The organism is Cryobacterium psychrotolerans (assembly GCF_900101115.1).
GTDB classification, from domain to species: domain Bacteria; phylum Actinomycetota; class Actinomycetes; order Actinomycetales; family Microbacteriaceae; genus Cryobacterium; species Cryobacterium psychrotolerans.
In genome coordinates this window covers 112580-169348 of record NZ_FNFU01000006.1, presented here as the reverse complement: position 1 = coordinate 169348, position 56769 = coordinate 112580, and the positions used below count along the sequence as shown (strand labels likewise).

Annotated in this window: 48 protein-coding genes, 2 tRNA genes and 1 riboswitch; of the genes, 21 read left to right on the top strand and 29 right to left on the bottom strand. The window is 70.0% G+C overall.

Going from position 1 to position 56769, the window contains the following annotated elements; all coding sequences use genetic code 11:
* The first annotated feature begins 155 nt into the window (after positions 1 to 155).
* Positions 156 to 288, top strand: a riboswitch (FMN riboswitch).
* Positions 289 to 378: 90 nt separating this feature from the next.
* The 5 genes from ribD to BLQ39_RS07620 all read left to right on the top strand — a co-directional run bounded on the left by ribD (position 379) and on the right by BLQ39_RS07620 (position 4291).
* Positions 379 to 1425 (top strand): bifunctional diaminohydroxyphosphoribosylaminopyrimidine deaminase/5-amino-6-(5-phosphoribosylamino)uracil reductase RibD, encoded by a 1047-nt coding sequence (gene ribD, locus BLQ39_RS07640; RefSeq protein WP_166784387.1) that lies wholly within the window; start codon positions 379 to 381, stop codon positions 1423 to 1425.
* Complete coding sequence (locus tag BLQ39_RS07635; protein ID WP_092322993.1) at positions 1406 to 2125, top strand: riboflavin synthase; 720 nt, start codon at positions 1406 to 1408, stop codon at positions 2123 to 2125. Before ribD ends, BLQ39_RS07635 begins: the two co-directional genes overlap by 20 nt.
* Complete coding sequence (gene ribA, locus BLQ39_RS07630; RefSeq protein WP_092322991.1) at positions 2122 to 3384, top strand: GTP cyclohydrolase II; 1263 nt, start codon at positions 2122 to 2124, stop codon at positions 3382 to 3384. The genes BLQ39_RS07635 and ribA overlap by 4 nt, the downstream gene beginning before the upstream one ends.
* Positions 3381 to 3854: a 6,7-dimethyl-8-ribityllumazine synthase gene (gene ribH / locus BLQ39_RS07625; RefSeq protein WP_092322990.1), complete on the top strand. Its 474-nt coding sequence runs from the start codon at positions 3381 to 3383 to the stop codon at positions 3852 to 3854. The genes ribA and ribH overlap by 4 nt, the downstream gene beginning before the upstream one ends.
* Before the next feature lie 80 nt (positions 3855 to 3934).
* Positions 3935 to 4291, top strand: coding sequence for a hypothetical protein (locus tag BLQ39_RS07620; RefSeq protein WP_092322988.1), 357 nt, complete (start codon positions 3935 to 3937; stop codon positions 4289 to 4291).
* 73 nt (positions 4292 to 4364) lie between these two features.
* Here the strand turns inward: BLQ39_RS07620 and BLQ39_RS07615 are convergent, their stop codons facing one another.
* From BLQ39_RS07615 to BLQ39_RS07605, 3 genes are read right to left on the bottom strand one after another with little or no spacing between them, the layout of a single operon-like run.
* Positions 4365 to 5144, bottom strand: coding sequence for an ABC transporter permease (locus BLQ39_RS07615; protein ID WP_092323016.1), 780 nt, complete (start codon positions 5142 to 5144; stop codon positions 4365 to 4367).
* A gap of 47 nt (positions 5145 to 5191) precedes the next feature.
* On the bottom strand, positions 5192 to 6028 hold the full coding sequence (locus BLQ39_RS07610; RefSeq protein WP_092322987.1) for an ABC transporter permease: 837 nt from the start codon (positions 6026 to 6028) through the stop codon (positions 5192 to 5194).
* On the bottom strand, positions 6025 to 6951 hold the full coding sequence (locus BLQ39_RS07605) for an ABC transporter ATP-binding protein (RefSeq protein ID WP_092322985.1): 927 nt from the start codon (positions 6949 to 6951) through the stop codon (positions 6025 to 6027). Before BLQ39_RS07605 ends, BLQ39_RS07610 begins: the two co-directional genes overlap by 4 nt.
* A 183-nt stretch (positions 6952 to 7134) precedes the next feature.
* Between BLQ39_RS07605 and BLQ39_RS07595 the strand changes: the two genes are divergently transcribed.
* Positions 7135 to 9069 (top strand): ABC transporter ATP-binding protein, encoded by a 1935-nt coding sequence (locus tag BLQ39_RS07595; RefSeq protein ID WP_092322982.1) that lies wholly within the window; start codon positions 7135 to 7137, stop codon positions 9067 to 9069.
* A gap of 111 nt (positions 9070 to 9180) precedes the next feature.
* On the opposite strand, the gene BLQ39_RS07590 is transcribed toward BLQ39_RS07595, so the two are convergent.
* Positions 9181 to 11034, bottom strand: coding sequence for a phosphoenolpyruvate carboxykinase (GTP) (locus BLQ39_RS07590; protein WP_092323014.1), 1854 nt, complete (start codon positions 11032 to 11034; stop codon positions 9181 to 9183).
* Between the two features lie 157 nt (positions 11035 to 11191).
* Here BLQ39_RS07590 and BLQ39_RS07585 point away from each other — a divergent pair, with 157 nt between their 5' ends.
* The gene (locus BLQ39_RS07585; protein ID WP_092322980.1) at positions 11192 to 12634 is read left to right on the top strand and encodes a helix-turn-helix transcriptional regulator; all 1443 of its coding nucleotides are present in this window, start codon (positions 11192 to 11194) and stop codon (positions 12632 to 12634) included.
* Positions 12635 to 12838: 204 nt separating this feature from the next.
* Here BLQ39_RS07585 and BLQ39_RS07580 read toward each other — a convergent pair whose 3' ends face one another.
* The gene (locus tag BLQ39_RS07580) at positions 12839 to 13441 is read right to left on the bottom strand and encodes a TetR/AcrR family transcriptional regulator C-terminal domain-containing protein (RefSeq protein ID WP_241986969.1); all 603 of its coding nucleotides are present in this window, start codon (positions 13439 to 13441) and stop codon (positions 12839 to 12841) included.
* Between the two features lie 187 nt (positions 13442 to 13628).
* Here BLQ39_RS07580 and BLQ39_RS07575 point away from each other — a divergent pair, with 187 nt between their 5' ends.
* Both BLQ39_RS07575 and BLQ39_RS07570 read left to right on the top strand, forming a co-directional pair.
* Positions 13629 to 14333 (top strand): DUF4386 domain-containing protein, encoded by a 705-nt coding sequence (locus BLQ39_RS07575; protein WP_166784389.1) that lies wholly within the window; start codon positions 13629 to 13631, stop codon positions 14331 to 14333.
* A gap of 134 nt (positions 14334 to 14467) precedes the next feature.
* A complete protein-coding gene (locus tag BLQ39_RS07570; RefSeq protein ID WP_092322976.1) occupies positions 14468 to 16567 on the top strand; it encodes a S9 family peptidase in 2100 nt (699 codons plus the stop codon).
* A 130-nt stretch (positions 16568 to 16697) separates the two neighbouring features.
* On the opposite strand, the gene BLQ39_RS07565 is transcribed toward BLQ39_RS07570, so the two are convergent.
* From BLQ39_RS07565 to BLQ39_RS07550, 4 genes are all read right to left on the bottom strand, one after another.
* Positions 16698 to 17477, bottom strand: a complete 780-nt coding sequence (locus tag BLQ39_RS07565) for an SDR family NAD(P)-dependent oxidoreductase (RefSeq protein WP_092322975.1) — start codon at positions 17475 to 17477, stop codon at positions 16698 to 16700.
* Positions 17478 to 17481: 4 nt separating this feature from the next.
* Positions 17482 to 18666, bottom strand: a complete 1185-nt coding sequence (locus BLQ39_RS07560; RefSeq protein WP_092322973.1) for a thiolase family protein — start codon at positions 18664 to 18666, stop codon at positions 17482 to 17484.
* Between the two features lie 93 nt (positions 18667 to 18759).
* Positions 18760 to 19566 (bottom strand): TrmH family RNA methyltransferase, encoded by an 807-nt coding sequence (locus BLQ39_RS07555; protein WP_092322972.1) that lies wholly within the window; start codon positions 19564 to 19566, stop codon positions 18760 to 18762.
* 233 nt (positions 19567 to 19799) lie between these two features.
* On the bottom strand, positions 19800 to 21266 hold the full coding sequence (locus BLQ39_RS07550) for an NAD-dependent succinate-semialdehyde dehydrogenase (RefSeq protein WP_370254875.1): 1467 nt from the start codon (positions 21264 to 21266) through the stop codon (positions 19800 to 19802).
* 412 nt (positions 21267 to 21678) lie between these two features.
* Here BLQ39_RS07550 and BLQ39_RS07545 point away from each other — a divergent pair, with 412 nt between their 5' ends.
* The 5 genes from BLQ39_RS07545 to hpaD all read left to right on the top strand — a co-directional run bounded on the left by BLQ39_RS07545 (position 21679) and on the right by hpaD (position 27593).
* Entirely contained in the window at positions 21679 to 23193 is a 1515-nt protein-coding gene (locus BLQ39_RS07545) for a fumarylacetoacetate hydrolase family protein (RefSeq protein WP_092322969.1), read from the top strand.
* A complete protein-coding gene (locus BLQ39_RS07540) occupies positions 23190 to 23849 on the top strand; it encodes a GntR family transcriptional regulator (protein WP_092322967.1) in 660 nt (219 codons plus the stop codon). The genes BLQ39_RS07545 and BLQ39_RS07540 overlap by 4 nt, the downstream gene beginning before the upstream one ends.
* Before the next feature lie 43 nt (positions 23850 to 23892).
* A complete protein-coding gene (gene dapA / locus BLQ39_RS07535) occupies positions 23893 to 24837 on the top strand; it encodes a 4-hydroxy-tetrahydrodipicolinate synthase (protein ID WP_092322966.1) in 945 nt (314 codons plus the stop codon).
* 41 nt (positions 24838 to 24878) lie between these two features.
* Positions 24879 to 26402 carry a 5-carboxymethyl-2-hydroxymuconate semialdehyde dehydrogenase gene (gene hpaE, locus BLQ39_RS07530; RefSeq protein WP_092323013.1) on the top strand — a complete coding sequence of 508 codons (1524 nt, stop codon included), beginning with the start codon at positions 24879 to 24881 and terminating at the stop codon, positions 26400 to 26402.
* A 126-nt stretch (positions 26403 to 26528) separates the two neighbouring features.
* On the top strand, positions 26529 to 27593 hold the full coding sequence (gene hpaD, locus BLQ39_RS07525; protein WP_092322964.1) for a 3,4-dihydroxyphenylacetate 2,3-dioxygenase: 1065 nt from the start codon (positions 26529 to 26531) through the stop codon (positions 27591 to 27593).
* Positions 27594 to 27810: 217 nt separating this feature from the next.
* Here the strand turns inward: hpaD and BLQ39_RS07520 are convergent, their stop codons facing one another.
* From BLQ39_RS07520 to BLQ39_RS07480, 9 genes are all read right to left on the bottom strand, one after another.
* Entirely contained in the window at positions 27811 to 28542 is a 732-nt protein-coding gene (locus BLQ39_RS07520) for an alpha/beta fold hydrolase (protein ID WP_092322963.1), read from the bottom strand.
* Between the two features lie 27 nt (positions 28543 to 28569).
* Complete coding sequence (locus BLQ39_RS07515; protein ID WP_092322961.1) at positions 28570 to 29160, bottom strand: isochorismatase family protein; 591 nt, start codon at positions 29158 to 29160, stop codon at positions 28570 to 28572.
* Between the two features lie 16 nt (positions 29161 to 29176).
* Entirely contained in the window at positions 29177 to 30628 is a 1452-nt protein-coding gene (locus BLQ39_RS07510) for a D-alanyl-D-alanine carboxypeptidase/D-alanyl-D-alanine-endopeptidase (RefSeq protein ID WP_241986968.1), read from the bottom strand.
* A 77-nt stretch (positions 30629 to 30705) separates the two neighbouring features.
* The gene (locus tag BLQ39_RS07505; protein ID WP_134575247.1) at positions 30706 to 32988 is read right to left on the bottom strand and encodes a putative bifunctional diguanylate cyclase/phosphodiesterase; all 2283 of its coding nucleotides are present in this window, start codon (positions 32986 to 32988) and stop codon (positions 30706 to 30708) included.
* A 143-nt stretch (positions 32989 to 33131) separates the two neighbouring features.
* Positions 33132 to 34115, bottom strand: coding sequence for a Gfo/Idh/MocA family protein (locus BLQ39_RS07500; protein ID WP_092322958.1), 984 nt, complete (start codon positions 34113 to 34115; stop codon positions 33132 to 33134).
* A gap of 101 nt (positions 34116 to 34216) precedes the next feature.
* Positions 34217 to 34292 (bottom strand) — tRNA-Thr (locus tag BLQ39_RS07495).
* A gap of 50 nt (positions 34293 to 34342) precedes the next feature.
* Positions 34343 to 34978: a TetR family transcriptional regulator gene (locus BLQ39_RS15835; protein ID WP_092322957.1), complete on the bottom strand. Its 636-nt coding sequence runs from the start codon at positions 34976 to 34978 to the stop codon at positions 34343 to 34345.
* 91 nt (positions 34979 to 35069) lie between these two features.
* Positions 35070 to 36617 carry an alpha/beta hydrolase gene (locus BLQ39_RS07485; protein WP_092322955.1) on the bottom strand — a complete coding sequence of 516 codons (1548 nt, stop codon included), beginning with the start codon at positions 36615 to 36617 and terminating at the stop codon, positions 35070 to 35072.
* A 34-nt stretch (positions 36618 to 36651) separates the two neighbouring features.
* Positions 36652 to 37860, bottom strand: a complete 1209-nt coding sequence (locus tag BLQ39_RS07480; protein ID WP_092322954.1) for a DNA polymerase III subunit delta' — start codon at positions 37858 to 37860, stop codon at positions 36652 to 36654.
* Between the two features lie 238 nt (positions 37861 to 38098).
* Between BLQ39_RS07480 and BLQ39_RS07475 the strand changes: the two genes are divergently transcribed.
* Complete coding sequence (locus BLQ39_RS07475; protein ID WP_135109389.1) at positions 38099 to 39325, top strand: phosphotransferase family protein; 1227 nt, start codon at positions 38099 to 38101, stop codon at positions 39323 to 39325.
* A gap of 124 nt (positions 39326 to 39449) precedes the next feature.
* Positions 39450 to 39929: a hypothetical protein gene (locus tag BLQ39_RS15830; protein WP_092322951.1), complete on the top strand. Its 480-nt coding sequence runs from the start codon at positions 39450 to 39452 to the stop codon at positions 39927 to 39929.
* A 201-nt stretch (positions 39930 to 40130) separates the two neighbouring features.
* Here the strand turns inward: BLQ39_RS15830 and tmk are convergent, their stop codons facing one another.
* Together tmk and topA are read right to left on the bottom strand one after the other, a co-directional pair.
* Complete coding sequence (gene tmk / locus BLQ39_RS07465) at positions 40131 to 40748, bottom strand: dTMP kinase (protein WP_092322949.1); 618 nt, start codon at positions 40746 to 40748, stop codon at positions 40131 to 40133.
* Positions 40745 to 43705 (bottom strand): type I DNA topoisomerase, encoded by a 2961-nt coding sequence (gene topA, locus BLQ39_RS07460; RefSeq protein ID WP_092322948.1) that lies wholly within the window; start codon positions 43703 to 43705, stop codon positions 40745 to 40747. The genes tmk and topA overlap by 4 nt, the downstream gene beginning before the upstream one ends.
* A 166-nt stretch (positions 43706 to 43871) precedes the next feature.
* On the opposite strand from topA, the gene BLQ39_RS07455 reads away from it, so the two are divergent.
* Positions 43872 to 44114: a hypothetical protein gene (locus BLQ39_RS07455; RefSeq protein WP_092322945.1), complete on the top strand. Its 243-nt coding sequence runs from the start codon at positions 43872 to 43874 to the stop codon at positions 44112 to 44114.
* Positions 44115 to 44256: 142 nt separating this feature from the next.
* Here BLQ39_RS07455 and BLQ39_RS07450 read toward each other — a convergent pair whose 3' ends face one another.
* From BLQ39_RS07450 to BLQ39_RS07430, 5 genes are all read right to left on the bottom strand, one after another.
* Positions 44257 to 44667: an Rv3654c family TadE-like protein gene (locus BLQ39_RS07450; protein ID WP_241986967.1), complete on the bottom strand. Its 411-nt coding sequence runs from the start codon at positions 44665 to 44667 to the stop codon at positions 44257 to 44259.
* A gap of 41 nt (positions 44668 to 44708) precedes the next feature.
* The gene (locus tag BLQ39_RS07445) at positions 44709 to 45083 is read right to left on the bottom strand and encodes a TadE family type IV pilus minor pilin (RefSeq protein ID WP_092322943.1); all 375 of its coding nucleotides are present in this window, start codon (positions 45081 to 45083) and stop codon (positions 44709 to 44711) included.
* Positions 45064 to 45327, bottom strand: coding sequence for a DUF4244 domain-containing protein (locus tag BLQ39_RS07440; protein WP_241986966.1), 264 nt, complete (start codon positions 45325 to 45327; stop codon positions 45064 to 45066). Before BLQ39_RS07440 ends, BLQ39_RS07445 begins: the two co-directional genes overlap by 20 nt.
* A 112-nt stretch (positions 45328 to 45439) precedes the next feature.
* Positions 45440 to 46426 carry a type II secretion system F family protein gene (locus tag BLQ39_RS07435; RefSeq protein WP_092322942.1) on the bottom strand — a complete coding sequence of 329 codons (987 nt, stop codon included), beginning with the start codon at positions 46424 to 46426 and terminating at the stop codon, positions 45440 to 45442.
* The gene (locus BLQ39_RS07430; RefSeq protein ID WP_092322940.1) at positions 46423 to 47481 is read right to left on the bottom strand and encodes a TadA family conjugal transfer-associated ATPase; all 1059 of its coding nucleotides are present in this window, start codon (positions 47479 to 47481) and stop codon (positions 46423 to 46425) included. Before BLQ39_RS07430 ends, BLQ39_RS07435 begins: the two co-directional genes overlap by 4 nt.
* 454 nt (positions 47482 to 47935) lie before the next feature.
* Here BLQ39_RS07430 and acs point away from each other — a divergent pair, with 454 nt between their 5' ends.
* Positions 47936 to 49888: an acetate--CoA ligase gene (acs, locus tag BLQ39_RS07425; protein WP_092322939.1), complete on the top strand. Its 1953-nt coding sequence runs from the start codon at positions 47936 to 47938 to the stop codon at positions 49886 to 49888.
* A 248-nt stretch (positions 49889 to 50136) separates the two neighbouring features.
* On the opposite strand, the gene BLQ39_RS07420 is transcribed toward acs, so the two are convergent.
* Entirely contained in the window at positions 50137 to 50607 is a 471-nt protein-coding gene (locus BLQ39_RS07420) for a RidA family protein (protein ID WP_092322937.1), read from the bottom strand.
* Positions 50608 to 50609: 2 nt separating this feature from the next.
* Positions 50610 to 50780 (bottom strand): Sp36 family protein, encoded by a 171-nt coding sequence (gene sp36 / locus BLQ39_RS15825; protein ID WP_166784470.1) that lies wholly within the window; start codon positions 50778 to 50780, stop codon positions 50610 to 50612.
* Positions 50781 to 50830: 50 nt separating this feature from the next.
* Here sp36 and BLQ39_RS07415 point away from each other — a divergent pair, with 50 nt between their 5' ends.
* The 3 genes from BLQ39_RS07415 (at position 50831) to BLQ39_RS07405 (ending at position 54503) form a co-directional block, all read left to right on the top strand.
* Complete coding sequence (locus BLQ39_RS07415; RefSeq protein ID WP_092322936.1) at positions 50831 to 53386, top strand: transglycosylase domain-containing protein; 2556 nt, start codon at positions 50831 to 50833, stop codon at positions 53384 to 53386.
* A complete protein-coding gene (locus BLQ39_RS07410) occupies positions 53383 to 54354 on the top strand; it encodes a metallophosphoesterase (RefSeq protein ID WP_092322934.1) in 972 nt (323 codons plus the stop codon). Before BLQ39_RS07415 ends, BLQ39_RS07410 begins: the two co-directional genes overlap by 4 nt.
* Before the next feature lie 75 nt (positions 54355 to 54429).
* A tRNA-Pro gene (locus tag BLQ39_RS07405) sits at positions 54430 to 54503 on the top strand.
* A gap of 104 nt (positions 54504 to 54607) precedes the next feature.
* Here the strand turns inward: BLQ39_RS07405 and BLQ39_RS07400 are convergent.
* Together BLQ39_RS07400 and BLQ39_RS07395 are read right to left on the bottom strand one after the other, a co-directional pair.
* Positions 54608 to 55522, bottom strand: a complete 915-nt coding sequence (locus tag BLQ39_RS07400) for a putative endonuclease domain-containing protein (RefSeq protein ID WP_092322932.1) — start codon at positions 55520 to 55522, stop codon at positions 54608 to 54610.
* A 139-nt stretch (positions 55523 to 55661) separates the two neighbouring features.
* Positions 55662 to 56705, bottom strand: a complete 1044-nt coding sequence (locus tag BLQ39_RS07395) for an LLM class flavin-dependent oxidoreductase (RefSeq protein ID WP_092322930.1) — start codon at positions 56703 to 56705, stop codon at positions 55662 to 55664.
* Between the last annotated feature and the right edge of the window lie 64 nt (positions 56706 to 56769).

Here is a 56769-nt window from a genome sequence, read left to right as displayed (position 1 = left end):
AACATCCGAAATCTCCTGAGTTGGCCACACAGCAGCCGACGCGGGAAGCGGGAAGCGGACGCGGGAAGCGGGAAGCGGGCGCGGGAGGCGGGAGGTGACGATGCGGGCGGGAATTATCCGGAGCCGCACGCGTTGGGATATAACTAGAAGTAAGAAACGTGCTCCGGGGTCGGTGAAAATCCGAGCCGGCGGTTAAAGTCCGCGACCCGTGACGCTCCTCGGAGCGAAGCGGTTGAGCTGGTGAAACTCCAGCACCGACGGTTAAAGTCCGGATGGGAGGCGCACGAGTCGGTTGATCTTTCGAGATCGATCGGCGGGTTTCGCGTTTCGCGATGCCCCTACCCCCGGAGTTCGTGCGGACCACGAACGGGGACGGGAATGACACAGGACGCGGACTACGAACGCTCCATGCGTCGCGCCCTCGACCTCGCCGGCAACGGCCCGGCGACCGGCGTCAACCCGCGCGTGGGCTGCATCATCCTGGGCGCCGACGGCGAGACACTCGCCGAAGGCTGGCACCGCGGCGCCGGCACCCCGCACGCCGAGGTCGACGCCCTCTCCAAGCTTCCGGCCGGCGGCGCCCGCGGCGCAACCGCCGTGGTCACCCTCGAGCCGTGCAACCACACCGGTCGCACCAGCCCCTGCTCGGTCGCCCTCCTCGACGCCGGCATCAGCCGCGTCGTCTACGCGGTCGCCGACCCCGGCGAACGCTCCTCCGGCGGGGCCGAACGGCTGCGCGCGGCCGGCGTGGCGATCCAGGGCGGGGTGCTCGCCGAGGAAGCCACGGCGTTCCTGGCCGACTGGCTCTTCGCCGCGGGCCTCGGCCGCCCGTTCGTGACCGTCAAATGGGCCTCCAGCCTCGACGGCCGCGCGGCCGCCGCCGACGGGTCCAGCCAGTGGATCACCGGCCCCGAGGCCCGCCAGGACGTGCACCGGCGGCGAGCGCAGGCCGACGCCATCGTCGTCGGGACCGGCACGGTGCTCGCCGACGACCCGGCGCTGACCGCCCGAGACGCCGACGGCGGCCTCCTGCCCGGCCAGCCGATTCCCGTCGTGCTCGGCACCCGTCCGATCCCCGCGGGCTCCGCCGTGCTCTCGCACCCGCAGGCCCCTCTTTTCTTCGACGGCTCCGACCTCGGCGCCGTGCTCGGCGACCTGCACGAGCGCGGCATCCGTCGCGTCTTCGTCGAGGGCGGCCCCACCCTCGCCAGCGCGTTCGTGGCCGCCGGCCTCGCCGACGAATACCTCATCTACCTGGCCCCCACCCTGCTGGGCGGCGGCCGGCTCGCCCTGAATGACATCGGTGTCCAGGGCATCGCCGAACAGCGGCGGCTGGCCATCACCCACCTCGACCGGCTCGGCGACGACATCCTCGTCATCGCGCGCCCCCTGGAAAGGAACGACCATGTTCACCGGAATCATTGAGGAACTCGGCAGCATCGAACGGATCGAGCGTTCGACGGATGCCGCACGCCTCACCTTCCGCGCCCCCCTGGTCGTGGCCGGCGCGGGGCACGGCGACTCGATCTCGGTCAACGGCGTGTGCCTCACCGTCGTCGACCGCACCCCGGAGGGCTTCACGGCCGACGTCATGGCGCAGACCCTGGCCATGTCCACGCTCGACGGCCTGGCCGAGGGCACGCCGGTCAACCTCGAACGCGCCGCCCTGGTCGGCGACCGCCTCGGCGGGCACATCGTGCAGGGCCACATCGACGGCACGAGCACCGTGCTCCGGGTCACCCCCGGCGACGCCTGGCGGGTGCTGAGGTTCGACCTCTCCCCCGAGCTCGCCCCGCTGGTCACCGGCAAGGGGTCGATCGCGATCGACGGAGTGTCGCTCACCGTGAGCAACATCAGCCCGGCGAGCGAACCGGAGCAGTGGTTCGAGGTCTCGCTGATCCCCGAGACCCTCACCGCGACCACCCTCGGCGCCCTCGGGGTCGGGGACCAGGTCAACCTCGAGACCGACATCCTGGCCCGCCACGCCCTGCGAATCCTCGACCTGGCGGCGGCCGCACGACCCACAGCCGCAGGCGCAGGCGCCGCCGACGCCGCACCCCAAGCACCCGCACCCCAAGCACCCCAAGCACCCCAAGCACCCGCAACACAAAGGAGCGCATTATGAGCCTCGCCGACATCCCCACCGCCCTCGAGGCGCTGCGCCTGGGCAAGCCGGTCATCGTCGCCGACGACGAAGGCCGCGAGAACGAGGGCGACGTCATCATCTCCGCCCAGATGGCCACCCAGGAGTGGATCGCCTGGACGGTTCGATACTCGTCCGGCTTCATCTGCGCGCCGATGACCAACGACATCGCCGACCAGCTCGACCTGCCCGTCATGGTTCTGAACAACGAGGACGTGCGCGGCACCGCCTACACCGTGTCGGTCGACGCGGCCGATCGCCTGAGCACGGGCATCAGCGCCGCCGACCGGGCGCACACCCTGCGGGTGCTGGCCGACCCGATCTCCACCCCGGCCAGCCTGCACCGGCCGGGCCACATCCTGCCCTTGCGCGCCGTGGACGGCGGGGTGCGCGAGCGCGACGGCCACACCGAGGCCGCGGTCGACCTGATGAAGCTGGCCGGCCTCGTGCCGGTCGCCGGGATCGCCGAGATCGTCGCCGAGGACGGCGAGATGATGCGCCTGCCCGGCCTGATCGAGCTCGGCGAGCGCGAGGGCGTGCTCGTGATCACGATCAAGGAGCTGATCGAGTACCTGCAGGAATTCCACTGCGACACCGACCTGCCCACGATCAGCCCGATCCTCGAATCGCCGCGGGTGGACTTCGAGGTGGAGACGACGGTTCCGACCAGGCACGGCGCATTCCAGATGCGGGCCTACCGCGACCGGATGACCGGGGCCGACCACGTCGCCGTCGTTTCGGGAGTCCCGGCCAACGGCGCCCTCGTCCGGGTGCACTCCGAGTGCCTGACCGGCGAGGCGTTCGGCTCGCTCAAATGCGAGTGCGGCCCCCAGCTGGACGCGGCGCTGGAGACCATCCAGCGGGAGGGCGGTGTCGTCGTCTACCTGCGCGGCCAGGAGGGTCGCGGCATCGGCCTGATCAACAAGCTCCGCGCCTACAAACTGCAGGAAGACGGCCTGGACACGCTCGACGCGAACCTGGCCCTGGGCCTGCCCGGTGACTCCCGCGACTACGGCGCGGCCACGGGCATCCTGCACCAGATGGGGCTGACCTCGGTGCGCCTGCTGACCAACAACCCGGAGAAGGTGCGCCAGCTCGAGCTGCACGGCGTCGCCGTGACCGAGCGCGTGCCGCTCGTCGTCGGGATCGGCAGCCACAATGAGGACTACCTGGCCGCCAAGCGCGACAAGATGGGCCACCACATCGAGGAGCACCACATGTTGAAGGGAATCGCACTGTGAGCGGAGCAGGATCGCCCGAACTGACCGTCGACGGAACCGGCCTCAGCGTCGTGATCGTGGCCGGGCGCTGGCATGACGTGATCACCGACGGGCTGATCGCCGGGGCGACCCGCGTGCTCGAGGCGTCCGGCGCAAGCTGGTCCCTGGTGCGCGTGCCCGGCAGCTTCGAGCTGCCGGTCGCCTGCAAGATCGCCCTCGAGAACGGGGCGGATGCGGTGGTCGCGCTCGGCGTGATCATCCGCGGCGGCACCCCCCACTTCGAATACGTGTCGGCGGCGGCGACGGATGGCCTGACCCGGGTGGCGCTGGACGCCGGCAAGCCCGTCGGGTTCGGCGTGCTCACCCTCGACGACGAGCAGCAGGGACTCGACCGGGCCGGGCTGCCCGGCTCGAAGGAGGACAAGGGCGAGGAGGCCGCGTCGGCGGCCATCGCGACGGCTCGGCTGCTGCGGGAGCTCGCCTCCCGGTGAGCCTCGCGTCCCGGTGAGCCTCGCCTCCCGGTGAGCCTCGCCTCCCGGTGAGCGATGGTGCCGTCCCCTAGGCTGGCGGCATGGACATCCTGATCGGCATTCTCGTCATTCTGCACTTCATCGGCCTCGCCTCGCTGCTCGGCGGGTTCCTGGTGCAGGTGAAGGACATCATCGCCGGCAAGGGCACCGTCGTCGCCGCGATGTTCCACGGCGCCCTGACCCAGCTGGTGACCGGCCTGCTGCTCGTCGGCCTCGTGCAGATGGCCGAGCCCGGCGAGATCGACAATGCCAAGATCGCCGTCAAACTGGTCGTCCTCATCGTGATCACGGTGCTCGTGATCATGTACCGCAAGAAGCCCGTCGCCCCGTCGTGGGCACTCTGGGCCATCGGCGGCCTCACCGTCGCCAACATCGCCGTCGCGGTTCTCTGGAAGTAGTCCCCGCGAAACCGCAGTTGTGCGCGCTAAAACGACGTTTTAGGGCGCACAACTGCGGTTTCGCGGGGAGAGGTCAGTCGAGGAAGAGCACGCGCAGGCGGCGGGTGGTGAAGACCAGGCCGACGAGGATCATCACGACGTAGTAGAGCACGTGCCAGAGCATCCCCGGCCCGACCAGTCCCGTGGTCAGCCCGCGCACGAGCTCCACCCCGTGCCAGAGCGGCAGCGCCTGGATGACGTACTGGATGCCCTGCGGGTAAACGCTGAGCGGGTAGAACGTCGCCGAGAACAGGAACATCGGCAGCAGGAACAGGTTGATCCAGTCCATCTGCTGGAACGTCTTCATGTAGCTGGTGATCGCCATGCCGACGCTGGCGAAGCCGAACGCGATCAGCAGCACGGCCGGCAGCGCCAGCAGCGCCCACCAGGACAGGTTCAGCCCGAGCGCCTGCATCACGAGCATGAAGCCGGTCGCGTAGATCCCGCCGCGCAGCAGGGCCAGCGAGATCTCGCCGAGCGCGACATCCAGCGGCCCGAGCGAGGTGGACAGCATGCCCTCGTACAGTTTCGCGAACTGCATCTTGAAGAACACGTTCCAGGTCGAGTCGTAGATCGCGCCGTTCATCGCCGACACGGCCAGCAGCGCCGGCGCGATGAACGCCGCGTACGGCACCTCATCGCCCGATTCGGTGGTGATCGTGCCGATCAGCGCGCCGAGGCCGAGGCCCATCGAGAGCAGGTAGAAGATCGGCTCGAAGAAGCCGCTCACCACGATCATCCAGTTCGAGCTTCTCGTCGCGCGCCAGCCGCGCTGCATGACGCTGCGCGCGTTGCCGGCGTAGAGGGCGCGCATCGGCCGGGCGGCGGCGACGGATGCTGCCACCGCGGTCTCGGAATCCGTCACTTGTTCAGCCTCCTCACGGTGACGCGCCGGGCCCAGGTCCAGCCGATGCCGAGCAGCACGGCCAGGTAGAGCACGTGCACGACGGTCAGCCAGATCGGTTCGCTCGCGCCGTAGGCGAAGACCCGGGCCAGTTCGGTGCCGTGCCAGAGCGGGGAGATCCAGCCGATCCACTGCAGGTAGATCGGCAGCACGCCGAGCGGGAAGAAGGTGCCCGAGAACAGGGTCATCGGCAGGATGATGAAGCGCATGACCATCACCAGCTGGCCGTTGTCGTCGATGATCCTGGCCGTGTAGCCCATCAGCAGGGCCCCGAGCCCGAGGCCGGTGAGCAGCGCCGCGAAGACGGCGAGGAAGCCCGTCGGCGACGGGACCGCGCCGAAGAGCAGCATGAAGCCGAAGTAGATGCCCAGGGTGACGAGCATCCGAACGGTCACCGAGATGACGATGCCGTTGATGATCTGGCCCGGCTGGATCGGGGAGGCGTTCATGCCGTAGAAGACCGGGTTCCACTTGAAGCCCAGCAGGACCGGGTAGCTGAACTCCTCGGACGCGACGGCGACGGCCGCGCTGGCGAGCAGGGCCGGGGCGACGAAGGTGAGGTAGCTGACGCCGTCGACCGCCTCCGCGCCGAGGTTGCCGTCGACGAGCGTGGCCAGGCCGACGCCCATGGCATAGAGGTAGATCAGCGGGTTGCCGATGGCCGTGACCACGACCGTCTGCGCGTAGGAGCGCATGACCCGGAACCGGTGCTCGGCGACATACCAGGACCCCCAGCGGCGTGGTTTGACCGTCGCCGCGATGGCCTGTTCGGCCTGGTCGACCACGGCGCTCATTCGATCAGGGTCCGTCCGGTCAGCCGGAGGAAGACGTCTTCCAGGCTCGAGCGCCGCACGAGGCTGGTGATCGGGTGCAGCCCGGCCTGGGTCATCCGTTCCATTTCACGCTCGCCGTTGCCGCTGTAGACGAGGATGCGGTCGGGCAGCACCTCGATCCGGTCGCCGAAACCGGCGATCTGCTCGGCGACCTGGGCGTTGCGCTCGGAGCCGAACCGCACCTCGAGCACCTCCCGGGAGGAGTGCTTGCGGATGAGCTCGGCCGGGGACCCCTCGGCCATGATCGTGCCCTTGTCGACCACGACGAGCCGGTCGCAGAGCTGCTCGGCCTCGTCCATGTAGTGGGTGGTCAGCAGCAGGGTGGTGCCCTGCTCCTTGAGCCGGAAGAGCCGGTCCCAGAGGATGTGCCTGGCCTGCGGGTCGAGGCCGGTGGTCGGTTCGTCCAGCAGCAGGATCTTCGGGTCGTTGATCAGCGCGCGCGCGATCGTGAGGCGGCGCTTCATGCCGCCGGAGAGGGCGTCCACCTTCGATTTGGCCTTGTCCTCGAGCTGCGCGAAGGCGAGCAGTTCGTCGGCGCGCTCGGCCACCTGCTTGCGCGGCAGGCCGAAGTAGCGGCCGTAGACGAGCAGGTTCTCGCGCACGCGCAGCTCGGTGTCGAGGTTGTCGGACTGCGGCACGACGCCGAGGCGGGAGCGGATCTCCGGCCCGTAGCCGTTCGGGTCGAGGCCGAGGATGCTGAGGTCGCCGCTTGTGCGGGTGGAGACCGCGCCGACCATCCGCATAGTGGTCGATTTGCCGGCGCCGTTCGGGCCGAGCAGGCCGAAGGACTCCCCTGGCGCCACCTCGAAGGAAATGCCGTCGACGGCGGCGAAGTCCTTGTACTTTTTGACGAGGTTTTGGGCGATGATCACGGGCTCCGGCACAGTTCCCCACTGTAGACCGGTCGGAGGTCATCTCCCGGGAAGTAAACTCGGTTGGTGAGCACGACACCCAGCGCCGAATCCGCCCCTTCCTCCCTCCCCTCCTCGGAGCGTCCCCCGACGACGTCCCGGTTCGGGCGCCGCGGCGGAACCCCCGAGGGGCCGCGCGCGAAATTCAGCCAGCTCATGCCCTACCTCCTCGAGCACAAGAAGGTGCTCGGCGTCGTGATCGTGCTGAGCATTCTCGGCGCCGCGGCCAGCCTGGCGCAGCCGCTGCTGGTCAGCCAGGTGATCACGATCGTGCAGAAGGAGGACCCGCTCGGCGGGCTCGTCGGCGCCCTGATCGCGCTCGTCGTCGTCTCCGGCCTGATCAGCGGCTACCAGCACTACCTGCTGCAGCGCACCGGTGAGGGCGTCGTGCTCTCCAGTCGCCGCAAGCTGATCGGGCGGATGCTGCGGCTCCCGATCAGCGAGTTCGACACCCGGCGCACCGGCGACCTCGTCTCCCGGGTCGGCTCCGACACGACCCTGCTGCGTGCCGTGCTTACCCAGGGACTCGTCGAGGCGGTCGGCGGCTCCCTCACCTTCGTCGGCGCGCTCATCGCCATGCTCATCATCGACCCGGTGCTGCTCGGGCTGACGGTGCTCGTGATCACCGTGTCGGTGGTGACGGTGACGTTGCTGTCCCAGCGCATCCGTACCGCCAGCGCCGCGGCGCAGGCCAAAGTCGGCGACCTCGCCGCCAGCGTCGAACGGGCCATCAGCGCCGTGCGCACCGTGCGCGCCTCGAACGCGACCGAGCGCGAGATCGCGGTCGTCGAGGAGGACGCCAGGGGCGCCTGGCGGATGGGCATCAAGGTCGCGAAGATCTCCGCCCTGGTCGTGCCCATCGCCGGCATCGCCATGCAGGTGTCATTCCTCGTCGTGCTCGGCGTCGGCGGCTTCCGGGTCGCCAGCGGCGCCATCACCGTCGCCGACCTGGTGGCCTTCATCCTCTTCCTGTTCATGATGATCATGCCGCTCGGCCAGGCCTTCGGCGCGATCACCTCCGTGAACGCGGCCCTCGGCGCGCTCGGCCGGATCGAGGAGATCATCGACCTGCCCGCCGAGGACCAGTTCGACCGCGACATCGCCCCGCTGGCCCTCACGGTCGGCGCCGCGAACGCGTCGATGCTGCCGGATGCCCCCGCCATCGCCTTCGAGGAGGTGCACTTCGGCTACGCGGTTCCGGCCGCGCCGGGTGGCACGCCCGAGCCCGGGGCCACGCCACCGGCCGCCGCAGAAGCCCCGGTCGCCGCCGCGGACGTGCCCGCGGTGCTCGAAACCCTGATCATCGCCCCCGGCGTACTCGAGGAAGTGCTCGCCGAACCCGATCTGATCGACGCCAACCTGGCCGCAGCCGACGGCGCCGGCACGTCGGGACCGGCGCCGGCCGGTCCGCGCGCGGTGCTCCGCGGGGTCTCGTTCAGCGCCCCGCGCGGTCTGCGCACGGCCCTGGTCGGGCCGTCCGGCGCCGGCAAGAGCACGATCCTCGCCCTGATCGAGCGGTTCTACGACCCCACCGCCGGCATCGTGCGACTGGGCGGGCTGGACATCCGCACCCTCGACCGCACCGCGCTCCGGTCGCAGATCGGCTACGTCGAGCAGGACGCCCCTGTGCTCGCCGGGTCGCTGCGCGACAACCTCACCCTGGCCACGCCGGACGCCACCGACGAGGAGTGCATCGCCGTGCTGCACGCCGTCAACCTCGGCGAGGTGCTCGACCGTGACCCGGCCGGGCTCGGCGCGGCGGTCGGCGAGTCGGGCGTCATGCTCTCCGGCGGCGAACGCCAGCGGCTCGCGATCGCCCGGGCCCTGCTCGCCGCGCCGCCCATCCTGCTGCTGGACGAATCCACCTCGAGCCTCGACGGCGTCAACGAGCAGAAGATGCGCGCGGCGATCGACGCGGTCGCCGTCAACCGCACCCTGATCGTGATCGCGCACCGGCTCTCGACCGTGGTCGATTCGGACCAGATCGTGGTACTCGACCACGGCCAGGTCGTCGGCACCGGCACCCACTCCGAGCTCGTCGCCTCCACCCCGCTCTACCGCGAGCTCGCCAAGCACCAGCTCCTCGTCTAACCGGAGCTCCCCGCACGCTAATCCCCCCACGCCGACCTGTGAGTTTGGCACCTTCCCGGGGCCCGGGAAGGTGCCAAACTCACAGTTCGGCGAGTTGGCGAGGTGGCGCGGCTACTCCGCGCGGAGGTTGTAGCGCACGCTGGCCAGCTCGGCGAGCAGCGCCGGGGGAACGCGGCTGCCGAACTTCTTGAAGTATTCCTCCGTCATGTCGCACTCCTCCATCCAGGACTCGTTGTCGATGCGGAACAGCTGCTCGACCTGGTGCTCGGACAGGTCGAGTCCGTCGAGGTTGAGCGCGTCGTCGGACGGGAGCAGTCCGATCGGGGTGTCGACGGCATCCGCCTTGCCCTCGATGCGACGCACGATCCACTCGATCACGCGCGAGTTCTCGCCGAAGCCGGGCCAGAGGAAGCTGCCGTCCGCGCCCTTGCGGAACCAGTTCACCTGGAAGATCGCCGGGGCGTTGACGCCGAGTCCCTTGCCGACCTTGAGCCAGTGGGCCCAGTAGTCGGCCATGTTGTAGCCGCAGAACGGGAGCATCGCGAACGGGTCGCGGCGCAGCTCGCCGACGGTGCCCTCGGCGGCCGCGGTCTTCTCGGAAGAGATCGTGGCACCCATGAACACACCGTGCTTCCAGCTGCGCGCCTGAGCGACGAGCGGGACGTTGGTGGCGCGACGGCCGCCGAACAGGATGGCATCGATCGGCACGCCGCCGAACGCCTCCCAGTCCTCGGAGATGGACGGGCACTGCGCGGCAGCGACGGTGAACCGGGAGTTGGGGTGCGCGGCCGGGCGTCCGGAATCGGGCGTCCAGTCGTTGCCCTGCCAGTCGATGAGGTGGCTCGGGGCCGTCTCGGTGAGGCCCTCCCACCAGACATCGCCGTCGTCGCGCAGCGCCACGTTTGTGAAGATCGTGTTGCCCCAGACCGTGTTCACGGCCGTCGGGTTCGTGATCTCGCCGGTGCCGGGGGCGACGCCGAAGAAGCCGGCCTCCGGGTTGATCGCGTAGAGCTTGCCGTCGGGGCCGGGGCGCAGCCAGGCGATGTCGTCGCCGATGGTCTCGACCTTCCATCCGGGGATGGTCGGGCGCAGCATCGAGAGGTTCGTCTTGCCGCAGGCGGAGGGGAACGCGGCGGCCACGTGGGACACGCCGCCCTCCGGCGAGGTGACCTTGATCAGCAGCATGTGCTCGGCGAGCCAGCCCTCATCGCGGGCCATGACGGATGCGATGCGCAGCGCGAACGACTTCTTCGACAGCAGCGCGTTGCCGCCGTAGCCCGAGCCGTACGACCAGACCTCGCGGGTGTCCGGGAACTGGACGATGTACTTGAGCTCGCTGCAGGGCCACTGCACGTCGTCGCGCTTCTGGCCGTCTTCCTCGATCAGCGGGAAGCCGACGCTGTGCACGGTCTGCACCCAGCGCGCCCCGCCCTCGATCAGGCGGAGGACCTTGTCGCCCATGCGGGTCATGATGCCCATGTTCAGAACGACGTAGGGCGAGTCGGTGATCTCGACGCCGAGCTGCGAGATGGGGCCGCCGAGCGGGCCCATCGAGAACGGCACGACGTACATCGTGCGGCCGCGCATGCTGCCGGCGAAGACGACCTGGAGCTCGTCGCGCATCAGCTCGGGGTCGGCCCAGTTGTTCGTGGGGCCTGCGTCGTCGGGGTCCGCGGAGCAGATGAACGTGCGGTCCTCGACGCGGGCGACATCGGAGGGATCCGTGCGGGCGAGGAAACTGTTGGGGCGCCACTCCGGGTTCAGGCGGATGAGCTTGCCCTCGGTGACGAGCTGCTTGGCCAGGGCGTCGGCTTCGCGCATGGAACCATCGCACCAGACGATTGCGTCCGGCTGGGTCAGGCGGGCGACCTCGTCAACCCAGGCCTGGAGGTTGGGGTCGGTCGTGCCCGAACCCGTGCTGGATTGTTCTCCGCCGGTCTGGATGGGGAAATTAGCGATGGTCATCTCCTGGCCTTTCATCGTTGATTTCAGGTCGATCTCGCTCGGGTGCGACGTTGCAGGGCGTGAAAATTTGCCCTCTTGATCCAGTGTGCGGCAGAAATCCGGACAGAAAGCGAGAACCAGCCGTTAAGAAAGTCGTTTCTTTCGGTATTGTTAAGGAATGTCGTCGCAAGCCTCTGATCTCATCACCCTCGGCCATCGCATCCGTCATTTCCGCGGCCAGCGCGGGCTCACCCTGGACCAGCTCGGTGACCGGGTGGGGCTGGCCGGCAGCCAGCTCTCCCTGATCGAGAATGGGCGGCGGGAGCCGAAGCTCTCGACGCTGCAGGATGTCGCGGCCGCCCTGGGCGTCGACCTCACCGAGCTGCTCAGCCGCGACGCTCCGAACACGCGGGCGGCGCTGGAGATTGAGCTGGCCAGGGCGCAGAAAAACCCGCTCTACGGCGCGCTCGGCCTGCCCCAGGTCAAGGTGACCAAGGGCACCCCGCTGGCGGCCGTCGAGTCCCTCGTCGGGCTGCACCGGGAGCTCGCCCGCCGGGCCAGCGAGGCCATCGCCACGCCCGAGGAGGCGCGGCGCGCGAACACCGAGCTGCGCGAGCTGATGCGCGACCGCGACAATTACATGCCCGACATCGAGCAGCTGGCCGAAGACCAGGTGCGGGCCTCCGGGCACGTCTCGGGCGCGCTCACCCACCGGGAGGTGAGCGTGATGGCCGAGCGCCTGGGCTTCAACCTCATCTACGTCAACGACCTGCCCAACTCCACGCGCTCGGTGACCGACCTGGTCAATCACCGGATCTACCTGCCGCCGGCGTCCATCCCCGGCGGCCACGGCCTGCGGTCGATGGCGCTGCAGGCGATGGGGCACCGGCTGCTCGGCCACGAGCGGCCCTCCAGCTACGCCGAGTTCCTCTGGCAGCGGCTGCAGATCAACTACTTCGCGGCGGCAGCGCTGATGCCACGCGAGGCATCCCTCGCCTTCCTCTCCACCGCCAAGCGCGAGCGCGAGCTGGCCGTCGAAGACTTCCGCGACGCCTTCGGGGTGACGCACGAGGCCGCGGCCCTCCGGCTGACGAACCTGGCGACGAGCCACCTCGACATGACGCTGCACTTCCTGCGCGTCACCGGCGACGGCGCCCTGCAGAAGGGCTACGAGAACGACGGCCTCCCGTTGCCGGTCGACGTGACCGGCTCGATCGAGGGCCAGTACGTGTGCAAGCAGTGGAGCGCCCGCAGCGCCTTCACCCACACCAACCGCACCACCGAGTTCTACCAGTACACCGACACGCCGGCCGGCACGTTCTGGTGCGCGACGCAGACCGGGGCGACGGATGCCGGCGAGTTCTCGATCACCGTCGGCGTGCCGTTCGCGCAGGCGAAGTGGTTCCGCGGCCGGGAGACGACCCAGCGGGCCGTGTCCCGCTGCCCGGACGAGTCCTGCTGCCGGCGCCCGGTATCCGCGGTGTCGTCTCGCTGGGTCGGGAAGGCCTGGCCGAGCGCCAGACTGCACGCCCATGTGCTCTCGCCGCTGCCCTCCGGGACCTTCCCGGGCGTCGACGACACCGAGGTCTACGAGTTCCTCGAGGCGCACGCCGCGGAGTAGCCCCGTCGGGCGCACGCCGCGGAGTAGCCCCGTCGGGCGCCCGCCCTCGCGCAGGCTGAGTTGCTGTTACTGAGTTACTGAGTTACTGAGTTACTGAGTTGCGGAAAAAGTACCTTCCCGAGCCCGCGGAAGGTACATTGTCCGCAACTCAACGGCATCCGCGACCGCGCGAAGCCGGAGCCGCGGGCGGCGGGCACCGTCGGACTATGACGCGTTTCGCATCGCCTCGAGCCCGTCGAGTATGAGGTCGAGTCCTACGAGGAACTCGTCGCCGTAGAAGTAGCCCGGCTTCAGCACATAGTCGGCGGTGAGCTCGGCAAGGTATGGGTACTCACTCCTGGGGAGCTGCGCGAGCATGATTTCGGCCATCGCGGCGACTTCTTCCGGTGTGGTGAAGGGCAGACTCTTTTCCTGCATTGCGAAACCATAGATGTAGCTGTCCACCGCTGAGAACGCGTGCGCCGCCATCGCGACGGAGAAGCCGCCGTTGCGGAACGTGCCGATCACCCGGTCGTGGTGCCGGAGGGTGGCCGCACCGGGGTTCGCGCCGGAGTCCCGCACGGTTGTCGCCCAGGAGTGCCGGGCGAGAATCTCGCGAAAAGAGATCGAGCGTTTCCGGATGGCCGTCTTCCAGTCGTCGCTATGCGAAGGCAATTCGATCTCGCTGAAGACCGCGTCTGCCATGCCGTTGATGAGGTCTTCCTTGTTGGCGACGTGATTGTAGATCGACATTGCTTCGACGTTCAGCTCTTCGCCCAGCCGCCGCATCGTGAGCGCATCGAGTCCCCCGACGTCGGCGAGTTTCACGGCCGCCTCAATCACCCGATCGCGGTTCAGTCGGACTCGCGCCTCTGGCGCTGCCCTGCGCGGTGATGCCATGTCGCTCTCCCCTATTTTTCCTCAGTCATTGACAACCTTACTCCGTACATGTACCGTACTTACAACCTAAACATACGTCGTAAGTATGGACACCGTACAACGTAAGGAAATGATCATGACAACTCGCCTGCAGTTCGCACCGACCATCACGGCACGGGCGTTCACCCTGAACCCCTTCCGCTGGTCGCAGGCCACGGGAGCACTCGTGTCGGGCATCGCCCTGACGCTCATGGTGTTCCTGGCCATCTTCGGCAACTTCGTCGCCATCGAGGGTCTCGTGACCGCCGGAGACGCAGAGAAGACCGCGGAAGCGATCGCGGCCTCGCCGGCGCTGTGGATCGCCGGCATCGTCGCGATGTATCTCGTCGCCGTGCTGGACGTCGTCGCAGCCGCCGGAACCGCCGCGCTCTTCAAGCCCGTCAACAGCCTCGTCTCCACCGTGGCCGGCCTGACGAGGACCGCCTTTGCGGTCTGGTTCATGATCGCCCTCGGCCAGCTCGTGATCGCCTTCAACAACCTCGGCACCCCGGAGGCGGCGCTCCACAACATCGAGGCGTTCACCTCGATCTGGAACACCGCCCTCGGCCTGTTCGGCGTGTATCTCCTCATGGTCGCCTACCTGTCGATCCGCTCCGGCTTCATGCCGAAGATCTTCGGGATCCTCATCGGCATTGCGGGCCTGGGCTACATCGCCGACCTCGTCGGCCTGATCCTCGTACCCGGCTTCACGCCCGTCTTCGGCCTGTTCGGATTCGTCGGCGAGACCGCAATGATCTTCTGGCTCCTCATCAGGGGCCGCAAACTCCCCCGTACCTCCTGACTCCCCACAGGTGCGTCATTCGACGCTGAGTTGCGGAAAAAGTACCTTCCCGAGGCCGCGGAAGGTACTTTTTCCGCAAGTCAACGGCATCCGTTGGCGAATGGGGGGGCCGGCGCACCCGCTAGCGTGGGGCCATGACACTGACGTCCCCGTTCTCGCCGTTCTCTGCCCTCGATGACTACATCGCGCTCCCCCGGGTGGAAGGCCTCGCGCTCTCGCCCGACGGCCGGCGGGTGGTGCTCACGGTCGCCACGCTCTCCCGCGACCGCACCGGCTATGACCGCGCGCTCTGGTCCGTGCCCGCCGACGGCTCCGGGACGCCCGCCCGGCTGACGCGCTCCGCCAAGGGCGAATCCGGCGTTGCCTTCACCGGGTCCGGGGACATCCTCTTCGTCTCCGGGCGCCCCGACGCCGACGCCGAGAAAGACACCGAGGCCGCCCAATTGTGGATGCTCCCCGCCGCCGGCGGCGAGGCCCGTGCGGTCACCCGCCTGGCCGGCGGCGTGTCCGGAATCGCCGCCACGGCGACAGCCTCGGACACGGTCGTGATCGCCGCTAACCTGCTCGTCAGCGCGACCGACCTCGAGGCCGACGCCACGGCGCGCGCCCTGCGCAAGGACAAGAAGGTCGCCGCCATCCTGCACGAAAGCTACCCGGTGCGGTACTGGGACCAGGACCTCGGTCCCGCCGAACCGCACCTGTTCTCACTCGACCTGTCCGCGCTCGAGGACGTCCTGGCGGCTTCGACCCCCGAAGCGGCCGGCTCGGACAAGAAAACGGATGCTCCCGCCCCCTACCCGGCGGACCTCCCCCGCCCCAGGGACCTCACCCCCGGCCCCGGCCGCTCGGGCGACACCGCCGGGGCGGACCTCACTCCCGACGGCCGCACCCTGATCACCGCGCTGCGTGTGCAGGAACAGCGCTCCGGCCGTTCCATCCTCGTGTCGATCGACCTGGGATCCGGCGCGCAGACCGTGCTCTTCGACGAAGAGCACGTGGACTTCGAGGCCCCGGCAGTCAGCCGCGACGGCAGCAGCATCGCGTTCGTGCGCGCCGAGGACAGCACCCCCGAGGGCCCCGCCGACCGGGAGATCTGGGTTGCCGACATCGACGGCGGCAACCCCCGCCGCCTCGCCCAGGGCTGGGACCGCTGGGCCTCGAGCCTGATCTTCGACGCCGACGACGAGGCCCTCGTCGTCACGGCCGACCACGACGGCCGCGGCCCCGTGTTCCGTGTGCCGCTCGACGGTTCGGCCGTGCGACGGGTGACGACCGACGAGTTCAGCTACACCGACGTGGCCGTCGACGCTGCAACCGGAGACCTCGTGGCGCTGCGGTCCTCGTGGACGGCGCCGTCGCATCCGGTTCGGATCAATCGGTCCGGCGAGGTCACCGTGCTCGCGACGCCGGCGACGCTGCCGGCCGCCCCGGGCACGATCACCGAGGTCGAGACGTCGGCCGAGGACGGCGCGCGGGTTCGGGCCTGGCTGCTGCTGCCCGAGGGGGCCTCGGCCGAGCATCCGGCGCCGCTGCTGCTCTGGATCCACGGCGGCCCGCTGAACAGCTGGAACGCCTGGAGCTGGCGGTGGAGCCCGCTGCTCGCGGTCGCCCGGGGCTACGCGGTGCTGCTGCCCGACCCCGCGCTCTCGACCGGCTACGGGCTCGACTTCATCGCCCGCGGCTGGGATGCCTGGGGCGCCAGGCCGTACACCGACCTCCTGGCGATCACGGATGCCGCGGAGGCCCGCGCCGACATCGACGCCACGAAAACCGCCGCGCTGGGCGGCTCGTTCGGCGGGTACATGGCGAACTGGGTCGCCGGGCACACCGACCGGTTCCGCGCCATCGTCAGCCACGCGAGCCTGTGGGCGCTCGACCAGTTCAACGGCACGACGGACAGCTCGCACTACTGGCAGAGCATCTTTTCGCCGCAGGGCATGATCGACAACTCGCCGCACCACAGCGTGCGCGAGATCGCGACGCCGATGCTCGTCATCCACGGCGACCACGACTACCGGGTGCCGATCGGCGAGAGCCTGCGGCTGTGGTCCGAACTCGCCGAGCATCACGCCGAGCCCGACGGGAGCACTCGGCACAAGTTCCTGTACTTCCCCGACGAGAACCACTGGGTGCTGAAGCCCCAGCACGCCGTCGTCTGGTACGAAACGGTGTTCGCCTTCCTCGACCAGCACGTGCACGGGGCGGCGTGGAAGCGGCCGGAGTTGCTCGGCTGAGCGCCCCGGGCCGGACGGAGTCGCCCCCTCGCGGAATCACTCGATTCAGTTGCGGAGAAAGTACCTTCGTTTCGACATTGAAGGCACTTTCTCCGCAACTCAACCTGAACCTCGGCGGTTCACGGAACGGTCAGCGCGGCTGCATCCGGATGGCGCCGTCGAGCCGGATGGTCTCGCCGTTGAGCATGGGGTTCTCGACGATGTGGCGCACGAGGGCCGCATATTCGCTCGGGTCGCCGAGCCGGGACGGATGCGGCACCTGCGCGCCGAGGGAGTCCCGCACCTCCTGCGTCATGCCCTGCATCATCGGGGTGTCGAAGATGCCCGGCGCGATGGTCATCACCCGGATGAACGACTGGGCGAACTCGCGGGCGAGCGGCAGGGTCATCGCGGCGACCCCGCCCTTGGACGCCGCGTAGGCGGCCTGCCCGATCTGGCCGTCGAAGGCCGCGACCGACGCGGTGTTCACGATCACGCCGCGCTCGGATGCTCCCTGTCCGGTTCCGCCGAGCGGTTCCGTCTGTTGCATGGCGGCGGCGGCCAGCCGGATCACGTTGAACGTGCCGACGAGGTTGATCCGGATGGCGCGTTCGAAGTCCTCCAGCGGCAGCGGGCCGCCCCGGCCGACCGTGCGCGCGCCGGGGGCGATGCCGGCGCAGTTGACGACGATCCGCAGCGGGGCCAGCGCGGTCGCGGCATCCACCGCGGCCTGAACGTCGGCCGGGTTGGTCACGTCGCCCGGCGCGAAGACGGCGCGACCGCCGAAATCGGCGGCGATCCGCTCGCCCGGCGATCCGGGGAGGTCGAGCAGCACCACGATGGCGCCGGCCTCGTGCAGGGCCGTCGCGGTGGCCAGGCCGAGGCCGGAGGCGCCTCCGGTGACGAGGGCGGAGCATGCGTCGATCTGCATGGGGTTAGAGCCTTTCGATAATGGTGGCGTTGGCCATGCCGCCGCCTTCGCACATTGCCTGGAGGCCGAAGCGGCCGCCGGTGGCTTCGAGGTGGTTCAGCAGGGTGCCGAGCAGGCGCGTTCCGGAGGAGCCGAGCGCGTGGCCGAGGGCGATCGCGCCGCCGCGCGGGTTGAGCCGCTCCGGGTCGGCGTGCAGGTCCTGGAGCCAGGCCAGCGGCACGGAGGCGAAGGCCTCGTTGACCTCGTAGGCGTCGAGGTCGTCGATGCCGAGGCCCGCGCGGTCGAGGATGCGGCGGGTCACCGGGATCACGCCGGTGAGCATGAGCAGGGGGTCGCTGCCGGTGACCGCAAAGCTGTGGAAGCGGGCGCGGGGGGTGAGGCCGAGCTGTTCGGCGCGGGCGGCGCTCATGATCAGCGCGGCGGATGCGCCGTCGGTCAGCGGGGAGGAATTGCCGGCGGTGATCTGCCAGTCGAGGTCGGGGAAGCGCTCGGCGAGGGCGTCGGTGCGGAAGGCCGGCTGGAGGCCGGCCAGGGATTCGACGGTGGTGCCGGCCCGGACGGTTTGGTCGAGGCTGACCACGCTGCCGTCCGGCGTGGCCACGGGCACGATCTCGCGGGCGAAGTCGCCGCGCCCGGCCGCGGCCGCGGCGAGGCGGTGCGAGCGGGCGGCGAAGGCGTCGAGCTCCTGCCGGCCGAGGCCCCACTTCTCGTTGATCAGCTCGGCCGAGACGCCCTGGCTGACCAGGCCCTCCGGGTAGCGCTCGCGGAGGAGCTCGCCGTAGGGGTCCTTTCCGCTGAGGGAGGAGCCGAGCGGCACCCGGCTCATCGATTCGACGCCGCAGGCGATGACGATGTCGTAGCTGCCGGCGATCACGCCCTGGGCGGCGAAGGTGGCGGCCTGTTGGCTGGAGCCGCACTGCCGGTCGATCGTGACGGCGGGGACGGAGTCGGGGAAGCCCGCGGCGAGGAGCGCGGTGCGGGTGATGTTGAAGCCCTGTTCGCCGGCCTGGCTGACGCATCCGCCGATCACGTCGTCGACGAGGGCCGGATCGAGGCCGTTGCGGCTGACCAGCTCGCCCAGCACGCCCGCGAGCAGGTCGGCGGGGTGCACGCCGGAGAGGGCGCAGCCGGGCTTGCCGCGGCCCGACGGGGTGCGGACGACATCCACGATTACGGCTTCGTTGCTCATGTCCCCAGCCTAGGACACCCCCGCGAAACCGCAGTTGTGCGCGCTAAGCGGGCGTTTTAACGCGCACAACTGCGGTTTCGCGGGGGGTCGGGGCTAGTCGGAGAGGGCCCACATGGCGACGGCGCTGGCCGCGGCCACGTTGAGCGAGTCGATGCCGTGCTTCATCGGGATCTGCACCACGGTGTCGGATGCCGCGAGCGCCTCGTCGGTGAGCCCGTGCCCCTCGGCGCCGAGCACGAGGGCGAGCCGCTCGTGCGCGCGGCCGTCGAAGTCACGCAGGCTCACGGCATCCGGGGTCAGGGCGAGCGCGGCCACATGAAAGCCGTGCCGGGTCAGCAGCCCGCGGGTGGCCGGCCAGTCGCCGACTCGGGTCCACGGCACCTGCAGCACGGTGCCCATCGAGACCCGGATGGCGCGGCGGTAGAACGGGTCGGAGCAGCGCGGCGTGACCAGGATCGCGTCCGCGCCGATCGCGCCGGCCGAGCGGAAGATGGCCCCGACGTTGGTGGGATCGGCGACGTCCTCGAGGATGACGATGCGGCGGGCGCCGGCGAGCAGCTCGTCCGGGTCGGGCAGGGCCGGCCGGTGCATCGAGGCAATCAGGCCGCGGTGCAGGATGTACCCGGTCAGCTCCGCGAGCAGCTCCCCCGGCCCGACGAAAACCGCAACGTCTGCGGCCCGATCGCCGAGGGCGGCCAGGGCCTCCTCGGCAGAGCCGCCGAGGGCGAGCACCGAGCGCGGCTGGTGCCCGGCCCGGAGCGCCCGCTCGAAGACGAGCAACGACTCGGCGAGGTACAGCCCGTGTTCGGTGCCGCGGGCCTTCTTGAGCGCCACATCGGTCAGGTGCGCGTAGTCGGCCAGCCGCGGGTCGCTGAGCTCTGTGATCTCGATGACGGGCATCCGCAAAGTCTAGGCCGCGGCCCACGCGCCCCCTCGTGCCCGCCGGCCGTTGTGGCCAACTCAGGAGAATCCGTTCCCGCGGGTCCCCAGTCCGCGGACCAGCGCGGCAAGTTCCGGATGCGACACCGATTCTCCTGAGTTAGTCACACACACACACGGACACGGACACGGACACACGCAGCCGGAGCTCCCGCGCGGTGCGCGGGAGCTCCTCAGGGTGGGGCGGGGCGGGGCTAGACGGTAAAGGGATCGGGCGTGAGCGTGTACTTCGTCGAGAGGTACTCGTGGATGCCCTCGAAGCCGCCCTCACGGCCGAGACCCGACTGCTTGACCCCGCCGAACGGGGCGGCCGCGTTGGAGATGACGCCCATGTTGAGCCCCATCATGCCGGTCTGCAGGCGCTCAATCATCCGCTGCCCGCGGGCCAGGTCCTTCGTGAACACGTAGCTGATCAGCCCGAATTCGGTGTCGTTGGCGATCCGCACCGCGTCATCCTCGTCGACGAACGGGATGATCGACAGCACCGGCCCGAAGATCTCTTCGCGCAGGATGTCGCTGCCGGCCTTCACCCCGCTGATCACGGTGGGCTGGTAGAAGGTGCCGACGCCCTCGATCGCGGAGCCGCCGGTGAGCAGCGTGGCGCCGCGCCGGACGGCGTCCTGCACGAGCGTGTCGGCTTTCGCCACGGCGTCGTCGTTGATCAGCGGGCCGATCGTGACGCCGTCTTCGGTGCCGCGCCCGACGGTGAAGCCGTTCACACGCTCCGTGACGCGGCGCGCGAATTCCTCGGCGATGGAGGCGTGCACGACGAACCGGTTCGCGGCGGTGCAGGCCTGGCCGATGTTGCGGAACTTGGCCATGATCGCCCCGTCAACGGCCCGGTCGAGGTCTGCGTCCTCGAACACGATGAACGGGGCGTTGCCGCCGAGCTCCATCGAGGTGCGCAGCACGCCCTGGGCGGACTGCTGGATGAGCTTCTGGCCGACGGCGGTCGAGCCGGTGAAGGAGAGCTTGCGCAGCCGCGGGTCGGCGATGATCGGCCCGGCCACGGCCGAGGAGGTCGAGGTCGTGATCACATTGACGACACCGGCCGGAAGACCGACCTCTTCGAACAGTTTGACCAGGTAGAGGGTGGTCAGCGGGGTGAGCTCGGCCGGCTTGATGACGACCGTGCAGCCGGCGGCGAGCGCCGGGGCGATCTTCCGGGTCGCCATGGCGAGCGGGAAGTTCCACGGGGTGATCAGGAAGCTCGGCCCCACCGGGTGCTGGGTGACGATCATCCGGCCGGTGCCCTCGGGGTTGGTGCCGTAGCGGCCGCTGATCCGCACGGCCTCCTCGCTGAACCAGCGCAGGAACTCGCCGCCGTAGGCGACCTCGCCGTGCGCCTCGGCCAGCGGCTTGCCCATCTCGAGCGTCATCAGCATCGCGAACTCGTGCTTGCGCTCCTGCAGCAGGTCGAACGCGCGGCGCAGGATCTCGCCGCGCACCCGCGGCGGGGTGGCGGCCCAGCTGTCCTGAGCCTCCACGGCGGCGTCGAGTGCGGCGGCGCCGTCTTCGACCCGGGCGTCGGCGATCGTCTTTATCACCTTGCCCGTGGCGGGGTCGAACACCTGGAGCGTGCCGCCATCGGCAGCCGGTACCCACCGGCCGTTGATGTACAGCTCGTTGGGTACCTGCGCGAGCAATTCGGATTCTGAAATGTGCAACACAATGCCTCCTCGGAAAGTCTGCTTCAAATCTAGCCGGTCTGAGCAAGAACTTCGCCCGGCCGCAGCGGAAGAGAGTCGTCTCGGTGACTGACGACGACGGATTCCGCGGCAGCCGGACGAAAATACGCTCAGATCCGCTGCATTCGGTCCGTGCCGGCCCGCACTTCGCGGATGCGCGCAGGTTCCGGCGGTCGATCACCGGGCGCCAGAGAGTCGCCGTTCCTGCCGACAGTCGCCGTTGCACCGGGGATTCTCGGCGTAATCGGCGATTCTCGGCGAGGGGATCCACCGGCGGCTCGAGTGCGGATGATATACGATCTGTGATACGTTGGCCGGATCGTATCGGAGATACAAGGGAGTATTCCATGGCAGTGACGCCTCGATCGGTAGCGACCACCAGATCATGCTGATTCCACAGGTTCCGGGTGCCGGCGAACACGGCACAGGGGGTGCGCCGGGCAAGATCATTGCCGTGCACCTCAACTACCCGAGCCGCGTCGCCCAGCGCGGCCGCACTCCGGAGCAGCCCGGGTATTTCCTGAAGCCGGCCACCTCGCTCGCCGTGAGCGGGGCTCCGGTCGAACGCCCGGCCGGATGCGAGCTGCTCGCGTTCGAGGGAGAGATCGCGCTGGTCATCGGGCGCCTCACCCGCCGCGTCACACCCGAGGAGGGCTGGGCGGCCGTCTCGCACGTCACCGCGGCCAACGACCTGGGCGTCTACGACCTGCGCCACGCCGATAAGGGCTCGAACCTGCGCTCCAAGGGCGGCGACGGCTTCACCCCGCTCGGCCCGGTCTTCCTGCCCGCCGAGGGCCTCGACCCGGCCGGCCTGCGCCTGCGCACCTGGGTCAACGGCGAGCTCGTGCAGGACGACACGACCGCCGACCTGCTCTTTCCGTTCGGCCGGCTGGTGGCCGACCTCTCCCAGCTGATCACGCTCGAGCCCGGGGACGTCATCCTCACCGGAACTCCGGCGGGGTCATCCGTCGTCTCGCCCGGCGACGTCGTCGAGGTCGAGGTGGATGCCCCCGACGCCCCCGGCGCGCCGACAACGGGCCGTCTCGTCACCCCCATCACCGGGGGCACCGTGCCGCTCGCCCCGTGGGGCGCCGGGCCCAGGGTCGACGACCTGCAGCGCGCGGAGGCCTGGGGCTCGGCCGAGGCCGCCGGCCTCGTGTCGGCGGATGCCCCCGCGGACGCGCCGGCGGATGCCCCGGCCGCGTTCACCCTCACGCCCGAGCTCATCGCCCGGATCAACAGCGTCGGCACGGCCACCCTCAGCTCCCAGCTGCGTAAGCGCGGCCTGAACAACGTGTCCATCGACGGGCTCCGGTCGACCCGGCCGGAGGCCCGCCTCGTCGGCCGCGCCCGCACGCTGCGCTACATTCCGAACCGGGAAGACCTGTTCGAGTCCCACGGCGGCGGGTACAACGCCCAGAAACGCGCCTTCGACGGGCTCGGCCCGGGCGACGTGCTGGTGATGGAGGCCCGCGGCGAGCGCGGCACGGGCACGGTCGGCGACATCCTCGCCCTGCGCGCCCAGGTGCGCGGAGCCGCCGGCCTCGTCACCGACGGCGGCGTGCGCGACCTCGTGGCCGTCTCCGCCCTGGACATCCCCACCTACCACGCCGGCGGGCACCCGGCCGTGCTCGGGCGCCGCCACGTTCCCTGGGACGTGGACGTGACCGTCGCCTGCGGCGGCACGTCGGTGCAGCCCGGCGACGTCATCGTCGGCGATGCCGACGGGCTGCTCGTCATCCCGCCGCACCTGGTCGAGGAAGTCGTCACCGCGGGGATCGAACAGGAACGCGAGGAAACGTTCATCGCCGCCATGGTCGCCGCCGGCGAGGGCGTCGACGGCCTGTACCCGATGAACGCGGCCTGGCGGGCACGCTACCTGGAGGAGCGGGACGCATGAGCGCCTCGGATGCCGCCGGCGTGAGCAAGTCCCAGCTCGCCTACGGGTGGATTCGGGAGCGCATCGCCGACGGCCGGTTCAGCCCGGGCTACCGGCTCGTGCTCGGCCAGATCGCCGGCGACCTCGGGGTCAGCGCGGTTCCGGTGCGCGAGGCCATCCGGAAACTCGAGGCCGAGGGCCTGATCACCTTCGAACGCAATGTCGGCGCCCAGGTGGCCATGCTGAACGCCGCCGAGTACGAAGTCACCATGCAGACGCTCGGCCTGGTCGAGGGGTACGCCACCGCCCTCGCCGCCCCCACGATCAGCGTCGTCACCCTGCGCAAGGCCAGGGCCGTGAACCAGGCGATGCGGGAGAACCTCACCCACTTCGAACCGGCCAGCTTCACCCGGCTGAACGCCGAGTTCCACACGCTCCTGTTCGAGACCTGCCCCAACCCGCACATCCTCGACCTGGTGCACCGCGGCTGGACCCGCCTGAACGCGCTGCGCAGCTCGACCTTCAGCTTCGTGCCGGGCCGTGCCCCCGAATCCGTCGCCGAGCACGACGCGCTGCTCGACCTGATCGAGGGCGGAGCGGACCCGCTCGACATCGAGCTCTGCGCCCGCAACCACCGCCTGTCCACCCTCGACGCCTTCCTCGCCCACCACGCGTAACACCGATCCGGGCACGCAAGCACCGGATCAGAGAGCAGAGACAATGAAGTTCCGCAGCAATCCAGCCCAGATCAAGGGCTCCATCGCGCCCCTGATGTCGCCGTTCACCGCGGACGGGGCCGTCGACCACGCGGGCCTGGTCAACCTCGTGAACTGGCAGCTGGCATCCGGCACCCACGGAATCTCGATCGGCGGCTCGACCGGCGAGCCCAGCTCGCAGACCATCGCCGAGCGCGCCGACGCCATCCGCACGGTCGCCGCCGCGATCGACGACCGGGTGCCGTTCATGCCCGGCACCGGCTCGGCCAAGCTCGACGAGACCCTCGAGCTCACCGCTGCCGCGCAGGATGCCGGCGTCGACGCCGCCCTGATCATCACGCCGTACTACGCCCGCCCCACCCAGGAGGCGCTCTACGTCTGGTACAAAACGGTCGCCGAGGAGTTCCCCGACCTGCCGATCGTGGCCTACAACGTGCCCAGCCGCACCGCTGTCGACATCGGCCCGGAGACCATCGCGCGCCTCTACCGCGATTTCGACAACTTCGTCGGCGTCAAGGAGACGACCAAGGACTTCGAGCACTTCTCCCGGGTGCTCCAGCTCTGCGGTCCCGACCTGCTGGTCTGGAGCGGCATCGAGCTGCTCTGCCTGCCGTTGCTCGCCCTCGGCGGCGTCGGCTACATCAGCGCCACCTCGAACATCGCCCCGGTCGCCCACGTCGAGATGTACAACGCGTGGATCGAGGGCGACATCGAACGCGCACGGGAGATCCACTACGGCCTGCACCCGCTCGTCGACCTGCTCTTCGTCGAGACCAACCCGGCGCCGGGCAAATGGGTGCTCGAGCAGCGCGGCCTGATCGCATCCGGTTTCGTGCGCCCGCCGCTGATCACGCCGACGCCTGAAGGCATCGAAAAAATGACCAGGCTGCTGGCCGCGGGCGAGAAATACCTCTCCCCGGTCGACGGCTTCACCGTGAAGGGAGCATGACCATGCCCGACCCCGCCTCCGCCGCCGTCCGCGCGGCCCAGATGCACGCCGCGCCCACCCACCACGCGGCCGCCGCCCACTACATCCCGGAGAACCTGCCGACCCGGATCCAGCACTTCATCGACGGCGAGTTCGTCGACAGCGTGTCGGGGAAGACGTTCGACGTGCTCGACCCGGTGTCGAACCGGAGCTACGCCACGGCCGCCGCCGGGCAGGCGGAGGACATCGACCTGGCCGTCGCCGCGGCGACGCGCGCGTTCACCGACGGGCCCTGGCCCCGGATGCTCCCCCGCGCCCGCGCGCAGGTGCTGAACCGCATCGCCGAAGCGATCGAGGCGCAGGATGCCCGGCTGGCCGAACTCGAAACCTTCGACACCGGGCTGCCGATCACGCAGGCCCTCGGCCAGGCGCACCGCGCGGCCGAGAACTTCCGCTTCTTCGCCGACCTGATCGTGGCCCAGGCCGACGACACGTACAGCGTGCCCGGGCGGCAGATCAACTACGTCAACCGCAAGCCGGTCGGTGTCGCCGGCCTGATCACCCCGTGGAACACCCCGTTCATGCTGGAGAGCTGGAAGCTCGCCCCCGCGCTGGCCTCCGGCTGCACCGTCGTGCTCAAGCCGGCCGAGTTCACTCCGCTGTCGGCGAGCCTGTGGGCGGAGATCTTCGCCGCCGCCGGGCTGCCCGCCGGGGTGTTCAACCTGGTCAACGGGATCGGCGAGGAGGCCGGCGACGCGCTGGTGAAGCATCCGAGAGTCCCCCTGATCTCGTTCACCGGCGAGACCACAACCGGCCAGCTGATCTACCGCAACTGCGCCGCGAACCTCAAGGGCATGTCGATGGAGCTCGGCGGCAAGTCGCCCGCCGTCGTCTTCGCCGACGCCGACCTCGACGCGGCGATCGACTCGACCCTGTTCGGTGTCTTCTCGCTCAACGGCGAGCGCTGCACCGCCGGCAGCCGCATCCTGGTCGAGCGCAGCATCTACGAGGACTTCTGCGCCCGCTTCGCGGCGCGCGCCCAGCAGATCGTGGTCGGCGACCCGCACGACCCGAAGACCGAGGTGGGCGCGCTCGTGCACCCCGAGCACTTCGCCAAGGTGATGAGCTACGTGGAGCTCGGCAAGTCCGAGGGCCGCCTGCTCGCCGGCGGCGGCCGCCCGGCCGGCCTTCCGGAGGGCAACTACGTGGCGCCGACGGTGTTCGCGGATGTCGCCCCGACGGCGCGGATCTTCCAGGAGGAGATCTTCGGCCCGGTCGTGACGATCACCCCGTTCGACACCGACGCGGAGGCCCTCGAACTGGCCAACGGCGTGAAGTACGGGCTGGCCGCCTACCTCTGGACCTCGGACCTCACCCGCGCGCACACCTTCGCGCACGCGGTCGAGGCCGGCATGGTCTGGCTGAACTCGCACAACGTGCGGGACCTCCGCACGCCGTTCGGCGGGGTGAAGGCCTCCGGTCTCGGCCACGAGGGCGGCTACCGGTCGATCGACTTCTACACCGACCAGCAGGCCGTGCACATCTCGCTCGGCGTCGTGCACACCCCCCGCTTCGGCGCGCGCTAGCCCCCGCTCGGGCTGTGAGGGGTGGCATATCGACCTTCATTGCCGTCAGGAAGGTCGATATGCGACCCCTCACGGGCGGGGCCCCGTCCCGCACCGTCACGAACCCACTCAACGAGGAGATCTCCCATGAACCCCCAGCCCACCTCCACCCCGCCGGACATCATCCGCGCCGCCTACGCGGAGCTGATCGTGACCGACCTCGCCGAGTCCCGCGCGTTCTACGTGGGCGTGCTCGGGCTCGTCGTCACCTACGAGGACGACGAGGCCATCTACCTGCGCGCCTTCGAGGAATACCTGCACCACTCCCTGGTGCTGCGCCTCGGCCCGGTCGCCGCCCTCGCCGCCCTCGCCTACCGGGTGCGGTCGCAGGACGAGGTCGCGGTCGCGGCCGACTACTACCGCGAGCTCGGCGCCCGCGTCGAGCCACGCCCGGCCGGCGCGACCCGCGGCGTCGGCGAGGCGGTCAGGGTCGAGGATCCGCTGGGCTTCCCGGTCGAGTTCTTCTACGACTCCGAGCACGTCGAACGCTTCACCCGCCGCTACGACGTGCACGGTGCCGGGGCGATCTCCCGCCTCGACCACTTCAACGTGATGACCCCCGACGTCGAGGCCGCCCGCGCCTACCACGAGGGCCTCGGCTTCACCGTGTCCGAGGACATCCAGGATGCCGAGGGCACCACCTACGCCGCGTGGATGTACCGCAAGCCCACCGTGCACGACGTCGCCCTCACCGGCGGCGACGGCCCGCGCCTGCACCACATCGCCTTCGCCACGCACGAGCAGCACCAGATCCTGCACATCTGCGACCACCTCGGAGCCCTGCGCCAATCGGACAAGATCGAGCGCGGTCCGGGCCGGCACGGCGTCTCGAACGCGTTCTACCTGTACCTGCGCGACCCCGACGGGCACCGGATCGAGATCTACACGCAGGATTACTACACCGGCGACCCGGACAACCCCACCCTCACCTGGGACGTGCACGACAACCAGCGCCGCGACTGGTGGGGCAACCCGGTCGTGCCCAGCTGGTACAGCGAGGCATCCGCCGTGCTCGACCTGGACGGCGTCGTGCGCCCCCTGGTCGCGCGCACCGAGCCGGCCGAGGCGGCCGTCACGATCGGCGCCGACGGCTTCTCGTACACCCGCGAGGGCGAGCCGATCCCCGAGTACAAGCTCGGCCACCAGCTCTAACCGTCCCCCATTCCCCATCCCCCATCCCCGTCTCCCGTCCCCACCCCACATCCCCGCGAGACAGCAGTTGTGCGCGTTATGGCGCACGTTTAACGCGCACAACTGCGGTTTCGCGGGAAAGGGCGGGAAAAAAATGGGCGAAGGGGGCAGGGGGAAGGGGGAAGGGGGTAGGGGGCAGGGGTCAGGGGGTAGGGGTCAGGGGGCAGGCGGGAAGGGGTCAGGCGAGGAAGGCCAGCGCGGCCTGCTTGAACTCGCGGGAGGTCAGGGCGTTGATGTGGCCGCGGCCGGCGAGTTCCAGGTACTCCGAACCGCGCGCCCGCGCGATCTCCTCCACTCCGGCCGGGATCGTGTCGGCCCCGCCGGCGGCGTAGAGCACCGGGATGCCCGGCGGCACGTCGAGCGTGGCGCCCGCGACTCCCTGCACGCAGGCCATGAGCGCGTCCCGGTCGGCGCCTGCCTGGATCGCCGCGCCGAGCACTGCCGCGATCGTCGGGTCGGCCGGCAGGTCGCCGTGGGTCACGAAGCGGCGCACCGCGTCCGGGTCCCAGGTTTCGAAGAGTTCCAGCGGCCCGGCCCCGCCGAGCACGACCCGCCGCACCCGCTCGGGCGCCAGCTGGGTGAGGGCCGCGGCGACGCGCGAGCCCATCGAGTAGGCGATGACGTCGACCTGGTCGAGTTCGAGCGCGTCGAGCACGGCGACGAGGTCGGCCGCGAGCTGGCGCGGCGCGTAGTCGGCCGCGCGGCGGGGAGCATCGCTGCGCCCGTGGCCGCGCAGGTCGGGGGTGATCACGCCGCGTCCGGCATCCGTGATCGCGCGCACCCAGCCGGGGGTCGACCAGGTGACCGCGGCCGTCGACGCGAAGCCGTGCACGAGGAGGATGGGGCGCTCCCCCGGCACGTAGTCGTAGGCGATCCGCACTCCGTCGAGGCGCCGGGCGAATTCGGCCACCGCTACCGGACGCTCACTCAGCGACACCTATTCGACCACGTCAGACGTGGCGAGGGCGGCGCCCAGGTGAGCCATTTCGGCCAGGGCCGCCTCGCTCGTCTCCGCCGTTACCCCGGCGACCAGGTCGGTGAGCACGCGCACGTGCTGGCCGTGCTCGAGCGCGTCGACGACCGAGGCGCGCACGCAGTAGTCGGTGGCCAGGCCGACGACGTCGACATCCGTCACGCCGTTGGCGATCAGCAGTTCGCCGGTCTTGTCCCCGCCCTCGGAGACGCCGTCGAAGATGGAGTACCCCGGGGAGCCCTGGCCCTTGCGGATGTGGATGGTCTCCTCGGGCAGCAACAGGGCCGCGTGGTAGTCGGCGCCGGGCGTGCCCGCGACGCAGTGCACCGGCCAGGTGGTGCTGAAGTCGGGCTCGCCCGCCGCGGCGAAGTGGCCCGCATTGTCGCTGTCGGCATCGTGCCAGTCCCGCGACGCGAAGACGACGTCGTAGGCGTTCGGATGCGCCGCCAGCAGTTCGGTCACCGCCGAAGCCACGGCGCCGCCGCCCGCCACGGCGAGCGCGCCGCCCTCGGTGAAGTCGTTCTGCACGTCGATGATGAACAGTGCCCTGGTCACGGATTTCTCCTTCGCTTCAGTTGTTCGAGAGGTTGTCGCCGCAGCGGAAGAACCCCGTCGTAATGGTATCGATGGCCTGCTTCGCATTATCGCTCACATCACCCAGCGCGTATACGGCGAAGGTCAGCGGGGTGCCGTCGGCGGCGTGGATGATGCCCGACAGCGTGTACCCGGTGTCTATCCAGCCGGTCTTCGCGAAGACGGCCCCGTCGGCGGCCGCGTTGGCGCCGGCGAACCGGTCGCTGTAGGAGAGCGACCCGGTGCGCCCGGCGACGGGCAGGCCGTCGGCGATGACGCCCAGGCTGCCCTCGCGCCGGTGGACCTTCACGAACAGGCGGGTCAGGTAGGCCGGGGCGACCGCGTTGTCCACGCTCAGGCCGGAGCCGTCCGTGATCACGATCCCGGTCGTGTCGATGCCGTAGGGCTCGAGTCCGCCGACGATGCCCTGCTGCAGCGCGTCGAACGTGTTCCCGGCGCCGGATTCCACCGCGACGAGCCGGGCGAGCATCTCGGCGACGGCGTTGTCCGAGACGATCAGTGACTGCTTCACCAGGGTGGATACCGGCTGGGACGACACCGCCGCGAGCTTCGCGGCGCCGGCGGGGGCGGTGCCCCGGCTGATCGACACTCCGCCGCCGAGGGCGTCGGCGAAGGCCTGCCCGGCCCGGCCGATCGGGTCCTCGCTGCGCGGCGAGGTGCCCCGGTACGGGTCCTCGCGGTCGCCGTCGACCTGCAGCGCGGTGATTTCGGGCATGTAGCCGGCCGCCAGTTCCGTGCGCGCCCAGCCGGGCTGCCAGCCGGGGCCGCCGAAGAGCGACGCGTCGAGCACGAGCGAGGTGATCGGAGTGCCGGGGTGCGCCGCGGTCCATGCCGCGGTGGTCTGCCGGGCCAGCTCGTCGAGGTGCGCGGCGCCGGCGTAGACGGATTCGTTGCCCGACGGTGTGCGGGACAGCGTCACGTCTCCCCCGCCGACGAGCACCACCTGGCCCGGTTCGCTGCCGGCGACGACGGTGGTCGTGGCCCGGTAGTCCGGTCCGAGCACACTGAGCGCGGCGGCGCTCGTGAGCACCTTGAGCACGCTGGCCGTGCGGGAGGCGGTGCGTCCGCCGCGGTCGAAGAGCACCTCGCCGGTGTCCGCGTTGACCACATGCGCCTGGAAGTGTGCGAGGCGGGGATCAGCGGCGAGGCCGGCCACCGAGCAGGTGCGGAGGCGCCCCGGGACGGTGGTGGCGGCCGGGACGGGACGGGCCGTCGGCTGCGCGCTCGCGGCGGGCACGGCCGCGGTGGGACTCACGGCGGCCACGGGCATCCGGCCGGCGGTCGAGGCGCCGACGGCGACCATTGCGCCTCCGAGCAGGGCGAACAGGGCGGCCCCGGCGGCGACCCGCACGGCTGCGCGGTGCCGGGCGAGGAACGACCGACCGGCGCGGGCCGAGCGGCGGTCGAGCGGGGCATCCGGTTCGTTCACCCCAGCATGCTAGCCGCCCGGCCTGACCGATTCCCAGCGTCGGCCGGCCCGGACAACGGGCTCTGGGGCAACGGGCCTCAGACCGGGAGCGATTCCAGCCGGCGGTGCTCCAGCCACTCGTCGAGCACGTCGGCGGGGAGGGCCTTGGAGAGGAAGAAACCCTGGGCGTGGTCGCAGCCCTGGCGCACCAGGGCGTCGTAGGCATCCGCGTCTTCGACGCCCTCGGCCACCATGCGCAGGCCCAGGCTGTGCGCGAGGTGGATGGTGGACGACACGAGCGCGGCGGCCCGCAGGTCATCGGCCATGGGGATGACGAATGAGCGGTCCAGCTTGAGCTCGTCTATGGGCAGGTCCCGCAGGTAGGCCAGGGAGCTGTAGCCGGTGCCGAAGTCGTCGACGGCCAGACGGATGCCGCCCGCACTCAACTCGGTCAGGATCGCCCGGGCGCGCTCCCGGTCGGCCATCAGGAATTCCTCGGTGATTTCGAGCATGAGGGCGGATGCCGGCAGTCGCCTGGCCGCGATCATCCCGATCACGCGCTGCGGCAGGTCCGCGTCGACGAGGGAACTCGCCGACAGGTTGACGGCGACCGTCATCGGCCGGCCCTCGGCCTCCCAGACCGCGGCCTGGTCCAGCGCCTTTTCGAGCACCACCTCGGTCATCCAGTGCATCAGGCCGGCCTCCTCCACGAGCACGAGGAACGCTTCGGGGTAGAGCAGGCCGCGGGCCGGGTGCTTCCAACGGACGAGGGCTTCCACCCCGTGCACGGTGCCGGTGGTGAGGTCGATTTTGGGTTGGTAATGCAGCACGAGCTGGTCGTCGCGCAGGGCGATGCGCAACTCCTCCAGGGTGCGGAGACGGTCGTCGCCGTGGCTGTTGTCGACGCTCATGTAGATATGGTGGCCGCTGCGCGCCGCCTTGGCCTTGTACATCGCCATGTCGGCCTTGCGCAGGAGCACCTTGAGGTCGTCGCCCTGGTCGGGAGACAGGGCGATTCCGATGCTGACGTCGACCTGCAGCGCGATCCCCTCCAGCGTGAACGACTCGGCCAGCGCCGCGCGCAGCTTCACGGCCACGGCCACGGCCTGGTCCCGGCCCGCGTTGTCGAGGAACACCGCGAATTCGTCGCCGCCCAGCCGGGCCAGCAGGTCACGGCCGCGAAGGTGCGTCGACAATCGAACGCCCACTTGCACCAGGAGCCGGTCGCCGACGTCGTGGCCGAGGCTGTCGTTGACCTCCTTGAAGCGGTCCAGGTCCAGCAACAGCAGTGCGCTGTGTCCGTCCTGGCGTGCTGCCAGACGCTCGGGGACATCCGCGTAGAGCGCCCGGCGGTTCGGCAGCCCGGTCAGGTCATCCGTCAGCGCCTGCCGACGCAGGTCGGCCATTTTGACCAGCTGACGGAAGGCCAGCTGGGTGCGAACCACCGCCAGGACCAGGGTTCCGCCGGCGAGGGCGACCGCGAGGGCGGATACGGGCAGCCGGGTACCCAGGATCAGCACGCCCAGCGCCGCTGCCGTTGCGGCGGCCGGCACCAACAGGCCCCACACGCCCTTGAGCCCGCGACTCCCCGCGCCAGCCGGACGCGTCGCGCCGTCGACCCACGTGGCCACGAGGGCGAGGCCGAGGGTCCAGGCGGCATCCACCATCGTTTCCAGCCGGTAGCCGGCACCGCGGCCCATCAGTGCCAGGACGACATCGGATGCCGCGAAGATCAGGAACCCGCCGATGAGCAGCACCCAGCGGCGTCCGAGCCGCAGGCCGGGGGCGGCTGCCACTCCGACCGCCGCCGCCACCAAAGCCAGGTCCAGCAGCGGGTAGGCGACGCCGACGACGGTGGCGACGGACGGCGAGCCGCCGGCCGCGGTATCCAGGATCGGGCTGAGCAGCACCGCCAGCACCGCGGCCGTGCCGAGGGCGCCGACCGCGCTGTCCAGCAGCACCGAGGAGGCCAGGCCGCCCAGCTGGCTGCGCACGAGCGCGAGCAGGGCCGCCAGCATCAACACGTAGAAGAGCAGGTAGCCGGCGTCGGCGGCCGACGGGAAGGGAAGTTCGCTCCCGGTGGCCGTCGCGGCGACCGTATAGCTGTCCGCGAGCGCGAACGCGGTGACCGCGGTTGCGGCGAGGATGACCTGGAGGCTCCGGAATCCGACCCGGGACGCGGCAACCCAGCACACGGCCACCGGAACCCAGTCGCAGAGCAGCGACAACCAGACCTGCGCCGGCGAGCCGGCTTCGGCACCGGGGAGCAGGAGCCCGACGGTGAAGAGGCCGAGGGCGGCCCACAGCGCCCAGAGGGGCCAGGCGCCGGACCGGTCGCCGCGGCCGCCGGAGCGCCGGGCGACCTGCATGCTTGACTGCACAAAACCCCCCGATTAGCGGACGATTTCACGGTATCTCAGCGGGGGCGTCTTGCCCAGAGCCCTCCTGCCTCCGGGGCTAACCCAGTCCGGGTGCCCCCCAAGAGCGGCAGTCAGCCTGCCCGGCGCCGGCCGGGATCTTCGGATTACTCGCCGGGGTAGGCCAGCCCGATCTGGTCGCGCACGGCGTCGAGGGTCTCCATGATGGCCACGACCTCTTCGGTCGGGAGGATGTCGCTCGACGTCTTCCCGGCGCCGATGACCTGCTCCATTTCCGCCGCCTGGAAGTGCATGCCTCGGCCGGCGACCTCGGCGGTGAAGCTCTCGACGATTTCGTTGTCGCTGCCGCGAACGTGGATGGTGGTGGGCGAGTACCAGACCTGGTCGATGTCGATCCGCCCCTGGGTGCCCAGGATGGTCGCCGTGTTCGGCCCCTGGGTGTCGCTGGCGGAGAGCGTCGTGGCGATCTGGCCGCCCGGGTAGCGGAAGATCGTCGCGACCTGGGCGTCGGCTCCGGTTTCTTTGAAGGACGCGCTGGCGAGGATCGTCTCGGGGCGCCCGAACAGGTCGGACGCGAACGACAAGGGGTAGATCGCCAGGTCGAGCAGCGCGCCGCCGCCGAGGGCCAGGTCGTTCAGGCGGTGCTTCGGGTCGTCGGGGAGGTCCTGCGTGTGGTCGGCGATCAGGGTGTGCACGTCGCCGAGCGTGCCGGCAGCGATGATCTCGCGCACGCGCACCATGTGCGGCAGGAACCGGGTCCACATGGCTTCCATCACGAGCAGGCCGAGGCTCGCGGCCAGGTCGACGATCTCGCGCGCCTCGCGGCCGTTCATCGCGATGGGCTTCTCGATCAGCACGTGCTTGCCCGCCTTGAGCGCGAGCGCGGCGTTCTCGGCGTGGAACGGATGCGGGGTCGAGACGTAGATGATGTCGACATCCGGATCGGCGACCAGCGCTTCGTAGCTGCCGTGAGCGGTCGGGATCCCGAACCTGGCCGCGAAGGTGTCGGCGGATTGCTGGGTGCGGGAGCCCACGGCCTGAACCTGGAAACCGTGCAGCACGAGGTCGGCGGTGAACAGGTGGGCGATTCCGCCCGTGGCCAGGATGCCCCAGCGAAGAGTGTCGGTCATGCTGCAAGCCTAGGCCGACGGGAACAGGCTGAGTTGCGGAGAAAGTACCTTCGTCGCGAAGGTGAAGGTACTTTGTCCGCAAGTCAGCATGCGGCACACCGTGGGGCCGCCTATCAGAATCGAACTGATGACCTATTCATTACGAGTGAATCGCTCTACCGACTGAGCTAAGGCGGCGTGACTGCCGATGCTCCCCGCAGGGAGACTCGGTGACACAGCATCCAAGCTTAGCCGGTCGGGCGAGTGAAGTTGTACAGCTCGGAGAATGAAGCCGCCAGGGAGTCGGACAGGGAGGTTGCGCTGTCCTCCTCGGCCCAGCGCCGCCAGGCGTGCCGCATGGCGGCCACCGCGACCAGGCTGAAGAGCAGGGCGCGCTGGGCGAGGCCCGGCGTTCCAGCCCGTTCCGGGTGGTCGGCCTCGAATCGACGCGTCACGATGTCGAGCAGCCGGGCCTCGAAGTCGCGCAGGGTCGCCATCCGCAGGCCGAACAGGTAGGTGCTGTCCTTCATGACGGCCTGGCGCAGCTGGTGGATCTCGCGGTCGGTTTCACTGCGTTCCAGGCTTTCCGCGAGCAGTACGGCGACCTGGCCGAGGATGTCCCCGTCCGGCCCGCCGTGCACGAAGGCCTCGATGGCCTCCGCGGAGGCCAGGTCGGGGGTGTCGCCGAGCAGTGCGGCATCCTTCGAGGGGAAGTAGTTGAAGAAGGTGCGTGGGGAGATGCTCGCGGCGCGGCTGATGTCCTCGACCGTGACCTTTTCGAGGCCGGTCTGCAGCGACAGGCTCAGGACCGCGTGCTGGATGGCCCGCCGGGTTGCGAGCCGCTTCCGCTCCCGAAGCCCGGGCTCTTCGGTGTCGGGTGACATGTCGTCAATTCTCCCATATGAAGCGGCCCGCGGGAGAGCCGGGATGGCGTCAACATGCCCGTATCAGCACGCCCGCATCAGCACGCCCCTGTCAACACCGGGGATCCGTCTCGGGCACCGCCCCGGTCAGAAGGTAGTCGTCCACGGCGTCGTTCACGCAGTCGTTGGACTTGTTGTACGCGGTGTGGCCTTCGCCCTCGAAGGTGACGAGGTGGCCGCTGTCGAGCTGGGCGGCGAGGTTCTTCGCCCAGACGTAGGGCGTCGCCGGGTCGTTGGTGGTGCCGATGACGAGGATGGGCGGGGCCCCCTCTGCCTTGATCTCGCTGCGCTCCCCGGTGAAGGCGTGCGGCCAGTTGGCGCAGCCGATGTCGCCAAAGGCCATGTAGCGGCCGATGGTCGGGGCCGCGGCCTCGATCTCGGCGGCCTGGGCGCGCATCGTGGCCGGGTCGTCGTCATAGGCGTAGTCGATGCAGTTGATCGCCGTGAACGCCTCGGTGGAGTTGTCGGCGTAGCTGCCGTCCTTGTTCCGCCCGTTGTACTGGTCGGCGAACTGGAACGCGTAGTCGGCCTCGCCCGCCAGGACGCTCTCGAACATGTCGCTCAGGTACTGCCACGCGGTCGCCTGGTAGAGGGGGTAGATGATCGCGGTGAGCAGGGCGTTCGAGCCGAGTTCGCGGCCGTCCTTCGCTGCGATCGGGCTCACGTCGACCGACGCGAGGAGGGCGCCGATGGTGTCCATCGCCTGGTCGACGGTGCCGGTGAAGGGGCATTCCGACCCGGCGAGGCAGTCGGCGAGGTAGGCGCGCAGGGCGCTTTCGAAGCCCTGTGCCTGCACCCGCGTCACGTCGAAGTTGCTCGTCGACGGGTCGAGGGCGCCGTCGAGCGCCAGCCGGCCCACCTTGTCGGGGTACAACTCCGCGTAGCTGGCACCGAGGAAGGTGCCGTAGGAATAGCCGAGGTAGTTCAGCTTCTTGTCGCCGAGCACGGCACGCAGCAGGTCGAGGTCGCGCGCGGCGCTCTCCGTGTCGACGTGTCCGAGCAGCGCCCCCGTGTTCGTGTCACAGGCCGCGCCGAAATCGGCGGCGGATGTCTCGAGTTCCTGGATCCAGGCATCCGTGCCCCGGGGCGCACTGGTGAGGCCGTAGAGGTATTCGTCCATCTGGGCGGGCTCGAGGCAGGTCACCGCAGAGGAGCGACCGACCCCGCGCGGGTCGAAGCCGACGATGTCGAAGCCGGCCTGGAGTTTCTCGTCGGCGGCGTAGTCGAGTGAGTCCTTGACGAAGTCGTAGCCGGAGCCGCCGGGGCCGCCCGGGTTCACCAGCAGGGAGCCGACGCGCTTGTTCCCGGCGGCAGGGTGCCGCACGAGGGCCAGGTCGATGTCGCCGGCGGCGGGATCGGTCCAGTCGAGCGGGGCCGTCGCGGTCGTGCACTGCAGGCCGTCGCCGCAGTCCTTCCAGCGCAGCACCTGCGAGTAGAACGGGTCGAGTGCGTTCTCGACGTTTTCGCCGGTCGGCGTCGAGGTGGCGGGGGATTTCTGCGGGAGGAACCAGGGCACACACCCGCTGAGGGTCAGGGTGAGCACCAGCGCGGCCGCCACGGCGGCGACCGGTGACGTGCGGACGCGTATTCGTCTGGTCAACGGATTCCTCTTTCCTGGGCTGCGTCCGCCGGCATCAGCGGCGGCGAATCGCGCTCACCAGCATCGCCTCGAGGGCGAGCGCCGGTGCCACGTTGGATTCAATTCTCTGCCGCGCAAGCGCGATCGCATCCATTGTCTCCAACGTTGCTGCCTGAGTGCTGGATGCGCCGCCCGAGCGCAGCTCGGCGAGAAGTTCGCGGTTGATCACGCTCGCCTCGCGTCCCAGCTGCACCATGAGCACGTCGCGGTAGAGCGAGGTCAGATCGACGAGGATGCGGTCGATCCCGTCACGCAGGCTGCGCGTCGCCCGGCGTTTCTGGTCGTCTTCGAGCGCCTTCAGCTGGCTGCGCAGGGCCGGCGGCACGGACTGGCCGGGCTCCACGCCGAGGGAGCGCAGCACGCCCTCGCGCTCCTCGGCGTCGCGCTCTTCGGTGATCGCCTTCGCGTCGTCGCCCGCAATCGCCAGCAGGCGGGAGGCCGCATTGACGGCCGTGGAGACCCCGCGGATGCCGAGGGCCGTGCGGAGCGTTTCCTCGCGCCGGGCCCGCGCCTCCGAGTTGGTGGCCAGCCGGTGGGCCATGCCGATATGGCTCTGGGCTTCCCGCGCGGCGCGCTCGGCGATCGCTGGGTCGACGCCGTCGCGCGCGATCAGCAGTGCCGCGACGTCTTCGACGCTGGGCACCCGGAGACGCACGGTGCGCACGCGCGAGCGGATGGTGGGCAGCAGGTCGGCCTCGCTCGGGGCACAGAGGATCCAGACGGTGCGCTCCGGCGGCTCCTCGAGGGCCTTGAGCAGCACGTTCGAGGTGCGTTCGACCATCCGGTCGGCGTCTTCGACGACGATCACCCGGTAGCGGCCGACGGACGGCGAGTACTGCGACCGCGCCACGACCTCCTTGACGCTGTCCATCTTGATGATGACGCCCTCGGTGGTGAGCACGGTGAGGTCGGGGTGGGTGCGCGCGGCGACCTGGCGCTCGGTGGCCTCTTCGTCGTCGGCGCTCCGGCTGAGCAGGGCCGCGGCGAAGGCGTACGCGAGGTTGGAGCGCCCGGAGCCGGGAGGGCCGGTGATCAGCCAGGAGTGCGTCATCGACGCCGACTCCCCGCCGGTGGCCCGGCCGGTCGAGCCCCCGCTGGTCGAGCCCCCGCTGGTCGAGCCTGTCGAGCCCCCCGAGCGCGCGGCAGCGGCCCGGAAGATGGCGATCGCATCGGCCTGTCCCGTGAGCTCGTCCCACAATGCCATTTATCTAGGCTACCGTCCCCCTGCGACACTCCCCCGCGAAGACGTCTCGGGTTGAGTTGCGGACAAAGTACCTTCAATTTGTGAACGAAGGTGCTTTGTCCGCAACTCAGCCACTGCGCGGCCCCGCGAGAGGGCGGCAGTGGGCCTGGAGCAGGCGGCGGGCATGAGAAACTTCTCACGCCCGGCTCCGCCCGGGCTCGCCCCCTGGGCCGACACTGAATGTATGCGGGAGCAGCCATTGACGACACCTGACCGGACAGAGCCGGACGAGGCGACCCGCGGCATCCTCGAGGCGGTCGCCGAATCGGTCGGGATGACCCTGGTCGCCTCCCGGCAGCTCACGCTCGAGAACACCACCCGCGGGTTCGCATCCGGGCACGAGCTGGAACTCTGCTCGAATGCCGGCGCCCGCGAGACGCACATCGTCTATCTCGAAACGAACCCGACGAAGCGCGAGCGCGAGGGGGTGCTCACCTTCCGCGACGAGGAGTCGGGCGAACGCATCGCGGTCTGGCTCTATCCGCGCGACCCGGAGCTGCCGGCGCTGCCCGCCGCCGTCTTCCCCGAGGCGGCGACGACCCTCCTCCGCCGGCTTGGCCTGGACCCCAGCGCAGTCACGCTCACCGTCGTGGCCTACCGGCCGGGCAAGCGCGCGGTCGTGCGCGTGGAGGCGCCGGAATTCACTGTGTTCCTCAAGGTCGTGCGCCCGGCCGTCGCCGAGGACCTGCACGCCCGCTACAGCCTGTGGCGGCTCGAGGGAGTCCCTGTCCCGCGGAGCCTGGGCTGGAGCGCCGACGGATTCATCGCCTTCGCGCCCCTGGCCGGCACCGAAGCCAGCCAGCTCATCGCCGACCTGCAGCCGGGAGCGTTCCTCGACGCGATCGACGACCTCACCGCCCGCATCGGCGCGATCCCGAGCGCCGGCGCGGCGCGCAAGTCCCTCGCCGAACGCCTGCCCTGGTACCTCGACCGGCTCCTGGCGCTCCTCCCGGAGCACACCGCTTCGATCACGCGCATCGGCGAGGCCATCGCCCGGGTGCGCGAGCGCGCGGGGGCCGCGACACCCGTGACGATCCACGGCGACCTCCACGTCGGCCAGGTCTTCGTCGACCCGCAGCATCCGTCACGCATCACCGGCGTGCTCGACATCGATACCGCCGGCCTCGGCGACCCGGCGGATGACGCGGCGGCGTTCTACGCCCATCTCGTCGTCACCGCGCAGCACCACCGCAGCCGCGGCGACGACGACACGGCCGAAAAATGCCTGTTTCTCGCTGAGCGCGCCCGGGATCGCTGGAGCGGCCGAGCCGACGCCGGGTTCGCCCTGCGGGCACGGCCAATCGCCGCGACGCACCTGCTGGGGCACATCCTCACCTCGGGGGCCCACGGGGCCGAGCTCCTTGCGGCCGCCGAGTCCCTGGTCGCCGGGGCGCTGGTCGCCGGGGCTCAAGACAGATCTGTCTAGATGAGAGCCCTCTCATCCACAGGCCCTGATTCTTCTCATCCGCGGCTGCGAGGCTGAAGCCCCTCGGGTCGAGGCGCTCCGCCTCCCCCGACAGACCAGACAAACAAGAAACTCGGGGAGAGTCATGAACACGAAGAAGTGGATTGCGATGGGGGCCGGCTCGGCACTCGGGCTCGGGCTCATCGCAGGTGGCGCGGTCTCCGCTGCCAATGCATTCGGAATCAACGACAGCGTCGAAGAATCCATCGGCGTCGAAGCCGTCACCCCCGTGTCGAGCGACGTCGTCGACGATGCCGCAGTGACGACGGCCGTCGAGGACGCCCTGGCCGTGGAGGATGCACCGGTCGTGGCGGACGTCCCGGCCGCCGTGGACGCCCCCGCGGTCGCCAGCGCGCCAAGCGTCGCGGACGCCTCCTCGGTCGTCAGCGTCCCCTCCGTCGTCGCACCGGCCGAAGCACCGGCCGTCGTGGATGTGCCGTCGGTCGCCAGCGCCCCCTCGGTCGCAGCACCCTCAGTCGTCAGCGCACCGTCGGTCGCCAGCGCCCCGAGCGCCCCGTCGGCGCCGAGCGCCCAGTCCGCACCGAGCGCGGCCTCGGTCGACTAGTCACCACCCTGACGTGCCCGGGCATCAGCCCGGGCACGTTTTTTGTGCCCGAGGGGCTGGCAGGGGAAGGCGTGGCCACAGCGACGCCCGCAGCATTGACTTGCGGAGAAAGCACCTTCCCGCGCGAAATGAAGGTACATTCTCCGCAACTGGGCCGGTGGTTGGGTGCGCATGGACAGACCCAACGGGTTTCGACGGCCGCTAGAGCAGCGTCGCGACCCTGGCGCGGATGGCCTCCGCGATCGTGTCGACGGGGGCCGCGGCATCCACGACCAGGAAGCGGGCCGGTTCGGCCGCGGCCAGGTCGAGGAACGCGGAGCGCACACGGGCGTGGAACTCGTTCTTCTCCGCCTCAAGGCGGTCGAAGCGCTTGTTGTCCGCGTCGAGGCGTCCGCGCGCGACGGTCTCGTCGAGGTCGAGCAGGATGGTGAGGTCGGGCAGCAGCCCCTCGGCCGCCCAGAGCGACAGGTCGCGCACCTCGCCCCGCTCGAGCACGCGCCCGGCGCCCTGGTAGGCGACGGATGAGTCGAGGTAGCGGTCCTGGATCACGGTTTCGCCGCGCACCAGCGCGGGCCGCACCTTCGTCGCGATGTGGTGGGCCCGGTCGGCCGCGTAGAGGAGGGCCTCGGCGCGCGGGGCGATCTCGCCGCGATGATGCAGCACGATTTCGCGGATCTCGACGCCGACATCCGTGCCGCCGGGTTCGCGGGTGCGGAGGACGCTGCGGCCCTGCCCTTCGAGCCACTCGGTGAGCAGCCGGGCCTGGGTCGACTTCCCAGACCCGTCGCCGCCCTCGAGCGTGATGAACAACCCGGTCACGACTTCGGCGTCGCCGCCGCCTTCGCCGCCGCGGTGGCCGCGCGGGTCGCCGCGGCCTTGGCTGCGGTCGCCGCCTTCTGGGCCGGGGTGCGGACTGCCGCCTTACGCACGGTCGTGGTCGCACCCGACGGGGTCGGCTTCCTGGCCGCGGCCTTCTTGGCGGGAGCCTTCCTGGCCGCAGGCTTCTTGGCGGGAGCCTTCTTCGCAGCCGTCTTCTTCACGGCCGGTCCCTTGGCCCGCTTGTCGGCCAGCAGCTGCACCGCCCGGTCGAAGTCGACGTCCTCGACGGTCTCGGACTTCGGGATCGTCGCGTTGGTGGTGCCGTCGGTGACGTAGGCGCCGAAGCGGCCGTCCTTGATCTTGATCGCCTTGCCGCTGTCCGGGTCGGGCGTCTCGAACTCCTTGAGCGCACTCGACGCGCGGCGTTCGCCGTACTTGGGCTGGGCGTAGAGCTCCAGCGCACCGGCCAGGTCGATCTCGAAGATCTGGTCCTCGCCTCCGGGCAGCGAGCGGGTGTCGACGCCCTTCTTCAGGTAGGCGCCGAAGCGGCCGTTCTGCGCGGTGATCTCGGCGCCGGATTCGGGGTCGATGCCGACCACGCGCGGCAGGTCGAGCAGGCGCAACGCCGTCTCGAGGTCGACGTTGGCGATGTCCATCGACTTGAACAGGGATGCCGTGCGCGGCTTGACCGCCGCGACCTTCTTCCTGGCCGGCGCCTTCTTTTTGGGCTTGGCCGCGGTGACTTCGCCCGTGGAGGCGTCGACGGTCTCGGTGGGGGTCTCGACCGGCGGGGCGGCCGGGGCCTCGGGCTCGGGCTCGAGCTCGGTGACGTACGGGCCGAACCGGCCGTCCTTGGCGACGATGGTCTTGCCGTTCTCCGGGTTCACACCGATCACGCGGTCGGTGATGACCGGCGCGTCCATGAGTTCGCGGGCCCTGGTCGGGGTGAGCTCGTCGGGCGCGAGTTCCGGCGGGATGTTGACTCGGCGAGGCGGAGCATCCGGACCGGCGTCGGGGTCGATGACCTCGAGGTAGGGACCGTACTTGCCGATGCGCAGGGTGATGTCGTCGGAGATCGGCAGCGAGTTGATGCTCTTCGCGTCGATCTCGCCGAGGTTGTCGATGACCTGGCGAAGGCCTCGGTGCTTGTCGGAGCCGAAGTAGAAGCTGGTCAGCCAGTCCACCCGGTCGGCCGTGCCGCCGGCGATGCGGTCGAGGTCGTCTTCCATTTCGGCGGTGAAGTCGTATTCGACCAGGTCGCCGAAGTAGTCCTCGAGCAGGCGCACGACGGAGAAGGCGATCCAGTTCGGGATGAGCGACTGGCCGCGCGGGGTGACATAACCGCGCTCGGTGATCGTGGAGATGATCGATGCGTAGGTGGACGGACGCCCGATGCCGAGCTCTTCGAGCTTCTTGACCAGGCTCGCCTCGGTGTAGCGGGCGGCGGGGGTGGTTTCGTGCCCCTTGGCCTCGACCTCGATCAGGGCGAGAACCTGACCCTCGGCGAGCGGCGGCAGCTTGGACTCGGTCGGGTCGGTCGAGGCGTTGCGCTCCTCGTCGACGGATTCCTCGTAGGCGAGCATGAAGCCGCGGAAGGTGATCACGGTGCCGCTGGCCGCGAACTCGGCCACGGCGCCGGATGCCGCGGGGTGCGCCGACGAACCGGTCGGGCCGGCGGAGATGGTGACCGACGCGGTCGAGCCGGTGGCATCCGCCATCTGGGATGCGACGGTGCGCTTCCAGATCAGCTCGTACAGCTTGAAGTCGCTGCCGCGGAGGGTCGAGGCCAGCGATGCCGGAGTGCGGAACGTGTCGCCGGAGGGGCGGATCGCCTCGTGCGCCTCCTGCGCGCTCTTGCTCTTGCCCTTGTAGAGGCGGGGCTTGTCCGGCACGGTTTCGGGGCCGTACAGCGCGGCCGCCTGGGTGCGTGCGGCCGTGATCGCCTGCTGCGACAGCGACGGCGAGTCGGTACGCATATAGGTGATGTACCCGTTTTCGTAGAGCGACTGGGCGACGCTCATGGTCTGGCGGGCGGTGAAGCGCAGCTTGCGCGCCGCTTCCTGCTGCAGGGTCGACGTCGTGAACGGCGCGGCCGGGCTGCGGCGGTACGGCTTGGAGGCGACCTTCGTCACGGTGAGGTCGACGGCCGGGTCCTTGAGGGCGTCGACGAGGGCGAGGGCGGATGCCTCGTCGAGCGTGGCCGCCTTCACGGTGGGTTTGAGCTTGCCGGAGTCGTCGAAGTCGCTGCCGGTGGCGATGCGCTCGCCGTTCAGGCGCACGAGTTTCGCGTCGAAGCCCTGTTCGGTGGATGCCGCCGACGCCGCGAGGCGGGCGAGCAGGTCCCAGTAGGACGCCGACACGAAGGCCAGCCGTTCGCGTTCGCGCTCGACGACGAGTCGGGTCGCGGCGGACTGCACGCGGCCGGCGGAGAGGCCGGGGCCGACCTTGCGCCAGAGCACGGGCGAGATTTCGTAACCGTAGAGGCGGTCCAGGATGCGCCGGGTTTCCTGCGCGTCGACGAGGGCGGTGTCGAGTTCGCGGGTGTTGTCGACCGCCTCGAGGATGGCATCCTTCGTGATCTCGTGGAACACCATGCGCTTGACCGGCACCTTGGGCTGGAGCACCTGCAGAAGGTGCCAGGCGATGGCCTCGCCTTCGCGGTCCTCATCAGTTGCAAGCAGGAGCTCGTCGGCGTTCTTCATCGCGCGCTTGAGGTCGGCGACGGTCTTCTTCTTGGCGTCGGACACGACGTAGTACGGTTCGAAACCGTTCTCCACATCGACGGAGAACTTGCCGAGGGAGCCCTTTTTCAGCTCCGGCGGAAGATTCTTCGGTTCGACCAGGTCCCGAATGTGACCAACCGAGGACAGGACCTCGTAGCCGTCGCCCAGGTAGGCGGCGATCGACTTCATCTTGGTCGGTGACTCGACAATGACCAGCTTCTTAGTGCCTGGCACCAGACTCCTCTTATATGTGGCGACCCGCGTTGTTGGGCCAAGGCACACCATACACATAGGAATAGAGTCCCCGCCTAATCGAGCGTCACTCAGGTTTTTGGGCCGTTTGCCCGCGAGCCTTGCTCTGGGGGCTTGCCAGTTACCCTCGCGTGAGGACAATGGAGGCATGGCTACAGGATCAACGGGCACGTACACCGCGAAGCTCACGGACGGCCCCCTCGAAGGCAAGACCATCACGACACCGTTTCTTGAATCAGGTGACCCGCAGCCGCGTCTGGAAATCCCGGCCGACTCCGGGGCCAAGCGCTACCTGTATTCGCGGGGCTCCGGACTCGAGTTCGGGTCGTCCGATCATCCGGACCGCCCGACCGCGGTCGACTACCGCTACCTCGAGGCGCTCTTCGACTGATCCCCCTTCCCCCGTCCTCTCCCCCTTCCCCTCTTCCTCCCCCTTCCCCTCCCTTCCCCTCCCGCGAAACCGCAGTTGTGCTCGTTATAACCGCGCTTTAGCGCGCACAACTGCGGTTTCGCGGGGAGGGTCGCGGGGAGGGTTACGCGGGCGGGCCGGCACGGGCGGATGACGTGAGGGCGAAGCCGGCGACAGTGCGGGCGACGGTCACTGATGAGATCAGGCCGTCAAGCGTGCACGTGACCACGGATGCCCCGTTGAGGGCGGCGGCCTCGGCCGCGGCCGTGCACGGGAAGCCCGCCACGGCGCCCGAAGCGGTGTCGGCCGCGGCGAGCGCCGCGGCGTCGGCCGCGTTCTGCACCGACTGGCCGACGGCGAGCAGGGCCAGCAGCGGCACACCGAGTAAGGTCACCGTCAGGGTCGCTCCGATCAGCGCGACCGCGAGCACCCCGCCGGCGCCCCGCTCGGAGCCACGCACGGGACGCCGGGTCGCGGGACGCCGGGCCAGGGGACGCACGGTCACGGGACGCACGGTCACGGGACGCACGGTCACGGGACGCACAGTCACCGGACGCCGGGCCAGGGGACGCACGGTCACGGGCCGGGGACCACGGCGCCGCCCAGCGCGCACGACCGGGCGGCCACCGTCAGACCGAAGGTCGCGTAGGGGCCGAACGCGGCCGGTGCGCTGAGGCGCGCGCAGACGAATTCGCCGCGGCGTTCCGTGGCGAGCCGGGCCCCACCCACCGAGCGGTGCACGAGGGACGCCGCCCGCTCGGCGGATTCGCCGCGGGCGAGCAACCGGGCCGCGTCGCCGGCGGCATCCGTCAGTCGCACCTGCTGACCGACCACCTGCACCGCGCCCAGGCAGCAGGCCAGCACAAGGAGCACGGCCGGCAGCACGACGGCGAACTCCGCGGTCACGGTGCCGTCGTCCCGGCCGTGCCCGCTACCCCACGCTGAGCGCATTGCGCACCAGCTCGGTGAGGATCCCGCGCACCTCGTTTCCTCGGAGGATCACGATCAGCAGGCCGGCGAACCCGACCGCCGCCATCGTGGCCACCAGGTATTCCGCGGTGGCCGCCCCCGCGTCCTCGCGCAGCCGCCGCAGCGCCCGGGCCGGGCTCCGCGGCCGCCGCGTGGGCGTGGCGGTGGCCGGCATGGCCGTGGTCGGCGTGGCCGTGGCCGCCGTGGGCGAGAGTTCCTTCTGCATCTGTTCGTCTCCTTTCGCGTCCTGCGACGCGGATGATGGACGGCGCGAGCGGGACCAGCCTGACCCGATTCGCCGGCCCGGTCCCCGGCATCGGACGAGCGGTGCGGAACGCCTAGAACGAACGCAGTGTGGACGAGAGGACGGTCAGCAGCAACGGCACCACCCCGACCAGCATGAACGCGGGCAGCACGCACACCCCCAGCGGGATCATCAGCGTCACCGACAGGGTCGCCGCCCGCCGTTGCCCGTCGCTCCGCGCGTCGCGGCGCTGCTGGTCGGCCTCGCTGCGCAGCAGTTCCGCGGCCGGGACGCCGGCGCGGGCGGACAGGGCGAGCACCCGGTCGATCGCGGCCTCCGAGCCTCCGACGCCTACGCCGTAGCGCTCGGTCACCGAGCGCACCAGGGTGCGCGCTCGCGCGACCGACCCGCCCCCGGCCATCCCGATCGCGGTCAGGTCGAGCGCGAGCCCGGGCGTCGGGTCCCGGGCTCGCGCGGACCGCACCAGGCTCCGGTTCCAGCGAGCGCCGGCTACCATCAGCAGCGCCCCTGCCCCGAGGCAGGCCAGGCCCGGCCCGGTGAGCAACAGGGTCTGCAGCGTGTTGAAACCGAGCACGCTGCCGAACAGGATGCCCACCAGCGGCAGCCCCATCACCATGCGTGCCGTGGCGTTCGGGCCGGCCAGCGCGACGGCGAGGTCCCGGTGCACCTGGCCCAGGTCGCGGAAGGATCCGGCGAGCTCCCGCAGGCAGGCGGCGAGCGGCGCCCCGGCCGCCGTGGCCACACCCCAGGCCGCCGCGAGGCCCAGCCAGGCGTCACCGGCCTGCCCGCCCAGCGCCCGGGCCTCCTGCGCCACCGCATCGGCGATACTCTCCCCGCGCCGCCCGGCCGCGGCGGCGGCACGCACGACCCGGGCGGCGTCCGGCTCCGTCGGGTGCCGTGACGGCGCCCCGGTTTTCGGTCCGGCGCCCGCGCCTGCGGGCTCGTCCGGCAGGAGATAGCCCCAGGCGGACACCGCGGACACCCCGGCGGACAGCAGCACCGCGAGGCGCTGGGTCACCGCCGCCACTTCTTCGATCGGCGGTTCGCCGCGCCTGCTCACGCGGGCTCCACGACCAGGTGGCCGCGCGCACCGAGGGCGAGGCGCCCGATCTGGGCAAGTCGCCTGGATCCGGCCGAGCGCTCGAGGTGCAGCACCAGTCCGATGGCGCTGACCGCCTGCCGGGCCACCGCCTCCGCGGTCATCCCGGCGAGCGCGCCGAGCGCCTCCAGCCGCGCCGGGACATCCTCCAGCGAGTTGGCATGCAGCGTGCCGGCGCCGCCGTCGTGACCGGTGTTCAGCGCGGCCAACAGCTCTCGGACCTCTTCGCCGCGGCATTCGCCGAGCACGAGGCGGTCCGGCCGCATCCGCAGCGCCTCGCGCAGGAGGCCCTGCAGGCCGATCCGGCCGGCGCCCTCGAGGTTCGCCTGCCGCGCCTCCAGCGCCACCACATGCGGGTGCGCGATCCTCAGCTCGGCGACGTCTTCGATCGCGACGATCCGTTCGTCCGGCGGAGCCTCGCCGAGCAACGCCGCCAGAAGCGTGGTCTTGCCGCTCCCGGCCGCGCCGGTGATCAGCAGGTTCTCCCGGTCGTGCACGGCGGCGCGGAGCCTGGCGACCTGCGCGGTTGCCTCTTCCCCGGCGCCGAACAGGCCGGCGGTCGCCAGCGCGGCGAGGCCAAGCCGCTCGGCACGGGGAAGCCGGATCGAGAGCAGGGTGCCCGTGCTCGAGACGGGCGGCAGCACGGCGTGCACGCGGATGCCGTCGGCCAGGCGCACATCGACGCAGGGCGTCGCCTCATCGAGGTGTCTCCCGCCGAGGGCGATCAGCCGAACGGCCAGCTCGCGCAGCGCATGCTCGTCGCAACGCCAGCCCGGCTGGTGGACCAGGCCGCGGCCCGAGTCCAGCCACAGGCCCGCTTCCCCGTTGACGAACAGGTCGGTGACCGGCCCGGATGCCGCGTACCCGGCCAGCGGGCCCAGCCCGGAAACATCCGCAGACGCAAGCTCCGAGGCATCCGCAGAAACAAGCCCCGACACGTCCGCCGAACCGCCAGCCACCGGATGCCGGGGTGCCGGCGCCGCGAACGACGGGACGGCGACGAAAGGGATGGACATGCGCCGAAGTTACGCCGTGTTACGCGGGAGCGGGGGCACCGGGACTCTTCACCGGGCGGCCGCGGCACGGCCCGGCTGGGGAGGAGGGGCCCCGGCCGGCGGGACGGCCGTCAAAAAGAGCCGTCAAAAAGAGCCGTTAAAAAGAGGGGGGCGGCACCTATTGGGGGGAACAGGTGCCGCCTCGGCAACGCGCTGATTGGGGGGAACCATGCGCGCTGCTGTTCAGAACTTTCGTTCAGACGCGTATCAGTTTACGCATTCTGGGAGGAAGCGCAAGTCCTCTGAGTCCCCATAAATGAGGACACGATTTGACCGGCTCCCAACAGTCATTGTGAGGGCCGCCGGAGACCTCGGGGTAGCCCCCCATCCGAGGGCACTGTCGGCGCGGTAGGGTACTTCCCGGGGGCCCCAACGCGCCTGAGTAACTTCCTCGCAAAGGAGCGACACCAGAACCATGAGCGTCCAGATCGATCATCTCCTCAACGAAACCCGCCACTTTCCGCCCACTCCCGAGTTCGCCGCGCAGTCGGTCTCGAAGCCTGAGTTGTATACGGATGCCGCCGCGGACCGCCTCGGATTCTGGGCCGACCAGGCCCGCGAGCTCCTGCACTGGCACAAGCCGTTCACCAAGACCCTCGACTGGACCAACCCGCCCTTCGCCAAGTGGTTCGAAGACGGCGAGCTGAATGTCGCGTACAACTGCCTCGACCGCCACGTTCTGGCCGGCAACGGCGACCGCGTCGCCCTGTACTGGGAAGGCGAGCCGGGCGAGACTCGCGCCATCACCTACGCCGAGCTGACCGCGGAGGTCAAGCGGGCGGCCAACGTGCTGATCAAGCTCGGCGTGACCGCGGGCGACCGCGTCGCCGTCTACCTGCCGATGATCCCGGAGGCCATCGTCGCCATGCTCGCGGTGGCCCGCGTCGGCGCCGTGCACTCCGTGATCTTCGGCGGCTTCAGCCCGGAGAGCATCAGCGCGCGCATCGACGACGCGGATGCCGTGCTCGTGATCACCGCCGACGGCGGCTACCGCAAGGGCAAGGTTTCGGCTCTCAAACCGGCCGTCGACGAGGCCCTGGCCAGCGGCGAGTCCTACGTGCGGAACGTGCTCGTGGTCAAGCGCACCGGGCAGGACGTGGACTGGACCGACCGCGACCTCTGGTGGCACGAGGAACTCGCCTCGGTCGACGCGGAGCACGAGGCCCAGCCCTTCGCGGCCGAGAACCCGCTGTTCATCCTCTACACGTCGGGCACGACCGGCAAGCCCAAGGGCATCCTGCACACCACAGGCGGCTACCTCACCCAGGCCGCGTTCACCCACAAGAACGTGTTCGACCTGCGCCCGGAGACGGATGTCTACTGGTGCACCGCCGACATCGGCTGGATCACGGGCCACAGCTACGTCACCTACGGCCCGCTCGCCAACGGCGCCACCCAGGTGCTCTACGAGGGCACCCCCGACACGCCGCACCCCGGCCGCTGGTGGGAGCTGATCGAGAAGTACAAGGTGACCATCCTGTACACCGCGCCCACCGCCATCCGCACGTTCATGAAACTCGGCCGCCAGATCCCGCAGAAGTTCGACCTGTCGAGCCTGCGGGTGCTCGGGTCGGTGGGTGAGCCGATCAACCCGGAAGCCTGGATGTGGTACCGCGAGGTCATTGGCGGCAATAAGGCCCCGGTCGTCGACACCTGGTGGCAGACCGAGACCGGCGGGATCATGATCTCCGCGCTCCCGGGTCTCACGACCACCAAGCCGGGCGCGGCCCAGGTGCCGATCCCCGGCGTCACGATCGACGTGCTCGACGACGACGGAGCGCACGTCGGCCACGGCAACGGCGGCCTGCTCGTCGTGACCGAACCCTGGCCGGGGATGCTCCGCGGCATCTGGGGCGACCCGGAACGCTTCAAAGAAACCTACTGGGACAAGTTCGGCAACAAGTCCCTGTACTTCGCCGGCGACGGCGCCCGCCTCGACGACGAGGGCGACATCTGGCTGCTCGGCCGCGTCGACGACGTGATGAACGTGTCGGGCCACCGATTGTCCACGGCCGAGATCGAATCGTCGCTCGTGGCGCATCCGATGACGGCGGAGGCGGCCGTCGTAGGCGCCTCGGACGAGGTGACCGGCCAGGCCGTCGTGGCGTTCGTGATCATCAAGTTCAGCCACCTGGACGACACGTCGCACGCGGACATCGCGGCGACCCTGCGCGCCCACGTCTCCCAGCAGATCGGCGCGATCGCCCGCCCGAAGCACATCTTCATCGTGAAGGAGCTGCCGAAGACTCGTTCGGGCAAGATCATGCGCCGCTTGCTGCGCGATGTGGCCGAGGGCCGTGAGATCGGCGACGTGACCACGCTCGCCGACACCATGGTGATGCAGTCGATCAGCAACACGATGAAGTAACGACTCCGGGATCTCGATACTCCTGTTGAGGTCAGGCGGAGCTCGTTGATGTCAAGCGGAGCTCGGCCGTCCGGCGGATTCCCTGTGGCTAACTCAGGAGATTCGGGAGCGGCCCGCTCAGTGCCCGCGGACTAGTCCGGCGGCTGGCCCCGACGTTCCGGATTCTCCTGAGTTAGCCACACGCAGGCGGAGATCAGAGCGCTGACAGGCTCGATCACCGATCCGGTGGTCGAGCCTGCCCGGACCGGTCAGGCGAAGGCGACGACCAGCTCGACCTCGACCGGGGCGTCCAGCGGCAGCACGGCGACGCCGACGGCCGACCGCGCGTGCCGGCCCAGGTCGCCGAAGATCTCGCCGAGCACCTCGGAGGCGCCGTTGATCACGCCGGGCTGGCCGGTGAACGACGGGTCGGATGCGACGAAACCGGTGACCTTCACGACCTGCGTGATCCGGTCAAGCGACCCGATGACCGCCTTGATCGCGGCGAGCCCGTTGAGCGCCGCGAGGCGCGCGTACTCCCTGGCGTCGGCTGCGGGGACGAGCCCGTGGCCGTCGCCGACCTTTCCGGTGGCCGACAGCGCGCCGGACACCATCGGCAGCTGGCCGGAGGTGAAGACCAGCGAACCGGCGATGACGGCCGGAACATACGTGGCCAGCGGCGGAACAACGGTGGGAAGGTCGATGCCCAGCTCGGCCAGGCGTGCCTCGATCTGCGACATGATCAGGCTCCGCTCACGGCGGCGGCGACCGGGCGCTTGAGGTAGGCGACGAGCCCGCCCTCCGGGCCGGTGACGACCTGCACGAGCTCCCAGCCATCAGAGCCCCAGTTGTTCAGGATTGCTGCTGTGTTGTGGATCATCAGCGGCGTTGTGAGGTACTCCCAGGCTGGCATGTGTCTCCGATTCAGGCGGTTTTTCAGTTTTGTCCCTTACGCTCAAGTCTATGTCTGCCAAAAAACGTACGGTTAGCGGGGCTCTCGGCGGCTTCATCGGTTTCGTCGCCATGAGTGCTGTCGCTGGGGTGCTCGTCACCGCCGCAATCACCCCCGCAATCGCCGTTTCCGGCATGGCCGCGACGAACACGATCAACGTCTTCGAGAACCTGCCCGACTACCTGGCCATCGACCAGCTGTCGCAGAAGAGCAACATCTACGCCACGAACAAGGAAAAAAAGACCGTGCTCCTGGCGTCGTTCTACGACCAGAACCGGGTCGAGGTCGAGTCGGATGCGATCAGCCAGTTCGCCAAGGACGCCGCGATCGCCGGTGAGGACCCCCGTTTCTACGAGCACAACGGCGTCGACCTGCAGGGCACCGTGCGCGCCACGGTGAAGACCGTCTCCGGCAGCGGAACCCAGGGTGGATCATCCATCACCCAGCAGTACGTCAAGAATGTGCTCGTGCAGAAGTGCGAGGTCATCGACGACAAGGAAAAGCACGACGCGTGCTACGACACCGCCACGAAGACGACGCCGGACCGCAAGCTCAAGGAAATGCGCCTCGCCATCGGCGTTGAGAAGAAGTACGAGAAGGACGACATCCTTCGCCAGTACCTCAACATCACCGGCTTCGGCGGCACCGTCTACGGCATCGAAGCCGCATCGAACTACTACTTCGGCACCACCGCGGCAAAGCTCACCCTGCCGCAGGCGGCCAGCCTCGTCGCCATCGTGAACCACCCGGTCAAGTTCCAGCTCGACCGGCCGAAGAGCGAGACCAACGGCGCGGCGAACGGGTATGCGGCCAACAAGGACCGCCGCGACTACATCCTCGGCGAGATGCTCAAGCACAAGAAGATCAGCCAGAAGGATCACGACGCAGCCATCAAGACGGCGGTCGAGCCGAAGATCACCGAGCCGAGCACCGGATGCCAGACCGCGGGTTCCAGCGCCTACTTCTGTGACTACGTCGCGAAGAAGCTGCTCAACGACCCCACCTTCGGCGAAGACCGGGAGACCCGTCTGCTCAACTTCCGCCGCGGCGGATACAACGTCTACACGACCCTCGACCTGGACCTCCAGGTCGCCGCGATCGACACGATGAACAAGCACGTGCCCAAGGTCTGGAGCGGCGGCGACGTCGGCGGCGTCGTCTCGAGCGTGCAGGTGGGCACCGGACGCGTGCTCGCGATGGTGCAGAACAAGGACTACAGCCAGGACCCGGCCGTGCAGGCCACCGGCCGCAACTATTCCGGCCTGAACTACAACACCGACAAGACCGAGGGCGGCTCGCTCGGTTTCCAGCCCGGATCGACGTACAAGGTCTTCACGCTGGGCGAGTGGCTCAAGGAGGGGCACACGCTCAACGAGCGCGCCGATTCCCGCCGCAAGGCCGACTGGGGAACGTTCCAGGACAGCTGCGACGGCCCCATCAGCTTCCCCGGGTTCAACCCGCGCAACGACCAGAACGAGGGCGGCAGCAACTACAGCGCCCTCCAGTCGACGGTCGGCTCGATCAACACGGGCTTCATCGGGATGGCGAAGAAACTCGACCTCTGCGGCATCAAGAAGACCGCCGAGGCCTTCGGCGTGCACCGCGCCGACGGTAAGGACCTGGAGAAGGGCGCCAGCGCCGTGCTCGGAACCAACGAGGTCGCACCGCTGACCATGGCCGTCGCCTTCGCCGGGATCGCCAACAAGGGCAAGACCTGCTCCCCCGTTGTGATCGACCGGATCACCGGCCCGGGCGGCGATGAGCTGCCGGTGCCGAAGTCGAAGTGCACCCAGTCCGTCACCCCGGATGTCGCCGCGGGCATGACCTACGCCATGCAGCGCGTCATGACGGACGGAACCGGCCGGAGTTCCAACTACGGCACCTACCCGAACGTGCCGATGATCGGCAAGACCGGAACCACGGACGGCGCCAAGGACACCTGGATGAGCGGAGCCTCGTCCAAGGTGGCCACGGTGGTCGGCGTGGTCAGCGTCACCGGAACGCTCAGCCAGCGGAAGCAACACTTCGACAACGGCGAACAGGTCTCGCTTGCCCGCCACGAGATGTGGCCCGACATCATGTCGGTAGCCAACGCGAAGTACGGCGGAGAGTCCTTCCCCGAACCCACGTTCAAGCTCATCCAGGCGCCCCAGGCGACCGTGCCCGACGTGCGCGGCAAGTCGATGGACGAAGCACGTGCCATCCTCTCCGGCGCCGGGTTCGACGCCGTGGACGGCGGCGACGTCGACTCCGAGATGCCCGCCGGCACCGTGGCAGGCACCGACCCGGCCGGCGGAACCCGCACGGCCCGCGGCTCCACCATCACCATTTTCACGAGCAACGGCCAGCTGAAGATCCTGCCGGACGTCGTCGGTAAGACCGAGGCCGAGGCCACGGCCGCGCTGGCGGGATTCAAGGTCAATAAAAAGGAAGAGGCCGTCACCGATCCGTCGCAGGTGGGCAAGGTGATCTCGATGGATCCGGGTGCCGGCACCGGGATGAAGTCGGGCGGTGCTGTGACGATCGTCGTCGGCAAGCTCGGCGCCGAGCCAGGCAAGAAACCATGACCCGGGGACGCCTCGTCGGATCGGCCGCCGTCGCGCTAGGCGCGGCGGGCCTGGCCGCGCTCGCCTGGGGCGCCCTGGTCGAACGCAAGCGCTTCACCCTGCGCGAGATCTCGGTGCCCGTGCTCGCGCCCGGCTCCGACCCGATCAGGGTGCTGCACCTGTCCGACATGCACATGGCACCGTGGCAGTCCGAGAAGCAGGAGTGGGTGCGCGGGCTCGCCGAGCTGAAGCCCGACCTCATCGTCAACACCGGTGACAACCTCGGGCATGAAGACGGCATCCCGGGCGTCGAGTATGCCCTGGCGCCGTTCGCCGGCATCCCCGGCGTCTTCGTGAACGGCTCGAACGACTACGTCGGCCCGCGCCCGCTCAACCCGTTCACATACTTCGGCGGCCCGTCCGTCCGCAGCCAGTCGCAGCCGCGGGCACTCGACATCACCGGCCTGCACGGCGTCTTCGCCGCGCTCGGCTGGACCGACATCGACAACGCGGCCGTCGCGCTCGAGCTGAACGGGACCCGCCTGGAGTTCTTCGGCGTGGACGACCCGCACCACGGCCTGGACCGGCTCGACCTCATCACGCGGGCGATCGACGACCTGCGTGCGAACGACCCGCTGGCCGACGAGACGTGGCCGGACCCTGGGAAGGCGCCCGAACCGCGGCCCACCGTCACGATCGGCGTCAGCCACGCTCCGTACCAGCGGGTGCTCAACTCCTTCGTGAACCACGGCGCGCAACTGATCCTCGCCGGGCACACCCACGGCGGCCAGGTCTGCGTGCCCGGCTTCGGCGCGCTCGTCACCAACTGCGACATCCCGCGCGCCCAGGTCAAGGGCCTGAGCCTGTGGGACTCCGGCCTGCACACGTCTTACCTGCACGTGTCGGCCGGCCTCGGCACCTCGATCTACGCCCCCGTGCGGTTCGCCTGCCCGCCCGAGGCGACACTGCTCACCCTCATCGGCGCCTAGCCGATCCGCCGGGTCGCGAGCTCCGTCAGCGGACGCCCGATTTTCGATCTATACTTGTGGAGGCCCACGGGCCATCGGGGTATGGCGCAGCTTGGTAGCGCGCGTCGTTCGGGACGACGAGGTCGCAGGTTCAAATCCTGTTACCCCGACAGCAGTACAGAAGGGCCGCACATCGTGCGGCCCTTCTGCTTTCTCCCTGTGAGGGGTCGCAAATCGACCTTCGTTGGGCCTGGGAAGGTCGATTTGCGACCCCTCACCGGCGGGATACCGGCGGATGCAGGGCGAGGGTGTCCCGGATCAGGCGCAGCAGCATCCGTCGGTCGGCGAGCTCGTCGGCGGCGATCTCGACGACGTGCCAGCCCAGAGCCGTGAGCCGGGCGACCCGGGTGCGGTCCTTGCGCCACCGATCCGGCTCGCTGCGATGGTAATCGCCCTGGTACTCGAAGATGACCCGGTGCACGGGAAAGCAGAGGTCGGCCCGGGCGATGACCCGGCCGAACGCATCCGCGATCGGATGGTTGACCGCGAGGCCCAGGATGCCGGCGCGAACGATCGTCACGCGGATGACCGACTCGGGCGGCGACTCGGCACGGTCGTCCAGCAGCCCCAGCGCTTCCAGCAGGCGCGCTCGCCAGCGCCGGGCCGGGTGGCGGTCGGCGGCGGCCGCCAGGTCCGCGCGGCCGGCGAGCGGATGCCGGTGGTGGATGATGTAGTCCCCCGCGGCCACGAGGTCCTCGACGTCGAGGACGGCGGCGAGGTCGCACCACGTGCGCGCGGCCGTGGTCAGCCGAAGCCCCTGCCGCTCGCCAACGTCATCCGGGCCGAGTTGAAGCTTGTGGCCGATGGATCCGGCGGCCCGGTACGCGCGCATCGGCGCCGGCATGCCGACGTGGAGCTGCGGCGCCCGGGCCAGCCTCGGCGGGAGCGGGATGCCCAGGATCAGGGCGGCCGTGACCGTGCAGAAGAACGCGGCGTCCGGCATCCGCAGCTGGAGCGCCCCCGCCCGCTCGTAGACCGAGACCGGGGAGTCGGGCGAGCGGATGCCGTGGAACGGACGGGCGAGGTCCGGGCCTCGCAGCCGACCCTCGCCGATACCCCGGGCGGCGGCCGTTCGGGTGGTGAATGAGCCGTCGCGGAGCCCTGGCGGGAGCGGAAGTCGGGAGGCCACGCGCCCAGAGTGCCGCATCCGGAGCCTCGGGGTCGGGGTTATCCACAGGCGCCGCCGGCGGCCGGCGCGTGAGGGGTCGCAAATCGACCTTCGTTGGCGCCGGGAAGGTCGATTTGCGACCCCTCACGAGAAAAAAGGGTCAGGGCACCCGGGCGAGGGCGGGGGCTGGCGCGGGAGCGGGGGCGCGGAGGGCGGCCACGATCTCGAGCGAGCGGATGCGGCCGGCGAGCGTCGACGCCTGGGAGCTGAGCATCAGCTCGTCCGCGCCGGTCGACTCGAGCAGCGCGGTCAGCTTGGCGTCCACCTCGGCCGGGGTGCCGACGGCCTGGCGCCGGTTCCGGGCCTCGATGAAGTCCCGCTCCGGCGGCGAGAACTCGTAGGCGAGCGCCTCGGCGATCGACACCGGCTCGGGCTTCTGGCCCTGGCGCATCCGGAGGAAGGTGAGCAGCCCGGGCAGCGACTCCCGGCGCACCACCTCGGGGTCGTCGTCGCTGACCAGGCCGACGGCGATCATCGTGTGCGGCGCGGTGAGGAAGCGGCTCGGCTCGAACCGCTCGCGGTAGATGGCGAGCGCGGCCTCCGTGTTCTCGCCGGCGAAGTGGTGGGCGAAGGCGAACGGCAGCCCGAGGGCGGCGGCGACCTGCGCGCTGAAGCCGCTCGAGCCGAGCAGCCACATCTGCGGGGCATCGCCGAGCCCGGGGTAGGCGGTGATGGTGCGCATCGGGTTGGCCTCGTCCATGCCGCCGTGGAAGAAGCCGATCAGGTCCACGAGCTGCTGGGGGAAGTCGTCGACGCCGAGGCCCTCGGTGCTGCGGCGCAGGGCCATCGCGGTGGCGCCATCCGTGCCGGGCGCCCGGCCGATCCCGAGGTCGATCCGGTCGCCGTACAGGGCGCGCAGGGTGCCGAACTGTTCGGCCACGACGAGCGGGGCGTGGTTGGGCAGCATGACGCCGCCGGAGCCGACCCGGATGCGCTCGGTGCGGGCCGCGATGCCCGCGATCAGCACCGGCGGGGCGCTCGAGGCGATCGCCGGCATGTTGTGGTGCTCGGCGACCCAGAACCGGTCGTAGCCGAGGTTTTCCGCGGCCTGGGCGAGGCGGATGCTGCCGGCCACGGCCTCCGCGTTGGTTCCGCCGGCGAGGCGGGCGGCCAGGTCGAGCACGTTGATCGGTAGCGTTTTCATCCCTCGGTGCAACCGGGGGCCCGGCCGGTTGATTCCCGCCCGTGACCAAATCGAAACGCCCATT

What these genes read in the sequence shown, in the direction of transcription:
- BLQ39_RS07585 (WP_092322980.1), top strand. Translation starts at nt 11,192, where the DNA reads ATGTCGTCGCAAGCCTCTGATCTCATCACCCTCGGCCATCGCATCCGT.
- BLQ39_RS07555 (WP_092322972.1), bottom strand. Translation starts at nt 19,566, where the DNA reads ATGCCCGTCATCGAGATCACAGAGCTCAGCGACCCGCGGCTGGCCGAC.
- BLQ39_RS07635 (WP_092322993.1), top strand. Translation starts at nt 1,406, where the DNA reads ATGTTCACCGGAATCATTGAGGAACTCGGCAGCATCGAACGGATCGAG.
- BLQ39_RS15830 (WP_092322951.1), top strand. Translation starts at nt 39,450, where the DNA reads ATGAACACGAAGAAGTGGATTGCGATGGGGGCCGGCTCGGCACTCGGG.
- BLQ39_RS07440 (WP_241986966.1), bottom strand. Translation starts at nt 45,327, where the DNA reads ATGCAGAAGGAACTCTCGCCCACGGCGGCCACGGCCACGCCGACCACG.
- BLQ39_RS07540 (WP_092322967.1), top strand. Translation starts at nt 23,190, where the DNA reads ATGAGCGCCTCGGATGCCGCCGGCGTGAGCAAGTCCCAGCTCGCCTAC.
- BLQ39_RS07455 (WP_092322945.1), top strand. Translation starts at nt 43,872, where the DNA reads ATGGCTACAGGATCAACGGGCACGTACACCGCGAAGCTCACGGACGGC.
- hpaE (WP_092323013.1), top strand. Translation starts at nt 24,879, where the DNA reads ATGCACGCCGCGCCCACCCACCACGCGGCCGCCGCCCACTACATCCCG.
- BLQ39_RS07575 (WP_166784389.1), top strand. Translation starts at nt 13,629, where the DNA reads ATGACAACTCGCCTGCAGTTCGCACCGACCATCACGGCACGGGCGTTC.
- dapA (WP_092322966.1), top strand. Translation starts at nt 23,893, where the DNA reads ATGAAGTTCCGCAGCAATCCAGCCCAGATCAAGGGCTCCATCGCGCCC.
- BLQ39_RS07590 (WP_092323014.1), bottom strand. Translation starts at nt 11,034, where the DNA reads ATGACCATCGCTAATTTCCCCATCCAGACCGGCGGAGAACAATCCAGC.
- sp36 (WP_166784470.1), bottom strand. Translation starts at nt 50,780, where the DNA reads ATGCCAGCCTGGGAGTACCTCACAACGCCGCTGATGATCCACAACACA.
- BLQ39_RS07420 (WP_092322937.1), bottom strand. Translation starts at nt 50,607, where the DNA reads ATGTCGCAGATCGAGGCACGCCTGGCCGAGCTGGGCATCGACCTTCCC.
- ribD (WP_166784387.1), top strand. Translation starts at nt 379, where the DNA reads ATGACACAGGACGCGGACTACGAACGCTCCATGCGTCGCGCCCTCGAC.
- BLQ39_RS07560 (WP_092322973.1), bottom strand. Translation starts at nt 18,666, where the DNA reads ATGAGCAACGAAGCCGTAATCGTGGATGTCGTCCGCACCCCGTCGGGC.
- ribA (WP_092322991.1), top strand. Translation starts at nt 2,122, where the DNA reads ATGAGCCTCGCCGACATCCCCACCGCCCTCGAGGCGCTGCGCCTGGGC.
- BLQ39_RS07480 (WP_092322954.1), bottom strand. Translation starts at nt 37,860, where the DNA reads ATGGCATTGTGGGACGAGCTCACGGGACAGGCCGATGCGATCGCCATC.
- BLQ39_RS07445 (WP_092322943.1), bottom strand. Translation starts at nt 45,083, where the DNA reads ATGCGCTCAGCGTGGGGTAGCGGGCACGGCCGGGACGACGGCACCGTG.
- BLQ39_RS07415 (WP_092322936.1), top strand. Translation starts at nt 50,831, where the DNA reads ATGTCTGCCAAAAAACGTACGGTTAGCGGGGCTCTCGGCGGCTTCATC.
- BLQ39_RS15835 (WP_092322957.1), bottom strand. Translation starts at nt 34,978, where the DNA reads ATGTCACCCGACACCGAAGAGCCCGGGCTTCGGGAGCGGAAGCGGCTC.
- acs (WP_092322939.1), top strand. Translation starts at nt 47,936, where the DNA reads ATGAGCGTCCAGATCGATCATCTCCTCAACGAAACCCGCCACTTTCCG.
- BLQ39_RS07620 (WP_092322988.1), top strand. Translation starts at nt 3,935, where the DNA reads ATGGACATCCTGATCGGCATTCTCGTCATTCTGCACTTCATCGGCCTC.
- BLQ39_RS07610 (WP_092322987.1), bottom strand. Translation starts at nt 6,028, where the DNA reads ATGAGCGCCGTGGTCGACCAGGCCGAACAGGCCATCGCGGCGACGGTC.
- BLQ39_RS07615 (WP_092323016.1), bottom strand. Translation starts at nt 5,144, where the DNA reads ATGCGCGCCCTCTACGCCGGCAACGCGCGCAGCGTCATGCAGCGCGGC.
- BLQ39_RS07500 (WP_092322958.1), bottom strand. Translation starts at nt 34,115, where the DNA reads ATGACCGACACTCTTCGCTGGGGCATCCTGGCCACGGGCGGAATCGCC.
- BLQ39_RS07545 (WP_092322969.1), top strand. Translation starts at nt 21,679, where the DNA reads ATGCTGATTCCACAGGTTCCGGGTGCCGGCGAACACGGCACAGGGGGT.
- BLQ39_RS07410 (WP_092322934.1), top strand. Translation starts at nt 53,383, where the DNA reads ATGACCCGGGGACGCCTCGTCGGATCGGCCGCCGTCGCGCTAGGCGCG.
- hpaD (WP_092322964.1), top strand. Translation starts at nt 26,529, where the DNA reads ATGAACCCCCAGCCCACCTCCACCCCGCCGGACATCATCCGCGCCGCC.
- BLQ39_RS07430 (WP_092322940.1), bottom strand. Translation starts at nt 47,481, where the DNA reads ATGTCCATCCCTTTCGTCGCCGTCCCGTCGTTCGCGGCGCCGGCACCC.
- BLQ39_RS07570 (WP_092322976.1), top strand. Translation starts at nt 14,468, where the DNA reads ATGACACTGACGTCCCCGTTCTCGCCGTTCTCTGCCCTCGATGACTAC.
- BLQ39_RS07565 (WP_092322975.1), bottom strand. Translation starts at nt 17,477, where the DNA reads ATGCAGATCGACGCATGCTCCGCCCTCGTCACCGGAGGCGCCTCCGGC.
- BLQ39_RS07395 (WP_092322930.1), bottom strand. Translation starts at nt 56,705, where the DNA reads ATGAAAACGCTACCGATCAACGTGCTCGACCTGGCCGCCCGCCTCGCC.
- BLQ39_RS07595 (WP_092322982.1), top strand. Translation starts at nt 7,135, where the DNA reads ATGCCCTACCTCCTCGAGCACAAGAAGGTGCTCGGCGTCGTGATCGTG.